Origin of the sequence: Prevotella sp. E13-17 (assembly GCF_022024035.1) — a bacterium.
GTDB lineage: Bacteria > Bacteroidota > Bacteroidia > Bacteroidales > Bacteroidaceae > Prevotella.
Map to the genome: position 1 here is coordinate 1,557,134 of NZ_CP091787.1, position 57,671 is coordinate 1,614,804.

Here is a 57,671-nt window from a genome sequence, read left to right on the forward strand (position 1 = left end):
TTGTCAATGTTTTTGTTGTAAACCCAATCATCAATCATCAATTCGTTTGCTTTCATAGTCAGTTCTCCTTAATTAGAATCACCTTGTACTTATCTCCTTCTTTTGCCAAAGGAATATCCTTGTCATAGTCATAGAGTTCCGTCTGTGGGATATACGGGTAGTTTCCTGCATCAACGTGTACTGTGACCTCTGTAGCATCTTTCATCAACTGCTCTTTCTGCCACTTAGCCCCCGCTTTGAACATTTCAACGCAATCTTTATCTGTTGGATTTCCAACATAAACATCATCATATAGAATATTACTATATAAATAATGTTTTGCCGCCTCTTCCAAGTCCTCGCTTACAGGCTCTTCATCCATTGTAGCCATAGGTACTTTCTCGCCATTCATTATTTTAAGGCTTTCCATGACGATTTTTGCATCAGTTGAATAACCCTCTACCTCTAAAGCGTCAGCCAGTTTTGCGATATATGCTTTTGCTCTGTCTGTTGGCTCAATCATTTCAAGTAGTCGAGGAATTGCCTTAAAAGCGAATCTCTCGCTTACAGGCTCTTTTTGCAAGGTGTCAATGAGAAACAAAACTGTGCGCAAAGCCTTTCGATAATTAAAAGCACCTTTTTTCCTGCGATACTCTTTGTGAAGTTTTTCAATTTCTTCACGAATTTTCTGTACTTTGTCTGTCATACCGTATTCCTCCTGTCATTTCTAAGTTTTTCTTCATCAACTGGGATATTCTGAATGTCATGCAAACGCTTCTTTTCTTTATCTGTCATACTATTCTTTAATCTAAAACAAAATTGGTAATCTAACAAAATGCTCGTTGTCTGGGGTGTTAAATGTCGTGTCCCAATAGCGGCCTATAACCTGCCAGGTGCCATCAAGATGTATATCATATTCTTTTTTGACCTCTTCCCAAAGTTTGAGTTGCTCTTCAAACACATAGAGACGATTGGTTTTGTTTGCAAAACGCTTAGGCATTAATTTCCATATTGGGGCTTTTATAAAGCGGGCGAAAGAATGATACCCGTTTCTACTCTTGGGGGAAACGTTTATACCATCAATAAATCTGTATAGATAACCGATTTCGCTTCCAGAAAAGTTGCATAACTGCAGACCACTCGTGTATAAATATAGTTTCTGTATGTTAGGGTACTGCTCACGAAGCCCTTGACAAAGCCCCGTGATAGCTCCAATACCATGAATAAGAGGTTCGCCTCCTGTGATGCATACCGTGTGGGCCTCACGTAGCATATCGGTCGTGACAGTTGGTAAGTTCCCAATGTCATAGAAGTTATTACAACACAGAGGACATTGATAGTTACATTTCTCTGTAATCAGTATGTGGTATATTTGTTCGCTCATAACTTTATTCTTTTAAGGAAGAAGTAAGCACTAAGGCTTACTATCTTCCAGTTGTCTAATTACACTACCATTGTAGGCGTTCCGTGTGAGTGAGATAAACTCATTCACCGTGTACTCACCATGCTCATAGTCAAGACCATGCTCTTCACAAAAATGCTTTCGTCCAGCAAGGCACGAACCAGTCAAGACATGGTGCCAACTGAACAGTTCCTTTGCAGACACTTTCTTGTCTCGGTCAGGATATGTTTCGTTGAACTTTACAATTCTTTCTTCAAGCGGCATGTTCTGCTCGTATTTTTCAGCTGCATCGTCAAATGCTTCTTTCAGAGTATCGCCATGAGCAAAGTAATTACCACACTTAGCAATATAACAAGATCGCGTAGTGAGGTCACTGTTAAGTATTCGTCCTTTGGCATAGTTGCTATGTACGGAATCTATCAGTGTCTGAGTATTGTCAACCCTGTGTACCACCATACCATTAATGGCCTCTATATTTCTGCCATAGCCATAGCCATAGCCATAGCCATCGCCATAGCCATAGCCATAGCCATAGCCATAGCCATAGCCATCGCCAGAGCCATCGCCAGAGCCATCGCCAGAGCCATCGCCAGAGCCATAGCCATAGCCAGAGCCATAGCCAGAGCCATAGCCAGAGCCATAGCCATAGCCATTTGGATATTCATCAACTCGCAGGAAGTCTAATACTTCCTGCCTCGTCTCAATCATTTTTTCCATTCTCTTACGCTTTCGATTGATTCAACAGCTTTTTCGGTACATTCGTGGATTTCAATCACAGAGCTTACCACAATAGATGATTCCGTAATGGTAAACTTGCAATTTGAGGGTACCTTCGTTCCATCAACAGCCAGCTGCGTAATTGAGCACGCACCATCCCAGTACCACAATCTGCGGCAGTTGAGTAGTTCAACCGTCCATTTGTCTTCACACTTCTCGACCTCATTAAGAGTGCCGAAGAATACACCTGCTCCGTAAGAGCGAATTACAACTTTCTTTCCAATTAACTTTTCAATTGCTTTCATCTTGTCTGAATTTTAAATTGTTAATAATTGTAGTTTCTTTAATTGTTCCAATATTCCGTGCAAAGTTGCATGATAGTTTATAGGATTTACGCGTAAGTCAATAACTTCTTCGAGCACTTTTATATCAGTTGCACTCGGCTTCCAAGTTGACTGAGGTCTGAGGGATTTAATCTTATTTTTAAGCCAGTGAAAAATAATGTGGGCATCCCATTTATCTGTAATTTGATACTTTGCTAAAGCATTCTTACAGACAAGAAGATATTGTTCATCCTCTTCACTCCACTCTTGCTTTGGTTGTGGTTGTACTCTTTCTTTGAGGGATTTGAGCCAATCCAATTTATCTTCATTGCCCATAAATCCAGCAAGTGCAAATATAGTTGCAGTGTATATCTTTTCATCCTCTTCACTCCAAGGCATCTGCTCAATCTTCTTCAATTCTTTCTTCTCAGCATCCCATTTGTAACCAGCATCTTTCATTTCTTGAAATAAAAGGTCACGCTGTTCTTTAGTTGCAGGATAGATTTCAGAACCTGTTGCAATATATGAATTAGTGTCTATACGGAATCCTAATTCAATATCATAATGACAATAGCATGTAGGTTTTCCGTTAGAATTCATCTTTTTAAATATAAATACCCAGTCTTCTGTTGCAAGCACATCACCATCAATTGCGTCTTCGATAGTCCATAAATGCCAATTCTCTACATCTGGAATATCTGCAGAATGAACACTAAGGTCTTTATTATAACCAAACCATCCGTGAAACTTGTTATTTTCGTTTTCGTCAACCTTGCCAATGATTTTTCCATTAGTAATAATATCGCCAACCTTAAACTTCTGCTCACCTTGCTTAATAACTACCTTGTTATCTTCTATCTCTGCGTGGTAGCCGTTAGGTATGTTGTAGCTGGCTTCTTGTAACTCGCTGTCTTTTGCACCAAAGGGAATTTCGACATCAAGAGTTGGTTTCTGCTCACCTAACTTTTCAAGACAATATTTTATTGCTGCTTCACAAACACCTTCGTAAGTTGTCCATTGGCCACTATCTTCATCATTACCACCTTCTTTTGGATTACATTTACAACTTCCATAAGGAATATTGGATATTGTATAGAGATAACCACAAGCTGTTCTATAAGGTTCGATACATAAATTATGCACTTCTCTTAGCCACTTCATTGCCATTTGGAGAGTAGAGCAACCTATAATCTCTATTGTATCACTTTTATTATTATAAACCTGACGTGGTATATTGTCATTGAAGATTGGTTCAGCATTAATCATATGAAACCAATAAGCGTTACAAGGTTCATTAAATCCTTTCTCTTTCAGCAGTTTTGCAGTTTTAAAACTAACATAATCTTCTGTAATTGTTGCCATAGCTGTTTTTTCTTTTGATAAGGACACCACCCCACAGAAGTTCAATTACTTCGTAATCTCCTGTAACAACAGTGCCCTGATGATCATTATTTATCTTCATCACTAATAAAATCTATCATGAGCACGTCTTTGGAGGTGCCTTTGATAATATTCTCTTTGTTATGCAACTTCGCATATAGCCAGGGCCATAATGTGTATAAGAGACTGCCACTTGCGGAACCATATTTGCCGTCAATCTGCAAGTTCCTGGTCTTGAAGTCATAATCTATATTTGGTTTAGATAAAAGGTTGTTGCCACCAAAGAAATAGATGTTAGGAAACCAATCTTTAATCTTGGCACACCAGGAGGCAAACATGCGCACTTCATTAATAGAGCAGTCTGTATAACTACGGATCTCATGTATAACCCTTACATATGTATCTGGATGCATGTTAAGGTAATATAAATCGCCCATCACTTCAGTTTCAGACACTTCATAATCTATGAGTCCGTGGGCGATTTTGAGCACTCCATTTGTGAATTTAACCCTGAGATCAAAACAACGTGCACCAGCTGCATACTGGTCATAGATGTTCAGCTGTTGACATCGTGCAGTGAAAGCGAACAAGCGCATCCACCATCTTTTCGGACGTAGGAACGTCCATGAGTCGTGTGATCCAATAATCATAGTTTAATGTTTTAAGTGAATAATGTTAGTTCTGTTACTTCCTTCTTTTGACGAGGCCTCATCTGTTTGTAGTTCATAGTCTCATCTGGTGTTGCTGGCTTTTCTTGATGCATCATACATTGCTGAGGCTTCGTCATCATCATTGTGCGTCTTGCGCTGACACCTTCCACCCAAAGCCTATAGAACTCCTCCAGGGCATCAATACAAAGATGATTGTGCTCTGTATCCCAATGGTTCTTTTTGAACTCCTGGAGCCTTACCCATGCTTCCGAAGGTACCTTCTGTATCAGCTTTGCGTCTTGGATAGCCCTTTCTATTGTTGCTCCTACGTTGCTAGGTGGTTCAGAATGCTTAAATTCCCCAAGAGTAGGGAAGTGCTTGGGATAATCACCACATGCTTCTTGTACCGTCTTATATACATGCTGCGGTGTGTAGAGCACGGTAGCTTGAACACCTTGAATAGGTATGCGGACGGCTGTCATACCAAACATGTCATTGTGGTTGATGATCTCTCCGGCAACCACCTTGTTATACCAACTGACATATACCTGCTCCATCATTTACAATTAAAGTATTCTATACATTTAAATCCTTTTCTTGGCTCGAACTCCTCAAAGCTGTGTGCTACGAAGTGTGCTCTTTTGTTGACCCATGCAGCCATGTCCTTTTGCCATTGTGGAATAGGTCGGTGTGGATTGTCTGGATCACGATAGGGTTGAGCAAAGGCATACACCCAGTTTCCTGTGTGATTCTTTCGAGCGTCTTGCAATCGTTGCCACCAATATTGAATGCGGTCATAGCATTCGTTCATGTCATCGTTGAGCATGGTGTAGAGGAAGAACTCTCCGTGAAATCCGTAACCGATTATCATTTCCATTGCCCGCTCACAGTATTCAATTTGCTTGTGAGTGTCACAACCAAAGCGGATGCGGTTCTTGTCGAGCCACTTGACCTTTGCAAGTAGTTGTGCCCATTCATCTGTAACGAGTCTTGCATCGAGTGCCTGGTTGAAGTCCACTCGATAACCTCTTTCGATAATCTTCTGAACCTGCTGCTTGGCATAATCGCCAGCCGCAAGGATGTTGTTATCCATGAGCACCAACTTCGTGCGCCCCTCAATGGCTATCTCGTCCACGTCCATGTAGGGAACGATGCGCCCTTCTTTCCTTGGCACCACACACCAACGGCATTTATTCGGGCATCCTCTGGTCAGAAAACCGTATGCATAGTCCTTTGGTATATTTCGATAAATGCTATAATCAGGCTGACATCTATCTATTTCTTTTGGAAGAACACTTTTAATGTCATATCCCGTTCCCCCTTTAATGACATTTCGTGCATTACTGATAATATAGCCATAGTCAGGTGAAAAGTTAAATATCTTGGACATATATACAATATCATAAGGTCTTTCTGTCCGCAAAGGATTGTACCACTCTACCGTATCACCATGGTTGCGATGCCACCTGGCAATCTTTCCAAGTGCGATGTTTGGATAGATTGTTGCGCCCCATTTTTTCTTTTTTGCATGCCCATCGACATCTATAAGCCCTATAATCATAGTCCAATGAATTTCTTGACGTACCTGTTTATTTCGTCTTCCATCTCGAAGTATTCCTTCGTTACTTCCTTCTTCGTCTGCTTGTCTATGTCGTTTCGCTTACGGGAGTCCATCCAGTTGTGCCAGCAGAAACGCCATGTTATAACGTCTCGGAAGAATTTATATCCAGGTGTTCCTTCCTTCTGTTTAAGAAGCTCTGGGTTGTGATCCAGTTGCTGGCTTATCTTGTGGTTCTGTTCGTCAATGCTCCAGGCAAGAGATTTGCATGCGTCAAGGTCGGCTCTTTTCTTGCCGTCTGCCACATACTTTTCACTTGCTTTAAGATACCTGTAGATTAGATAGACATACTCCTCTTCCTTTGTGAGGTTTATTGGCTCAACGTCAACCGTCATTCGTGCCAATGGCATCTTGTTCTGCAGGCTGCGAAGTTCTATCTTTGCATACTTAGCATCGAAGGCCGTGATATTTGGTGCCTTCTTTCCTGGTTCGTATATTTTGAATGTTACTTTGAATGGCATTTTACTTGAAAATATCTTCTTGTACGATGGTAATTACAGGTCTCGTATGTGTGCGCTTCTTGGCGGGGATGCGAAGATACCTCTTCAGCATGTGCTTCAAGGTAACTTCGCTTGTGCACTTGGCCGATATTGGCTCACGCTCTCCCGTCAGTCTGTTTTTGGCCGTGATGACGTATAGCGGTTTCATGACTTATCCATAATTACTTCGAACACATCCAGGATCTTGGTCTCGCTAACCGAAGATATGGTATAATCAATCATGGTGCCACCCATCACCTCATCAATGTTCTTGCGGGCCTCTTCTAGTGTTGCACCCTGCACCAGGTAGTTGACTGTTGTCTTCTTTTCCTTTTCTGTCTTCTCATCGATGGTGATAAACTGTAGCTTGCTCTTATACCACTTGTCGCTATTCTCCTTATCATCGAAGAAAACCTCACCCCAGGGACACCTATCAATCTCCTCGATATTATATTCACCACTGATGTATGATTGCATCTCATGGATGATGTTAGCCTCAGCCTCCGTAAAGCTAAGAGCGTTGACTACGAACTGTTCAGTTACTTTCTTTTCCATGCCGTCCTCCATCGTCTTCTCATAACGAATCTTGCAGAGGAACCAGTTTGCTGTTCTACTTCTCATGATTTCTTATTTTTGTTGTTTATAACTTTATAAAATTTCTCTCTCTCACGGTCTTCCTGCTCTTTGAGTCTGGCACGATTAGCGTCACGTATCTCTTTTCTTGTGTCATCCTTAATGCCTTTGATATAGTTTCTTATCACCTCCTGAAACTCCTCTAGGCTCCTGATAACGACATACATAAAACCTGCCGCCTCAAACATCCTTTGGAAGTCCTTCTGTTGCTGCGTCTGCTTGCCCAGCTTTGTCTTCATTTCGATTCCAAGGCCGTGGTAATGGCGCAGAAGAACTACACCCTCCTTGTAGGGTATTCCCACATCGCTTGCTGCGAATAATATCAGGTCTGCAACTCCTGCTACGGTTCCTTCAGCCTTATGGATGGCTCCCGATACTCTGCTATGAGCATTACCCTCATTGGCTACATGTGTCAAAAGCATTGTAAACTCAGGATACTCTGCTCTAAACCATGCTATACACTGCTGCTGTATTCTGCTCTCTGTATGATTCATTTATTACCTCCCGTCAGTTTTCTAAGTTTGGCTTCAGCAGTCTTGCGCTCATGTTCCGACTTGCTTAACTTTTTCTTCAGGTCTTCAATCTCATCATGCATTTTGTCATGCTCATACATGTGCTTATTCCAGTCACCTCTATGCAAGGCATGCAGGTTAAGTAACTCGCCTCTCAGTTTTTTTAGCTCGGCCTGCACGCTTTCCAGCTCTGCTACCATTGCGTTATACTTCTTGGTTGTGATAATCTTAATCATGTCTATATGTTTTTTTTGTTAAATGTTATTCTTCGTTGTCAGGTGTCCAGTATATTCCAAACCTCTGCAGTTCTCCGCTGTTGTAGGCACTGACCAGGGGTGCTCTTGCTGAACTCTTTGGGTTTGCCTTGACTAACTCTACCATCTGCATCAGAGTCTGCTTACGTTGCTCCAACTTGTCAGCGATTGATCGACTGTCTTCAGGTGGTGTTTCGATTACTCCTACACTCTTCTTCTCCTGACCTTGCCCTTTCTTCTTCGCCAGCTGCCACCGCTCCAAATACTGCTGGTAGTTTTTGGGCGAGAAGATATACTGAAAGCTGGCAATGAAGCCTGTTTTGTTGTTCCCTAAGCTGAATGGCTCTGCCAATACTTGCTCAAAGACCATGTCAATGCTCTGCATGCCATATCGTTTGATACACTCCTCAACCATCATTCTTGTCGGCATGGTCAGACGGATGCATGGAGGCAACTTTCCATCAAAAGTCTTGTTATACCTTTTTTTTGCTTCTAAGGCCACATCTCTCGCCTCTCTCTCCATCTTAGAAGGATTATTAAGACTTCTAAGATTATCTTTATATCTTCCTTCTATAGTTAATAGGTGTGTTGTCCCATCAGTTGTCTCAACGGTTGTCCCATTGGCTATCCCATTGGTTGTATCATCCGTTGCACTAAATAAGGTTTCTATACCACCACAACTATCATAATCACAAATAGTTATAACACTAAATCTGTTGTTCGCTTTAACGATAATTTCACCGTAAGCAATCAGTTTTTTCATGCAACGATCTAGCGTCATGCGCTTCATGCCCGTTATCTCGCAAAGGTCAGCTCTTGTTGTAGGACAGCTTCCTCTGCGGATGATGGTACCCTCAAAGCGTCCATCGGCCACGTATGCCAATGACTTCAGTGCCACATAAAGCTGGACAAGGGTAGGTTCCTTGAACCACTCTCTTTCAGGCAGGCTGCGCTGTTGTTTATACCATCCGGTCATAATCTTATTATCTCCTTATTTTTGAGGTTTACTACATAGTCAGAACAACTGTTGGGCCAGTTGGCCACCTCACGCTCGTATGGGAACTTTGTGTTCCAGGGTTGTGGATGCATAAGACACTCTGCGATGATGGGGTTATTACCATGCTGCAGCAGTCTCGCATGTTTACACGTAAGACAGCGTTTTACTGCCTTTGCTGTTGTGCTTTTTCCCATGACGCTATTTTAGTTGCTGTTATGTGTATTCTTCTGCATGTCTCCTCGAAGGCCAGTAGGCTCATCAAGTGACTGCGTTGATATAAGTCAGCGTAATGTTCGTGCAGCCTGGCCTTCAGTTCTCTCCTTGTTAGTCTCGGTGTTATCATTAGCGCATCATTTGTGGGTCCAATGACTGCGAATCTATCTCCGCTACATAAGTCACAGTTGTAGCCTCATCCTGCTCCATCTCGATTTGATTATACTCCAGCCTTCCTGCCAGTCCTATCAGTACGATGAATCCCATAATGACGGATACCACGAATGCATAGATCTGTATGGTCTCTTTTGTTGTCATAACTATAGGTATTTTTGTAGTTTACGATTACTCTGTAGTGCTTCTCTCACCTTTGCCTTGTCGTATAGCACTCTACGACCAATAACTGTAGGCTCTGGTATTAGTCCCTTCTTACGGTACTGCAGCAGGGTGGGGTCACTGACATGTAGGATGTCATCACGAAGCTGCTCCCTGGTGTAGTATTGAGGCTCATCACGTTCTTTAATGCGCTGCATTCCCCAGGCCGTGAAGTCCTCAAAGCATTTGCGCAGATCGGCAGCGTTGATGACCACCTGAATATTGGCAGCGTTCTCTGAATACATGATATCGTTCAGATCCATACTCCTTATCTTTATTTTTTAAGATACCCGTGTTACTTCAATCGTCCGCTGCATCCTGTTAAGCGATGTCTTGAACGTTTTCCCCCATTGAAACCCGAATGTGGAACACATTGACTTTACGCTGTTAGTCTTTGCTGCAGGAAAGCTGTGAACGGCTCCTATCTCCAACTCAGAGAGAATACCCAGCATTGACTTTTTCTGCTCTTTTCCTTCCATAAATTTTGATTTATCGAATAATTTATTTAACTTTATGGTGCAAAGATAGAATAAATTCTAATGATTGCAATAGAATAAGTTCTATTTATAAGATTAATTAACATTTTAACTACATGGATATAAAAGATAGAATTAACGAACTAAGAGATGCTAAAAACATGTCAGTAAGGGCTTTTGAGCAAGAAGTTGGTATTTCAAACGGCTTATGGGAAAAGGCAAAATCGCTATCAGAAGATGTTCTAATCAAAATTGTTGCTCGATACCCTGAAATAAACCCATATTGGCTCTTAAAAGGAGAGGGTGACATGTTTGGAGGGAATGATGATAGAAACTATTCTATAGGTATGGTGAATGCTTTGAAAGCAGAAAACGAATCTTTGAAGAAGGAGATAACTGTACTCAAAGCGATGCAGGGCAAAGATGATAAGGCTTTAGAGATTGCCATGAAACTTTATCAGGCCCTTGGCGAAGCATTTACCGCATATTACAAGCAAATGAAAGGAGAATAATATCAAAATTAAAGAAAGAATGAAAAACTATTTATTATTTATCACTGAATCAGTGAATAGCTTACCTTATATTTTGGTTGAGCAAATTATAAGTAAGGCAAAAAAGAAAGTTCAAATTTCGGATAATCTCTTCCTAATATCAACAGATAAGGATAATTGGAGGATTGACGAAGTGTGTTTCGCTTTGTCTAACGAAAGGAAGGCTGATGTTCTCGTTGTTGAAGTAAATAAAGATACTATTATGTCTTGGAGTGTAAAAGATTCAAATAGAGAAAACGAAATAGGGGATTTTTTTGAAAATAGATAGAGTATATTTATGAACGAATTACCTCAAACATTATTAGCCCGCATAGGAACTGTTGCGGTGGGAATGCAACACTTTTTTAACGAAAAAGGATTTATAGAAGAAAACAGAAGTGACAGGGCTATCTGGAACAACAGCAGTTTTATTATTGCGTTTTTAGTGGAATTTGGAATATGTTCTGTTGTTGATCAAGTTCATATTCAACTTGGTTTTAGACGTTTTTATGAAGATGAAGACGAAAGTTTTGCCTGTGATGTATGGATAAGAGAGGGTGTATCTTTTTATCGTAAACAAATTAGAGATATGAAGAATAACACTCACCCACTTCCAGATGTCATCGTGTTCAATCTGCTTCATCCAAATGTGGATAAAGTTCCATTCGAGGATTTACCACTATTCGAAATAGATATGTTTACAATAACAGAATGTTGGGCTTACATCCTTGACATTATCGACAGTTTCTTCTTAAGTGACTCAAACATTAAAGAACTTCCAAGAGGATGTTAGTGGTGTGACGAAAGGTTTCTTGAACAGCCTCAACATAAATTATACAAACAGGTTATATCAAACAAACAATAATTATGGATACAAAGAAATTTTCAAAGGAAGAGAGAATTACATTTGTCAAGCTCTACATAGATTTGACAAAGATAGTTGTTAACGACATACTCATTGAACCTGAGTTTGCAAGCACTCAGATTGAGAGGATTACAGCCCTACTCAACAGCCTTGCCCTCTCAAAAGACGAAAAGGCAAGGTACACCGAACTGATAGAAATATTCGCCAGTTTCGCCAGGCGATAGTCCTATAGGTCAAGTTCCACGCTTTCTGCGTGTAGCCTTTCAAACTCCCTTGGATTTGTCTGGCTCAATTCACTCATGACTTGATCATACACCGGACGTGTCTCTTTCAGGAACTGCCTGATAAATGTTTTGCTCTTTTCGTTAAGTTTCATAGGATAAATGTTTTGCTCTTTTCGTTAAGTTTCATAGGATGTTTCTATATCAATGGCAAACGAGAAACTCCAGAAATCGAGACGGAGATTGTATATTGCATCTCCACCCATCGGGAGTTTTCCAACGGACAGCCTTGGAAGGAGTTCATAGTCCCACCTATTATTCAACTGTTTGTAATGATAAAAACCCACACAAATTCCTGTGTTTTTTGTAATCTGGAACCACTTCCAGTATTTTCCAATACCTGTGATCATATTTTGTGATGATATTCTTTTCTGCAAAAATAGCAAATACAACAATAATCAAATCTTAAAAAAAATTAAAACAATGATATTTATTGGCTGAAGAAGGAGGCAGCATCCACCATTTCACAACTAAACCCGAACGTGGAAGTGGTAATGGTTGTTGCTACACCATTTTTTCAGGGGAAGGAATATACAGAGTTTGCAGTCAATGTCACATTAGGACCTGAAGACAAGTACGTTTTAAGGGTGGGGTGTCCGAACAGAGACTGTGATACAAAGATAATTGATATTAGCAATCTGATTTTTGAGGCTGTAAAGTCTGGTTCCGTCAAAGATGGAAAAATGAACTGCCATGGGCATTTGAGAAAATACGGTCATAACAGAAGTAGTTCGTTTGACTGTGATACCTACGTAGAATACAGAATAGAGCCTGTTTCAAAGAAAAAAACATGATTTCCAGCCATTCTCTCTTGTGCATTTCAAAATATCTTTGTACCTTTGCCCCGTCTAAATTTTGATGGAAATAGGATTCCGCAGGTCGCACATAATGGCCTGTGGTTTCCGACATAGCAGTCAGAACACTTATATTATAGTGTGAAGATAGCCGCAACCGTGTCGGAGAATGGAAACATCTTCGGAGTCACCATCAAGACTTAGACAACACGTAGTGCGGCTTTTTCGTGTCTATGTGTTTGGTTGATTTCCTATACTGGCTTAGTGCAATGGCCAGTTGTTCGATATTAGCGTGACGGTGTTAGCTGTGAAGCTGGTACACCGTCTTTTTTATTTTCCTCCACAACAAGGACAAGCAAGCCTTCTTATCATGGGCGCCATCCGTCTTCCAAGGTAACCCTGAGTATATGCTGGTGGTTCTCCGTAGTTCATGATGTCATAGGCACGTATAATGTCATCTGTGACGTGTCTAATTTCATGGAGCACTGTGTCAAAGAACTGCTCCCAGTTCTCCGAGCGACCAATCACCATCACGCTCCTGCGTAACCGAGGATTGCTAAAGGTGACCCCTTTGTTCCATTCCTCTGTCAACAGCCTGCATGACTCCATAATATCCTTGTCTGGGCATCCAATTCTATCCATGATCTGAACCATGGTGTTCATATCCTCCTGACGTGGTAGGTATATCACCGTCACAAGCCACCATCCGTCTATGTCTATCAGTTGTACTTGCATGGTTACATCACCTCATCCCATGGAACCTCTACTCTCATGACACACACATCCATCAGCCAGCGAGCAAAAGCGATGCCCTCATATCCGTCAGGATCGTCAATCACGTTCTTGATATACTTAGCCAAATGCTCCAAATCTGGAACACTCTCACCCAGATAGTCGGCCAATCCCATGTTTGCCACGAAGACAGTGTCGTGCTCCTTGGCATGCTTCACCTCTACGCCAAACTCTAACAGCAGCTTATCTACGTCTTCTTTGGTCATCGGTGTGATCTCGTTGCCATCTTCTCCTTTCATTCTGCCAACAGCAAAGTCAGCAAGTCCTTCGGAGAAGTGCCTGCCATGCTTTCGCTTATATTCCCTATATCCTTCCGGTACAAGGTCTAGTTCATCATCAAACAAATCTTCCATACTATTATTGTTTGTGCCAGGAAGAGGGCTGCAGACAAACTGCAGCACCACCTCCTGGACGTTTTACAAGCTATGACGCAGTTCCTGCATCATACGATCAATCTCCTGGAGCTTCTGCTCGTTCTTCTTGCGAAGTTCCTCACGCTCTTCCCAGGTACCTTCGTTGCGATACATCGGTGAATCACGATGGTAGGCACGTCCCATTCCGGCACGATAGTCAGCGCCATTGTTATGATATGATGGGGAATAGCCATCATTACGATAGTTCGCTGTACCACCTTCACACAGAGCATCCACAAAGCTGTCACCATGAGCCTTCAGTTCTTCGGCCATCTTTTCAACTTCAGGGCCACAATCTTCACTGATACTGTCAATGAAGTCACGAAGTTTCTTCTTCACCTCACGGGGTGATAGCTTCTTCGTCTTGATAATCATGAAATTCTCGCTCATATCTCTTTTTTACGTTTTAAGTGTTTTGTACATTGCCACATTACGGCAATCAGGATTACTATACCTTCGAAGTTTTCTTCAGCAAATCCAGTATTTCTTTCTGCGTAGCCTGAATATTTTCATTCTGTGATTTAAGTTCTCCATACTGGTTCTTCAGGTTCTCTATCGTCTCGTCGCGTTCTTGCTCATGGGCAAACTTCGGACTGATCTTCTTCCTGATATCTACATACTCACCCTTGGCTTTCACGTGCCACGGATTCTTAGCTATGTGCTCATCGCTAATCCTCTCCAGCTGCTGGATCTCAACATCCATCAGCTCCAAGCTCTCTGTGATTACTGTCGAGCCTCCACGGTCAACGACGCCCTGTGCCGGAACATTCCTGAATGTCCTCTGACCGCTGGACGTGCCTATAACCAAGTCAACAACGACCTCCTGTTGCTGGCCTAAAGCTATAGCTTGTAGAAACTGACCGGGTTGCGCATCCTTCACATGGGGCTGGCTCACATCGGTTACGATACCCTCTGAGTAAACGGGACCATTGTCACTAAGGTCAAGCATGAAGACCTTACTGCCTTTCGATAAACTCTGAAACATAATCTCCTGTTTTTGATACTTTGTTAATAATCTCTTTGATGATGGATAGCAGGCGACGGACTATCCGTCGCCACCATCCATCTTTAGCGTGCAGACTGGGTGGGTGTGGTGCCTCCGCCTGTGTCGGTGCCCGTACCTGTCCCAGGAATCAGCCCAAATAGACGTGCTACCAGCAGTGTGCCGATAAAATCGCTGCCAATGTTAGCGATGCCCGTTGGCACAGCCTGATAGCGATTGTCGGGAACGGTCAGAACTGGAGTCTGACAACGCTTAATGGCATCAACCTCTGTCTTCACACCTCCAATCTGAGACTGGAGTGCAGATTGCATCTGTGCCATACCGCCCATCAGCAGTTGGTTCTGCTCAATCTGACTAATCTTTCCATCCTTCGCCAAAGCTAGGGCTGTTAGCTCGGCTATCTTCTCGTTCTTGGCCTCCAGTTTGTCATTGTACATCTGCTGGAGGATAGAGCGGAACCCCTCGTTCTGAGAGTCCACGATGCGCTGGGTGTTGCGATTTCCCTCAGTAACTAGCGTGTTCGTCTGCTGACACATAGCCAGTGCCTGATCTTTGCAACAGCTGCAGAACTGCAATGCAATGTCACTTTGCCCCTTTTGTAGTGCCATTTGCAGCTGTGCTACACTCATGTTGCTCTGAGCTGCGAAGTTGGCCATGGCCAGACTAACGTTGTTCAAACCTGCCTGTACGGCATCTGTCGAAACACCGTATGCCGTAGCGAGTTCTGCCACTCGGTTGCCTACGCCTGTAATCTGTTGCATCAGCAGTTGCTGTCCGTTGCTGTTGGCCACGACGTTGGCCAGTGCGGCAGAGATGGCCTCGTCGTTGCAGTTGCAGTTACCGCGGTTGTTGTTCTGGTTGCCGTTCCAGCCGAACATGCTGCTGACGATGCCAAGACCAAACAGGCCGAGCACTCCGTCCCACATGCCATTGCTACCAAAGATACCGCCATTACGGTTGTTACCCATCACGGCAGCGAAGTCGGCAGGACTCCATCCGTTGCTACGACCACCGAAGCCGTTAGCATCTGAGCCGAGACTGATAAATTTCTCTTCTGTCATAATAATAAGGAATTGATGTTAATACTTTGTTGATTATCTCCGTCATGCGCATTGACATCACAAAGATAGATGACATTATGCTTGAAGGTGATCACCAAGCTTTATATAATAACCTCAATGTGTGATGCTATTTAACAGTTGGTCAGTTCCTTTCCCAACCTTGATACTGCACGTTCAATGGTTGCCCTGCCTACAGAGTAGTCTTCAGCAAGTATCCTCACCGCCTCAGCATACTTCATACCATGGCTTCTCATTCTTAGATACTCCTCATACATAGTCACAAACCGCCAGTCGTCACGGCATATCTCATTCTCTGAGAGCATTTTTAACGCAGGAGAGCTGATTTTTAGCAATTCTACAACTTTCATAGTGCAATTTTTTTGTTTGTTCGATATTAATTCTTATCTTTGCATTCTGAACCACCAACATACAATAATCTCTGCACGTGATGCAATCAAGGTCTATACTCCCTCGACAGCACTGCATGCAGGGCGTTTTGTGATAAGTTGGTGGTTCTCTTATTATAAAGTCGGGGGAGTTTCTTCCTCAGGCTCGATAGCATCCAGTCGCTTGATTTCGTCCTCAATCTCGTTGATGCGGTCGCGCCACGCCTGGTGTTTAGCGTGCAATTCTACAGGATCATAAGGATAAGGTTTGCCTGCTTCCTTGTACTCAGAGTTCTTTTGCGTTTTGTAGTCGTCGCTGTCAAGCTGCGACTGAAGTGTCAGCTTTTCGCTGTCCAGAGCATTTTTCTGCTCGATGATTTCTGATTGTGTCATAACATTTTAAATTTAAATGATATTTATCGTTTAGTCTTTCGTTAGGCGAATCGCCTTGTTTATATGTGATACATTTCCGATTGTAGTCCCACTCTAACCACTGCCACCATTCTGCTGCCACAGCGTCGCGCAGGCGGCAGATACGACGGAACGATGTGCGGTTCTTTAGCAGTCCCGTGTAGGAATTGACGGTACTGACAAATCGGTCAAGGTGGTAGTATTTCTCGTTGTTAGGAATAGCGTTGTATTCCTTAATACGTGCAATAGCACGCGCATAGGTCACGTCATTTAGGATGATACTCCAGGCGCGGATATGCGATCCCAGAAACTCAAGGCCGTGCTGATAGGGCTGATCGTAGAATTTCTTCTCGTTCATGCGCACACCCTTTGCGGCCAGACGCCTGCGGAGTTCGGGAAATAACGACAGCGCATAGGAATGCAATCGCCCAGGAACTACCATCACGCAGTCATCCATGAAGAGTGTTGAGCGGATACCGCATTCGTCGTTGAGCCAGCGTACCTCATCGTTCAGATACAGCCCCATTCCCGTCTGCGATGTCATGCGCCCGATGTGAGCACCAATGCCCGGCGGCTTACTGAACAGCGACTTCTCTGGCTCGATATGCTCTTTCCACAGCCGCCACGGTGTACGTAGCTCATAGTGTGTCTGTGGCCGGCAGTGAATAATGACCATTGCTAGCCATTTCAGGAACTCCGGCGTTTCGTCGTCAAAGCTACTAACAATATCGTCGGCATGACGGTCTATCAACTCACAGAACAGTCTGCACATTACATCAAGGTTGGCATTTGGGAAGAATCCTTTTAAGTCCCATTTGATAATACGTGCAGGCTCACGGTAGCCTCCAGTCACCTCTGCGATATCTTCTATCACCTGATTAATAGCGGCCTGTGAACCTTTGCTGACGCGATTGTTGAATGTGCGCGAGTGTAGCTCTTGCTCGATGTAAGGAGAAAGCGAGTCGCACAGCAGGTGGTCTGCCATGCGACCCTGAAATTCCGTGGCGAATATCTCTCGCCACTTAGGAACGGAGGTAAGGAAGGCGTAGTTGCGCTCCACACGGAATGAACGAGTAGCGAGTGCGTGAGCCATGCGACGCAATTCCGGCACCCATCTGCGCTCGAAGTCTATAGAGTCGCGGCCATATCGCTTGTTTTTGCGTGCGGCGTACATGGTCTCAATGAGCCATTTCGTTATGTATTCCTCAGTCATCATCTGACTTTATGCGTCTTAATCTGTTTTCTTGTGAGCCTTAGTAAATTCGTGACCGCCTGACAACGATTCCTGTTGTTCACGTTGTTGTTGTTCAGGTTGCCGTTGTTGCCGTTGAAGATCCAAGCGTTGTTCACGTTGTACCTCTGAGCAAACCAACGGTTCGTGGAGTGTCGGAATGTCATACCCTCCGAATTGCGGCTGGCGTGCCGCACGGTTGCGGGTTGTTCTGCTATTAATGATAGCCGCATTCCCTTTTACTCTTACCCATACTGACAGTGACCTCTTGCACTCATGCCGTCTGCGCCTGCTCCGACTGGATGCCGGCCGCTGGCGTGTCGTGGACGGTGCCGACCTGCAGCTGCTCCTGACGATTAAGCGTGCGCGATGCGTTGCGCCATCTCTTAATACCTTCATCTATCCGTTCTAATATAGTTGCCACGCGCACCTTGTCGCTGTCGGTCATCAACCCCTGCACGATGCAGGGGTCAAAGTTGGCGAGCAGGTGACCATAGCAACCAAACATCTTATGAATCTCTTGCAAGCGCACCTCGGGACATTCTTTGGCTATTGAGAACGACTCAATAATGCCGTTGGCGGCACGCTTCATCTCCATTGGCGCACCCTCTATGCGCTCTATCTTCGGCATTCGCTGGATGCTGCCGTAGAGAACATAAAGCAGGTTCTTCGTGTCGGCAAGAATGGAATCTTTATCCCGCTTTGCCTTATTGCCACGAGGTTTCTTGTATGTATTCATGTTTCTTTTTGCAGGTAAATGCGAGGCGCAGGGACGCGCCTCGCAAAGGTTATCCAATATTCAAAAGCGTGACCGCCTGACAACGATACCTGACGTACACGATGATGCTGCTCAGGTTGCCGTTGTCGCCGTCGAAGAACCAAGCGTTGTTCACGTTGTACCTCTGAGCAAACCAACGGTGCGCGGAGTTATTAATTGTTGTTGTACCCATCTTGCTGATGCTCGGAGCAAGTGCAGCAAGTGTGGCATCAGCCATCAGGTAGCAGCCCTCCAGCACGCCGGGCAGGTGCCAGTCGCCGAAGTCCAGACCGTCCACACCGAACGACTTATTATAGCCGTAGTAGAGCGCAGGGAACTTGTATTTTTCACCGCCAGCCTTGGTAGGCGCGGACATGCGGGCGTACTTCTCGGCCATCGCCGCGCCGTCGGGCAGGGAGAATGCGCCGAGGTGCTGAGGATAGACGACATGATACTCCTCGTGGATGTAGTTTTGATAGGTGCCGTAGGCGTCGCGCAACGCCTTGCAGTAGGGCGACGTCTCGAACGCGGTGCGCTTCACAATGGTGCCTGCGGCCTTCAAGGGTACATCGGCGGCAGGTTCTGCACCGTTGTTGCTATAGTAGGCTGCACCTTGGGCATCGTTCATGGTTCGCTGGTTGCTGGCGCGGCCGCTGGCGCGGAATCCTGTGTTGTTGCTGGCCGGCATATCACCCCAGGTGATGTGTGTCATCCCCGAGCAGTTATAGAATCGGTAGTCGGTACAAGCGTCGCGCTGTACAATGACACGTCCATTCTCCTCGTCGGCATACGCCCACCACTGGTCGATAGTGGTCTGTGGCGCACCGAGTTCAGTCAGCTTCGCTTCGATGGCGGCGGTGCAGGCAGCAGCAGCCTCTGCCAGCGTCGTGGCAGTGTAGATGAAGGTGATGCTGGTAGTCGTGTCCCAATTAGGCAGTCCGAATCGCAGACCAATGGTCTTCTCGTGCTCAGCACCGTCGAGTACGGCATCTGTCCATGCATACTGCGAAACGTCGAGCCACTTCTCGTCGGCACCCGTTTTATGGATGATTCCCACCTGCTTACCCTTGCGGAAATAGACATAACCGACGTGCGTCCATGCAGCGGGAATGTTCGCCTTCTGAATCCATGCGCCACCTTTCACATAGATGACTTTGTTCTGATCGTCGAGGAACACCACATCGCCAACGATGGGCTGCGTGGTAACGACATTCACACCGTCCACGATGATTTCGCGGGTTGTCTCAATCATGCTCACCTGACTCTCGGTGGTGGGCTTCACGGCTGCCTGGTAGTCAGCCTTGCTGTTGTATGATTTGATAGCCATAACTTATTACTTTTTAATCTTGAAACATGAGACTTGAAACTAATTCAGCAGTACCCAGTCGCTGATGGAACCTGTCACACTGAATGCCTCGTAAACCTTCTTATTGGTAGTGTCGTGATAGCGTTGGCCTACCATGGTTGGGAGGATAGGCGATGCAGGCGCACCAGCGGCTTCGATAACCATTGGCTGACCGCAGAAACGCGGCAGGTTGCCGAAGTCAATACTGTCGGCACGGGTCTCGCCGAGGTCGGAAAGCTGCGCCTTCAATCCGTCGATGGCAGCGAAGAGCACGGCGAAAGCCTGTGCCAGCACCGATTGACCAGGAGCACCTACGAAGTTGGTGGTGATATTCTTGAAGATACCCCATCCGACTACCAGCGCAGTGCCGCCGCTAACGGTTGCCGTCAGTCCTGATACGACCACCGTCATAGCTGTAGGACTCAGATAGATATAGTAACCCGTTGACGGCATCGCTGCGACGGCCTGCTTCATCAGCGGCTCATAGAACTGCTCCGACACCTCACGGGTGGCAGGCAGTTTGGTGTAGGTATCTCCGTTGCGCATCCATCCTGTCAGTACCGGCGTGTCGCCGCTCTCGTCATATACGGCAGTATATACCAGCGTAGCGTCGTAGTCAGCCGTTGCCGTTGCAGGCAGTTCGGGATGGTCCTCGCGGTAGGTGTAGATATAGACAATAACTTTCTGATAAGTACGGTCAACCATTCGTGCCACCACACTAACCGATGCCGGCACAGCCTGCGCACTCGGAATCAATAGAATGTCGCCCGCGTTCAGTGTGATTGGGGTGCTGATGCCATAGCCCGTGGCGGCACTCTCGCCTCCGTCGGTGTTCACATACTTACCAGCCTTTGCCTGCTGGAGCGTGATTTCGCGCTCGCCGTCGTACTTACCGAAACTCTTCTCCATGAACAGCACTCTGTCCTTTATCTCCCGCTCCGCCGCTTTTGCACGGTTTCTCTCCACCGTAAGGTCTGTTTGCGAAGCCTTTCCTGACAGGCTGATGTTGATAATCTGTAACTGAGCGTCAATCTCTGCCTTGGTGTAATACGAAGCAAGCTCCGTAGCGATTGCCGTCTGCATACGCTGGTTCAGTTCTGTATTGGTTGGCAGGTCGGTGAGTTTTGTTACCAGTGCCGCTGTGATGCCGCTCTTGATGGCCGCCCACTGTGCAGCGGTGTACGATGAGTTGTTAAGGTCAAATTCCCAATGCCAGTCTCCATTTGACCACTTATAACGCATATACACGGTATTACCGACACTGTCATTGTCAATGACATAAGCATAGTCATTGCTGTTACCCACTACTTGGCGCAATTCAGCCAGACTATTATAAGTCCCTTTAAAGTCGGCTGTTGCAGTAGCAATGCTACTGTTGACAAAATCTTTGTCTGCTAGTTGGTTATGCCTTCCAGCCTCAGTTGGAAGGCATTCTTTGATTGTCTCGATAGAATAGTCTATATTGCCCAATCTATGGTTAAGTGTCGGGTATCCACCTTTAGCTCCATCTGCCTGATTTTTGGCATAGTCTCCTTGGTTTTTGGCATAGTCTCCTTGGTTTTTGGCATAGTCTCCTTGGTTTTTGGCATAGTCTCCTTGGTTTTTGGCAATGACAGCATTATCGTTAGCAAGTGCTGCAGCATCTTCAGCTTCCTTGGTAACATTGTTAAGTTCCATAATTGCTGATGGTGCAAACTTGTCTTTGGTGATTGTCCCTGGTGCTATATTATCCCCATTTATACTTCCATCCTGAATCTTCTCTGTTGTTACAGCACCAGGGGCAATCTTTTCACTTGAAACAGCATTATCAGCAATCTTACTACTACCAATGGTATTGTTGGCTATTTTCGAACTAGTGACACTTCCATCCTGCAACTTATCGGTAGTAACAGCTCCATCTGCGATACCATCATTACCTATGGCACCTGGTGCAATCTTTTCTGAGGTGACGGCACCAGGTGCTATATGTATACTGTGTATCGCACGAAGCGCAATATCTTTGGCCTGTGCTAGAACCCTATAGTCACGGATGTTCATTACAAATTCAAATAGTTTCATAGTTCAATCGATAATTATGCATTTGGTTACTTCCACCGGAGTTGCCAAACGGATGGTGGTTTGGTGCAAAATATTAAGTTTAACTCGATAATTGTCGCTAACAGATGGTGTCTGCCCATAGTTGACATATTCTCCATCTGTGTCTAGTTTCATTACTACAACAGGGGCTTTGCGTACTAGCGATATTTCAACAATGGATGATGCGAGCAATGTGATTGGTTCACAGACGTAACCGTTAAGATCTGCATCGAATGTGAATGTAGGGACTATCATTGCACACCTCCTTCTCCCTCATAACCTAAATAACGTGATGCAATAGTCATCAGTTTGTCGGCCACCTCCTCCCTGAAGGCCGTCATTACAAGTCCTGCTAGATGGTAGATGTAAGCACCTTCTAGCTGTATCGGTACGGGGACATCGCTATTTACTGTAGCCAATGATGGCTTCACTACACCAACAAGCGTTATGCTGTCCTGCCGACTTTTGGCACTGAACATCTCTAGGCCTCTTGTTGTCCATATTGTCACAGGTCTATCCCAACTGCCTCTCGCATACTCGTCAAGCTGCATCAGGTAGGCCTGCGACTGTTCTGTTTCTATTGCTGGCGATTGTGACCAGGATGATAGTCTGGCCGTCACAACTCGTAGCACATTGGATGGCAGCGTCACATGTGCTATAAGGTCTTGATCTATAGCGAGAGCAAAACCAGCCTGAGTGGTGAGATCGGTTAAGACACTACTATCTAACTTGCTCGCAGGTGCCCTTTCGATGATGTACTGTAGAGCATAGACCACCTTGTCCTTAATGATGGCATCAAGCTCCTCTTCGTCAGCGTTTTCATACTGCAGATTGGTGCCTTCCTGCGACATCTCATCGATAGCCGACTTTACCCTAGTCACAATCTCCGACAATATCATATCTTATCCTCTTTTGATGGTTGGCTGAATCTGGTGCTCCTTCAGGAAAGCACGGGCCTCAGCTTCACTCTGTACCTGCACCTGCCAGTTGGCCGCAATATACTGAATGGCCTCACCAAGGTTGTCGAAGGTCATCTTCTGCATACCATCGCCACCTGGGTCTTCGTCATCAACCGTTGGAGTAGGAGTAGAGGGAGGAGTAGGAGTAGGGGGAGGAGGAGTCGAATTACCCAAATCGGCCTTTGCCGCTCTAGCAGCCGCTTTAGCAGCCTTCTTAGCAATATCACTAGCTTCCTCCACCTGACGCTCCAGGATAATCTCCTTGTTCTTATACAGCTCACTGGCTTCGATGGCACGCTGCTTGAACTCGTCACGGGTATAGCACTTGGCGGGTGTTCCATTGTATGTGTTTCCGTCAACGAACTCACAGCGCACAGAGACGCCACGATACTTGAATGTCACATCGAAACTGTTCTGATTGCGTCTTAGCTGATATACTTTAAGCATAATCTTATTCTTTTTAAAAGGTTATAGGTAGCCACTGCAATAGTGCAGAGGCTACCCTTTATGATTAGACGTTACCGGTGAACTCTACCCATGTGGTACCGTTCCACTGCCATGCCTTTTCATGGTCGAGAGTAGTGTCATTGTACTCCATATCCTCATCAAAGCTGATGATCATGCCGTTGTATGGATTATCGGGCAATGCATCAACAATATTGATAGGATTGGTATCCTGTGACAGGTTCTTCTCTACAATGCGGTCAGAAGGACCGATAAGCATGCTGTTCTGTCCACGCAGTGCCAGAGCTGCAATTTCGATGTAAGTCCATCGCTGTGCCTCACGAGCCTCATCACCAGCCTTGTTAAGGTCAATGGTGGACTCCTTCTTAACCTTGTGGTAGTAGCGTGCAATCTGCAGAGGCACGGCCACACAGAAGTCCTCCATGCCCAATTCATCCATCATAGGCGCATATACCACATGCAGCGTTCCGAAATTAGATACCAGGTCACGTACCACGATGCCGTAGTCAGTCTTGTGGTGACTATATTTAGCCTCCATCTGCTTCTGGATCTCCTCCATGTTGGCAATCTCGCCTACCTTGTTCTTACCGCAGAGCAGGTATGCCTCAGTGGTCTCAGCGAACTTGGTGAACATCACCTTACCAATAGCAGTGATATGCATGAATTTAAACTTGCCTTCAATACCTAGGGTGTTGGTCAGCTGGCGAAGGATGCCCTGAGAGGTATATACATACTCCTCGTTACCATTCTTGATACGCACAATGAACTTCTTCTGCTTACCATCCCACAGGTCACGCTCGAACTTCTTGCTGAAGTTACCGATAGCCTGGTCTTTCATATCATCGAAGCCCCAAGGAGTCTTCTTCAGGATCTCACGCTCATGGTCAGTAACCACGATGTTGATGATACGCTTCTGCAGATAGACACGGGTAGAGCGTGGCTGGCTGTTGTCGGGGTTTACTATCTTCTGCGACTCAGAGCCTGCATAGCTCGACACATACAGCTCGGTGTTGGCAGGGATAGCGGGCACCAGGTAGTCACGCAGGTGCTCAGAGATCTGTCCTTCAACCTTGGCCTTACCATTGATCGGACGCAGAGTAATCTCGTCCTCGTTAGCAGCACTGACGAACAATACCAAGTCTCCATCGGTCTTGGTGGTTGAGCCATCAACATAACCATTGACACCCTTCACGATGACGGTTGACGATACACCTAGCTGGTGGATGTCACCGCTGACGTTGCTCGTTGACAGCTTGATGGTCTCACCCTCTGCAATAGCAGCAGTGGTGCGCAGTACCAGGTCAGCCTCACCGATGCGGAAGTGGTCAATCTCATAGCCCTTAACAGAACGCTGCACAGCAACAGTTCGTGCCAGGTTCAGCAACACATACTTAGCGGCATTGTACTTGACTACGTCAGGGTCATACTCCTCCGGAACGAGACCACCACGACGCTCCTGCGTTGCGCTGCCCTGTGTGCCAGGAAGATTCTGACCTGCGCCCTCACCCGTTGGGTCTGCCATGTTGTTGGTATTGGGATTTACAGGGTCGGGGTTGGCGGGGTCGGGATCTACGACTGCAGCACCTTCTGCAAGAGAGATACCTGCGCCACCGAACATGACCGCCATCACGATAAGAACAAGACTGACCATCAGTCCATGTCCTCGAAGATAATTGAATAACTTTTTCATTTCTTTCTTTTTTAAGTGGTTATATATAGTGTTAATTAATCAATCAGCTTAGCACGTCTTAGCTGTGTTACCGACATCTGGGTACCAGGAAGGTTTACACCTGCATTGCGCCCTTCGGGCTGCATGTTACTATCTTCAATAACTACAGGGTCGGGGTGCAATGGTGCGGGGTCATAAATAGGACAGTCCATCATGCTTAATCCTCAATGCCAAGTGATGCCTTAAACGACTCTAAGCTACCATTGTCCTTCTTAGGCTTACGCTCACCACGGCCAGCACCGCCTGAAGGCATAGACTTAGGCAACCCCGTGCTATTAAAGTCACGCAGCGGGTTCTGAATCTTCTCGTTGAGAGCCGATGCTCTTGCACGCTCCTCAGCAGCGGCAATGTCCGATGCGTAGTTACGAGCATTGAAAAGGGCATCCCACATATCCTTGGTGACCACACCTTTCGAGGCCAACTGCATCCAGCTCTCCTTGCCAACAGGGTTGCCGTCCTCATCAACCTCACCGAAAAAGTCCTTGGCCATCTTCACACACTGCTCATCGCTGAGACCACGTTCCTTCTGTATCTCTTTCAGTGTCTCGAAGCTCTTGACCATATTCTCACCTTGTTCCTTGCGTGCCTGCAAGCCCTGCTTCTGCTTATCCATGAATTTCTGCAGGGCCTCACCCATCTTCTTCGAGAAGTCAGGATTTTTAGCCAGCTCACGGATGTCCATGTCCGGACCTACATTCTCAGCCAAATATACAAAGGGGTTCTCGCCATTCTTAGCTGCCATAACAAGACCTCCCAACAGCGGGGTCTCATCGAAGGCCTTACCAAGAGCATCATTGCTCTCACGGTAATTTTCAAGTTCATCCAGGTTTTTGTTTGCCTGGTCATAGAAGGCATCCTCGTTGTCGAGGTCGAGGTCAGGATGCTTCTCTTTGTAGCGTCCACGATATCTCTCCTTGGACGTTAGCTTAGGAGCCTCTTTTGTCTGTTCCATCTCCTGGAGAGGCTTTTGCTGCTCCTGCGTTAGATTCTTTCCATCTACTTCTGCCATAATATATTATTGTTTGTATGAATGATTTCGAGCGTAAAATTACGAGATTGTTTTTGGGTATTTTTCACGTTTTTTCCTTCCAAATATCGGGGGTATCTATAAAAGCAGGCAAAGGGAAAAAACGTGAAAAGTGAACGTTTTAGATGGAGTATCTTTGCAGGAAAAAGAGAAGAAGAATGACACGACCGTTATTGACTCTTAAAGACGTTGCACCATTGGCCAAGGGCAACAGGAAGTCATCCATCCAGGAGAGGCGAAGACGTAACATGCAGTCCGAGAAATATGATCTTGGACTGCTGTCGGAATGTGAACGTAGCTGGATGAACAAGGAGAACTTCCGTCAGGAGCGTGCAAGGGTGCTGCGGTATCTCTTCGGTAACCAATGGGGAGACATTATCAACGTAAAAGGCTTAGGAGATATATCGGAGGAGAAGCTGATACGTATGAATGGTAATGTACCACTGAAGAACAATGTCCTTATATCGCTGTGGTCTTCGGTGTTCGGTGTTCATGCTAAACAAGAGACAGAACCTGTATGCTATGCACGTAACCAGGCAGCTAAGGAACTGTCGGATAATATGTCTGCAGCCCTACAGACAAACTGGCAGAATACCTATATGTCGGAATTGCTCGACACCACCTTTGCCGAATACCTTATCTCAGGTGCTGCCTTCACGTATGAAGTATGGGAGGAACGTGACGAGGTCTATGACTCTTACACCGACTATCAGAATCCGTATTACATGTTCTGGGAAGGCGGCTCTGACCCTACCCATCGTGATATTCGTCTCATTGGCCGTCTCTGTGATATGTCCCGTGAAGACCTTTTCTATCGGTTCGCCAAACGTGAGTATGGGCTGACTATCGAAGAGCTGGAGGATATCTACCACCTCGAACAGGGACAAGGAGGCTCGTCAACACAAGTCAACGAGCTGAATGACATCGATAATGTGTCCTTTTTCCGTCCTTCTGACATCAACCTTTGCCGTGTCATTGAGGTGTGGAGACAAGAGATCAAACCACGCTACCAGTGTTGCGACCCGCTATCAGCAGACCCAATAAGCAAGTTCTTCCGTTGCGAGAAGAAGGACCTTCCCGCTCTGCGTAAGATTAATCTGGAACGTAAGGCGATGTATGATGAGCAGGGAGTTCCTGAAGAGCTGCGAGGCTATATCACTGCTGTAGAGATTGTGGATAAGTATTGGCAGTGTTACTATCTGGCACCCAATGGCCGCATCCTGTACGAGCAGGAATGTCCTTATGACTACAAGACCCATCCATTCAGCGTATCACTCTATCCTTATATCAATGGAGAGATTCATCCGTTCATGTCGTTCTTCATCGATCAACAGCGTTATATCAACCGCACAGTGATGATGGGTGATATGGCTATGAAGAATGCCGCCAAGGGCATGACCTTCCTGCCATTGAGCATGAAGCCGGATGATATGACCGTCGAGGAGTATGCTAACCAAAAGACCAAGTTCGATGCAGTGTTCGTCTATGATGACACTAAGCCAGGACGCTCAGGAGCTAAGCCTGAGTTCTTCACACATAGTGCCATGAACATCGGACATACGGAGATGTTGCAGCTACAGATGAACATGCTGCATGAGGTTTCAGGTGTGTCAGGTGCTCTACAGGGTAAGGAACCTAATGCAGGTACGTCATATGCCCGCTACGCATTGGAGGCGCATAATGCCACTACCACCATCTATCCACTCATCAAGAAGTTCAACGGCTTCGAGGAACGATGTGCCATGAAGAAGTGTATCACCATGCAGCAGTATTACGAGGAAGGACGTGATGTGACACCAAGACGTGCAGAGGAACAGATCTTCTTTAAGGCAAATGCATCCCGTGACGTGAAGTATAATGTCGCTATTAAGAACTCTGCCAGCTCAGCAGCCTTCCTGCAGCTGGGTAATGAGATGCTTGACAAGCTGCTTGACAGAGGCTACATCGACCCACGTACATATCTGAAGCACTATGACGCTCCAGGTGTCGATAAGATTCTTCAGGATGTGGATGGTTATATGTCACAGCTACAGCAAGGTCAGATTCCTTCTCAGCCTGTGCAGATACCTGGCGCCAACCAAGAGCGTGCAGCTCTCGCCTCACAGCTCATGCAGCAACCAGGTCAGTTGTTCACACGTCAGTCTCCTAATAGTCCGTTAACAAGAGCAGAAGCAACATAATATGGATATACTATTATCATACAACACCCTCTATGATACAGTGGCTAGGTCTCTGGGTATCATTGGCAAGCGCAGCATTGACGAAAATGGTGTGCCACTCTTCAAGGATATCACCATAGGTTCCAAGGAGAGAGGCATCATCTTTGACTATTTCGACAATGCATTCGTAGATATCTGTACGGAGATGGATAACTTCATCACTGCAGAGGTGCATCATGATCATTATAGTGATGCCGACGTAGTCATACAAGGATGGTGTGATAGTATGAATAATGTTTATGGCTTAATTACTGACGTTGACCAGTTTTTCTATTTGGCACCAGCGCGCAAGCTCTTTATCTCAACAAAATTCGTTCATCAACCAGCAGAGAGAGACATCTACTACGAGTGTGACGGATACTACTATAAGTATTCCTTGATCGATAATATCCTGCAAAGACAACCTATTCCATCAATTGAGGAGAGAGATGCAGCCGTTCATCTTCTGAGTGTCAATTTAGATCCTATTATGGCACGGTCATATCAGGGAACATTCTCTTTCTTCTGGAACGGATCCATATACACCTCTGACGGGTACTATCATGTGGAGGAAATTGATATGGACATAAACACCTTATATATATATAATGGTGAAAGCTATGTCTATGCAGGCGACGGCCTCATCCGTGATAAGTATAACATCACTCAGGGAGCACAGGTTACCCTCACGATGCCTGACAACTGGAATGCCGCCCTGCTGCCGTCCTTGAAGCTGGCACTGAAAAACTATTGTGTCTCTTATGCGCTCCATTCATGGTTTACCATTACGGCACCAAAGTTGGCAGAGAAGTATGCGGCTGATGCTCAGCGTCAAATGAAGTCCGTTATGAGGGCGTTACATGAGAAGAAGGCTCCATCATCGCAGGTGACTTATACTGATATCGAAGCATATATGCAAGATGTAGAATAAAATAACATGGAGGAATACAATGGCTAAGAAGAATATCAAGTTTACGATTATCAAAGAGCTGGTCATCAACACGGTCAAGAATATGACGTTCAAGAATGGCCAGGTTGCTAAGGGTGCAGATACTGCCAACACTGTTAGTGCATACCATCAGCAGGCAGGTGACGAGGATTACCATGAGCGTCTGCTAGATAGAGGCTACTATACCAATCTGGAGAGCCTGAAGGCATCACTCTCTGACTATATGGTAGGAGATGGCAACTTGACCGAAAATCCACTTATCGATGACACGGAAGCGGACGGTGTCAACACTATTATCCTAAGCGTTAATGAGCGTTTCAATGATGGCTATGTGAAGACACTTGCACGCATGGCAAGTAGATACATAGAAGACAGCATGCTTAGCGATTGGTATGGTGATAGCGATGCAACTAAAGCCAACTACTTCACTGCTTTGGCAGCGAAAGACTTGGATTCTATCCGCAGGACGTTCAGTAAGACTCCACCCAAAGCACCATCATATCTGTATCCAACCAAAATCACACTACGTTATCCTATCATTCCTGAGCGTGACGGACACCCTGGCATGGCTAGCTCATCAGACGAGACAGTGATTGGCCCGCAACAGCTCTTCTTTAACCCGTGGTGCATCACCCGTGGCGAGACTTCTGAGATATCATATACTCTGGAAGGGGAGGGTGGCAAGATGCCTATTGATGATATATTGGTGCGCTGTGATAATACCTATTGTAGTGTAGAACTTGATGATAACGGCAACTGGCTGCTTCGTGGTATGGCAGCAGGCGGTACTCTCGTCACGTTGTTCTCACGTCATAACGACAATGTTTTTGCTAAGTTTGCGGTACAAATTACGGAGGATTAAGTATGCCATATCCATCACAATTACATAAGGGACGATGTATCCCTGGCGAGATACTTGCTATCCCGCATGATCAAAAACTCGTTATTGAGATTATCCTGCTTAAAAACGAAATAGAGCACGATATCCATTCAGAGGTGGCACGTGTTGAACGCAGCAGAAAGTTGACAGATACTCCCATTCTCACCAATGATGATGCCGACAAATATACCATAGACAGATCCATCGATGATGCCATCAGTACGGTGGTAGGACGTTGTCAGGCATATATGCTTATGCCGTCACCTTTTGTCCATCGAACAATCACTAATCACGTCTACGAATGGCAGGAGAAAAGTATCTACCTTGCATTCCCTTATAATTTCCCTCCTGGCTGTGTCGAGAGTCTGCGCATGGCCATCCACCGTTTTATTGTCAAGTCGGTGGTTTTTGAACTGTTGACATCTGCACTACCAAACGATCCTTATACGCAGATATGTAGTAATTCCATTATCGCTACCGATAACGAGATTAATGCGCTGCTTAACGCTCGTCTTGGTGCAATAGAGATTCATCCTACATTTCTTGGATAATGGCAAATAAGGTAGGCCGTCCACCAGGCTCACAAAATAAGGTGGGAAAAGACCAGAAGGAGTTTATTAAGGGACTCCTTGGTGATACTCAGGAGCAGTTCCGTGAGGCCTTTATCTATTATGCCAACTCAGCATCTAGCAATCCGGAGAATCGTTCTAAGTTTATGAACATTTATACTGATTTGTCTAAGATGATTGTCCCCAAGCCTGTAGAGGTAGATGCCTCAGTCAACGAGTCAAACTTCAAGAACTTGCTAAACATATTCAACCAGTGGGATGAGGATATCGACTAAACATCAGCCTCAGTGCCTGCACGCATCGTATATACATTTGTGTCACCTTCCTTTATCCATGCTGGAGCGGCCATCTTCGTCTGGCTGATATATAACCCGATGCCTGTTGACATCACGATATCATCATGGGCATCGTTTCCTGCTGCATCCTTACCTTCTACGTTACCGATGCTACCATCCTCATGTCTCTCGTATATGGTCATTTCATCATAGCACTGCACATCAGGTTCTTCATACAGCTGGTCATCGACATAGGCGATATAGTTATCTATGACATATTGCTTCGTCTGTCTGTTCGTTTGGAAACCATACTTGTTGACCCGCTTCTGCGTGACGCTGTCAACGCTGGTCTCACGGATATATAGATTACGATAGCTATCGGCTATCTCATCAATGATAGTTCCGAAGTGATCTCCCTCGGTATCCATCTTTCCTTTTTCAGTCTCCGCAGTATTACTCTCGAAGACCAGTAGCGCATCTTGATAATAATGCGCCAGCTGTGCCGCTTTCCATGCCAACAGGTCGTGACGGATATGACCTCGCCACCTGGCCACCACCTTTGGCTTTCCTCCAAACATCATCTGGAAGCGATCGATGACGGTCATCACCGTGAAGTCACTCTTCTTTCCTGCGCCACCGATATCCACCGATACAATATATCTATTGCTCACCTTCAGACAGTCAGGCTTCTGCCATATCTTCAACACCTGACCATCACTTACGTATGGTTCGAAATGTGCTGTCTTGATAGCACGTAGCCCCTTGGCATAGTCACCTACGATGTTGCCCACCGCAATAGGTTCCTTCTGTCCCAACTTCTCATGCCTGCGCAAGGCCTCAACAGCATACATGTCGAAGATAAGGTTACCGCTGGCACGGAAGGCTTCAACATCATCACTTGGTGCCTCGGTGGCAATGTAGGTATGACTGCGGAAAGTGTTTCGTCTGTGACGATACCAGTTGATAGCCTCAAAGGTGGCACCTTTCAGCCATAGCTGCCAAAAAAACTTACCTGTCTCCTGCCATCCTTCAGGACAGTTGTCGTTATCTTTGTTGTCATACAGCCACTTGGCGAAATCTATAGACAGTTCCTTATAATGAGCGTCTTCCTCTACCTTGCGCCAGGGAATCCCCTTACCGAAGATGTTTGGCCACTTGTTATCCAGCTCCTTGCGGTCGTTTTCAATCTGAAAGAAGGCTATGAAGATTGCTCGCCAGGCAGACGGAAGTGCTGGATCTTTTGCTCTGCGATACATGTCGGGGAAGAAACCTGCAGCACTGCGTCCTGATGACTCCATAATCTCTACAGTGTCAGGCTCCATAGGAATACCACCATCGATAGATGACAGCACCTCTTCTGGTTCCTTCTCAGCGGTCTTCTTCCAATAGGCCACCTCCGAATAGTGTGCCATCTTGGTATCGGCAGATCTTAGTGAGTCATATTTCTCGTATGAGCCTACTGAGATAAGACGGAAGCCAAGTTCTTCATCTCGGTTGTTCTTAACAATGAAGTCCGACTTCGAATCTTGATAGCTGCCTAACTTCAGCTTGTCGTTTTTATCGGCAATGCTCCATCCAGGCTGGTTCTGCACCATCTTGGTGAACATTGCCTTAATACGCTTGGTGGCATCCTTAACGTGTGCCAGGATGACCATACCCCAACCATTGGGATGACGGAAGTCCTGCATCCACTTCTCATAACCTTCTGACAAAGTAGAGCCGCCCCACTGACGGGCTTTCAGAATGATTAGACGAATAGGTAGGCCCTCTGCACGCATGCCCTCCAGCTGGTCCAGCACAAGACGCTGCGGGTAGTTCAGCGAGAAAGGCTTCATTTCACCCGTTATCTTGTTCTGTATTTTGTAAAAGGTAATAAAGGCAAAGGCAGGATCTTCCGTGCTTCGGATGCGGAAGATCATATATACGACATCCTGGAATAGCTCATCACTATACTCCGTCTTCAGGTCTAACTCTATGTATTTTCGGATAGACCGTCTCTTGATGATCTTACGCAGTTCGATGTTCTTTTCAGCACACCTTACTGGCATCAGCATCTTACGCAGAGGGCAGTCTTCAATGACCACCTTCTTGCGCTCTCCTGGACACCCTTTGCCCGTGACCGGATTGAATCCCTCAAAGATAACACGATTACGCTCCGTATTCTCCCTGACAAGCGCAAGGTATGCCTGTAGGGTTATCTCCTCAGTAGTGAAGGAAGTGGTGGTCTTACTATCATTAGCCCTTACATCTTCCATAGGCAAATCCGGCTAACAAACAGTAGGTATGGATGCACCAGTTTAGGTGTGGCACAAAGATACCGATGAGTGAGAAGGGTAGGGCACGCATGAAGAAGGCACGGTATGCTTGGTGTTTGTTTCTTGATCGATGACAGAAGATGCCATACTTGGTGCCTGCAATGGCGAAGAGTACACCCGAAAAGCCCATTGTGACACCATCGATAGGCCATACCACACCGAAAGATGGAATGAATGATGCAAAGATGGCTATTGGGACTGACGGTAATAGATAGTGGTTTCCTTTGATCAGGATAAAGACAAAAAGGTTACCTGCAAGATGCCACATATTGGCATGACTAAATATATATAGTAGATGACTTGCTATACTACTGTCATCATTATATCCCACCTTGGGCATCACCAGGTAACATATAACCATCAGCGATGCTACTACAATCTTTTCCAGTGTCTGTCTAGTCATGACGCTTTATTCTTCTCTTTTCTTTCCATATCTGCTCCATACGTTTCGTATCTATGTAGAAGCGTGGCGCAGGCTCCAGTATAGCGTACTGCAAGACATAGTTGAGACTCTTGCCGTAGTATTTGTCTTCCTGCCATATCCGCATGACCGTCTTGAACAATTCCTGATACATCTCTCTCTTCAATGGCGAGAGCTTATCTATCTTGCTGGTGTCTCCTCTTAACATTGGGGATATATACAAATGCGCTCTCCTGCTATCAATATAGAAGCGTGGTGCCTCATGGGTGACAACTTGCCGCCATGCCTCCCTGTTGTTTCTGCACTCATAACTGCTGCAGACCTCTCGGAATACCTTCATCAGGTCTTCCTTCATCTGTTCTCTGCAATACGTACTTTGTCTCACAATCATAGTCTATCTTAACTTGTTGGTCCTGCGTTCCTGCACTTCGAAGGTCGTTCCTGTGAATGTGGCTGCTGGTGTCAGATTAGCAAAACTATATGTTAGGCGATAGTATTTCCATGGCCTCCCTCTCAAATGCCTTAATACAAACCAATGTTCAAGGTCGTTAGATGCTTCTAACTGTATCGTTAGTTCTCCACCATCTAGGTCGTAAATACTCTTCATCCGCATGATGGTCTTCAACGCTTGGCCGTTATCGAACTTGATGGGTCGTGTTTGAAGGCCCACGACATAATTATTATCCGGATCTTCATTGATGTTGTCTCTGGTCAACAACGAATAAACCTTCCCGTCGCCGATGCTAGACTGAATAAGCGTGTCAGGATAATTGTTGATTACATGTGAAGGTGCAATCTGCCAATAATATAGGTCTAAGTATATGGCAAAAGCTCCGCTCTTCATACTATAGACCCAGTGATATTTTACACCAGGAGAATATTCGTGGTTAGGATTGATAATCCACAGCAGACTGTCTCTATAGTCATATGCGATGAAGGCATTACGCAGATATTGCTGAAAAGAACCAAGCTCCCCATTCTTACCGTTGAGTTGTTCAGACACACATACCACATCACGGCCTGTGATTCTCATCAGTCCTTTCTCGGACGAGAAAAAGACAGCATCATCCGTCTGCGTGATACTCAGCGGATTGTTGCAGATCTCTCGGCCGATGGGCTGGTCAACAGCAGCGAGATACCCTTCATTGTTGATAGCTACAGGCCAAATAGCGTCATCCTCAAATACAATGACTGGATGCTGACCGTATTGTCCCTGACTAAGAGCGTGGGTATTGACGGTGATTCCTAGTATTCTGCCTGTTCCTACCTTTATATATCCCTTAGCAAAGAATACGAATGGATTATTCACTTCTGACTGGAGTATGTAGTTTTCAAGCCACTCGGTATTGTTATTAACTGGTGGAGTAAGAGGGATGTATCCTGTGGCGTACACAAATTCTTCATATATTTCGTCTTCAACATCAACCTGCAAGTCAACTTCATCTTCGTTTGTTAGCGTGATTTCCTTGAATGTTACAGGCATTCCATGGAAATAGTATGCACCATTTAACCCTTTGTGCTCTACCAAGTCAGTGTCAAGTATTAAATCTGCCTCAACTCTATCGCCTTGTGTTACACCTTCGTGTATCCGATATATGCACACATGCTTTGCTCTTGGGTCCGGATAGTAAAAGTATAGTCCTTGTCTGTTACCTGATTTCTTATCTATCGAAACCGTCTCTACCCCGTGCTCTGTTTCAATAGTGACTTCGTAACGATATTTGTTGGTAACAGGTGTGACCACAATTTCTCGATGGTCATGATCCTCAAGATATGATACATTACTGCTACTGAATGAACAGAAGTCTGAATATCCTCCAAAAATACTTCTTCTTACGGATGTCATCAGTAATCGTGAGTTGTATGATGTGAGATTACTAGGTATCAACTGTGAATGCGAGAAATAATCTATGTTATTAAGACGATCACTAGTTGTAAGGTTTTCTAAGGTGGTTCGTCCAATATGGTCTTCTACTTTGAAGTTATTTACAGGAGAAAGGCCAAGTGAGCATAGTTTATAGAATACAGAAGTGTTCTTGATTTCCTCTTCGACTTCCGTAATCTTTCTTCTTTCAAGCGGCATAGAACTTCTGATATGTCCTATTCGATGAAAGTACGTTTCCGATGGGCTTGTGGAAGAGCCATTAGCAGATATTCCCCACATTGAACACACTGTATCACGTGGTGTCTCCCTTATAAATGAGGTTTCATACAATTCAACTCCTTTTGAGACAAATAATACTACGTCTTTTACAATACCCTCGTAAATGGTATAATCGATTGATTGATTAATGCGCAGTTCCTTTCCTTCCAGAATAAACGTGGCTTCTGAGGCTTCAATTTGTGTTATAGTGTTATCCTGAAATGATGGAAACAAAAGATATGGTTGTGAAATCATTGTATAGCTTCCATCTTGTAGCTCTAAAGCAATGACAGCAAAAAATGGTTCGTAAAAGAGTCCCCTTCGGTCAGCTACTCTCTTTACGGCAGCATAACCACCAAGCACAAAGTCTGCATTATTTAATGGGTTCTCAGGAACATCCCTAGTCGTATAAACCACGGTAGCACCAGCTCTCGTTGAAGGAAGATACTCTTCTAACCGTGACCACCATTCCCATTGTCCTCTACTGTCGTCCGGCAAACTACCTTCCATCCATATATCAAACGATGGTGCTGTTAATGGCGGTATATTCGTATATTTATCTTGTGACCACTTAAAATATTTGATACCCGTATTATCAGTGATAATCACAATCTTACCAATAGATGTAACATTAATATCGCCAGTTGGCTCAAACAGCTTATTGTTTGTTGTGTCAATATTGAAAGAGTGGGTCTGCTCGTTACATGTTCCCCAATAGACCCCATCAGAACAACTTACTATATAGCGTGTATCAGTATTCCACTTGTGCACATAAAGCAGCTTAAATGACCTGCTATCAATATGCATACTTTCAATCGCCTCCTTTGGCCTCTGAACAACATGGTAAGCATCATCATGGAAGACCATTCCTGATGCTACAGATAAAGCATTATCGGGACACGCTGCATCATTGGGGACATTGGTGATTCCTAATTCGTAGTTAAGACGGTGTTGCTTATTCATACGCATAGATCGTTTTATGCAAAATTACCGCTTAAAGTAACGCTGATTTGTTAATAATCTATAAAAATGAAGGATAAGACGTTATAGAAGCTGGCAACCATCCTCACGGACAGCTGCCAGCCACATCTAAAACAATAAAACTAACTATATAAGAACTAATTACTTCTCATCATAAGCTCCAGGGCCTCCTTGCGCCATCTACGTATATTCTCCATAGCCTCCTGACGTGTTTCCTCGTCAGCATCGATAAGCTGCTTTTTGCCTACCTCCATGACAGGCTTGGTCTTACTAGCTCTGCCTGAAGGTGTGGCGTAGCGTCCATCACGTATCCAGTCCATAAGCTGGTCAATGCGTTTTTTGGTGTCTTCATCAGTTATGGAGTCCTTGCCATTAAACAGCAGTTCATCCTCCTTGATATCATCGTACTGCATCAGACGCTGATACTCCTGCTGGTATGGATACTTCGTTGCCTTTTTGCCATCGACACTGCTTGTTGACAGACCTAGGCGAGAATGAATCACCTTGGCATACATCCTACGCTCATCCAGACTGCTGCTGCGTGCCACGTTATGCATCAGTTCCTTGTCAGTAAGACGCTCCATACGCTCGATGACAGCATCATCAAACTGCTCCTGGATCTTCTCTATCTTAGCATTGCGGGTCTCTTCGTCTCTCAGCCATCCCATGACAGGTGCGTCCTTCCAGTGCTTGTAGTGAGCATAACGCTTAGCCATCTCTTCGTAAGGCAGCTTCTGGGCATCCTCGGCATTCATACCAAGCTCATCAATGTACTTGTTGCGCCAGCTGCTTGTAGGAGCATTCATTAGGCGCATAATGAACAGTGCAATTTCCTTTGGTCTCTGCATGTTCTCTGTGTCGAGCTTGCTGGTGCCATCCCATGCAGGTGCTCCATAGTCCATGCAGGCATTCCACATGTCAGTAAAGGTCTGTGGGTTGACACCAACACCACTTTGCACGCAGATATTAAAGAGATCCTGAGCTGCAGCGAACTTGTCATAGCCCATCTTACTAATCATTCCCTGGATGTCAGCCATAAAGGGCAGAGGGTTAATCTCATAATCGCCAGCTTGTTTTATGGCTGCATCTACTGCAGCACCCCATCCGTCAGCTTTCAGTGTCTTACGGGTTTCTTCGCTTGCAATCGATCGAGAGATAATTTCGGATATAATATTTCCTGCAGCAAAGCCTTCTATTGGCCCGGCTACGAAACCTCTGATGGCAGCATCCGTCAGCATCTCCTTCTTTGTCTCATCATCATCACCAATCAGCAGGTATGGCAGAGAGGCACCGAGGTTCCAAGCGATGGTGACACCAAACATCATATTCAGCATCTTAGCAACTTCATGGCGGCCAGCTTTTGCGTACTCCAGTTCTGCCGCTCTGCGTGCCTGGTTATCATCAAGGCCAAGCTCATCCTTGTACTTAGCTGTCATATATAAAATAGCATCCTGCTTGTATCCCTTCTGCATCCGGTGCTTCAGGTTGCGTGATGCATCCACCCACTGTCGGGTGTATGCCATTGATGAGTTACGGAAGATGCTGAGCATGTTAGCCATGGTAGTGCGGTCTTTCTGTATAGCAGAGACAAAGGCACCATCACTTGACTGCTGTGTCAGGTTGTAGCCTATCTCGGCATCCTGAAGGGCACGCTTGCGAGCCATCTCCTCTGTTGCACCATACTCCAGATATTTCTTGTACCTGCTCTCAAAGATTGCTCTTGCACCTACTGCACATGTAACACCATCGACTAGGGCATTGGGAGACATACCCATACGAGAGGCCAGCTGTACGATATCGTTTTTCCACATCTTCCAGTCTGTCGGGTCTTCCATCAAGCGGGTATCACCAGCTTGTCTGCTCTTCCATCGCTTACGGAAGACAGGCATGTTCTCCATTGCCCACTTCCAGGATCCATAAGGATTGACGGAATACTTGGCAAAGTCAGCAAGGTCCACATCATGCAGGAATGCAGGAGCCGATAGTATCTGCTTGAAGGCTGTGAAACCACGGAACGCAATCTTTGCTTGTGTCACACCTTTAGCGATATTATTGATGGCTGCGTCTGCACTACCACGCTTAACCTTCGGCTTATATACACCAGCAGCCATTCGTGCGGTATCCTTGAAGGTGTTCCATAAGGCATCACCACTACCATAGATAGTCTTCATGTTCTTCACCTTGTTACGGAAGGTGGTATAGCTCAGTAGTGTGTTCACGTCCTTGTTGAACTCTGCCGTTGCTGCCCAGCGCTCCATATCCTCTGCATGTTCAATAGCAAGACTTAGTGCATCGGTATGCAGGATATCAAGCGGCAAGGTGTTCTTCCTACGTTTGATGATATTACCTGTAATGGTAGATGGTAGTGTGTCACTATCTGGCACGTTTACATCCTGCTCCTGCACTCTTGCATCACCAAGAACCTTGATGGGGAAATAGTGGTCTATAGCTGCCATTGGAGCACCAAACATGCGCTCATGCACCTTATTGTAGGCTTTACGCTTCTCTGGTAGGTATTCCTCCTGCAGCCAGTCACCAAGTTCTACAAGACGAGGATCAAGGAAGTCTTTAATTCCTTCTACAACATCTTCAGTGATACCCATCTTCTTCAGCTTCATCTGTCCGTCAGACATCTTGTTGGCCATATAGATATACAACAGGTTACCCTGGGTCAGTTTGAATGTCTTACGCTCATAGCCATCAATCATATCCACATCCATCATTGGTAGTCTGCGGACAATGTTGTAAAGATCACTCCACCGCTGCACTTTATCACCGAAGACCTCACGGGCTTTAGCATCCAGCTCTTCCTTGGCACGCTCCTCGCCAATATATGCTTTGTCGGTAGCGTCCATGTAAGTACGCATGAAGTAGTCGTACAAACGTCCTTCACCCGTTGCATAGTTTGCGCCAAACTGTTTCAGCATCTGCTCAAAGGTGGCTAAGGGCTGCAGGAAGAAATTAGCGGTCTTTCCTCTGTTGTCCATACGCATAGCTCCTCCCTCCTTACCGGACAAGTCGCTATCGGCCAACGAATGAATCATCTCTACACGCTTCTTCTCTCTATCACGGAACTCTTTGGCTCCCTTCAGGCTTTCATCAATGTTACCCTGCAGACGGCCGATGATATCACCGTACATACCGATACGCTCGATTTTATTTTCCATCATTGCCTTTTCGAGAGAGTCGAGGTATTCCTGCTGCTCCTTATAGGTTCGGCCACTGGCACGGTAGTTCTTTAGGGCTTCTTTGTATTCTCTATCCAGTTCGGCCCAGTCCTTACGACTTGCATCTATGTTGTCAGCATACTGCAGGGCTATAGACAAGCCTTCGTATTCCTGCTCATACATCTCTGCTTCTTCACCGCCAGCAGTCATCTTCTCGGATACATTATAGAGACGTTCACGAATCTCATCTGCAGTGAGACGTTCTTGACGAGCCTCACGGAATGACTGTATCATACGCTGGCCCTTTAACTCCAGCTTACCCTGGTGCTCTACACCTTGGGCCGTCAGCCTCAGCTCCTTGATAGACGAGAGTTTTGTTACTTGTGCGTCAAGATTACGAAGCTGGTTGTTCACAAGGATATTCATGATGTTGTCAACACTCTGTTTGACGGTCTTTGCACCAGTAGCATTCTTTACTGATGAGAGCATGCGTTCCATTTCGCTACGTCCCAAGTTATCACCAAAGCCCATCTTCATGAAGTCCTGTGTGAAGTCTGTTACGGCCTTCACAGTAGCTTTGTCGTATTGTTTCTGGTCGCTCATAGCATGACGGATGCGCTTCATTTCGGCAGCAATACGTGCTCTCTTGAAGCTCTCGCTGTCAGGATACTGCCTCTCACGCTCCAGAGCCTCTTCTACGTCAGCATTGTCCTCTGCTTTACGCTCGTAAGCCTCTGCTTTTGGTGCAGTATCCCACAGACTGCGACTTTTTCTCCATTCGGTAAGACGTTTAGCAAAGTCAAGAGCGTTCTCGCCAGGTCTGAACTGAGGCTTCTCCATTGGCCCAGTTGCATTCTCTGGAATGTTGTTTGCTTTCTTCCACTCAGCCATCGCCTCATCATAGGTCTCTGCAACTTTTTGGAAAGTTGGTACGTTGGTGTCAGGGAAATCATGTTCAACGGGTAAATAATCATATTGACCACCCAAATCTCTAGTGTGTAATTTACAATCTGCATCGATCACACGGATGTTACCATTAGCATCCTTTACTACGTTACTTTTCTGAAGGTCAGCGACAATTATCTCACCATTGCTAAAAGCGGTCTTCTTATCGTTTATAGGATTGAATCCTATGTTTTTCATGAACTCGACCCGCTCATCAACGCTTAGAGGTTGACTGTTTGCAAAATCAACTGCAGGTTGTTTGAGTATGCGCACAAATCCTTTTCCGAAATCTCCATAACCTAAGATGTCGTATGCAGAATTTGGAAAAAGATAATTGAATAATGGAATATTGTCAATATCCGGACGGAAACGTTTGCCTTCTGGCTTCCCATGCGAGAGTTTGATAACGTAATTAGAGTCTTTTGAAGCGTACACATCACTGTCTGTACCAGAACCGATAGGCTTGGTATCGGAAACGAAATCATTGATATCTGTATGCCAGTTTCCGGTTGCTTTTGCCCACTGCTCTAATAACTCTTTCTTGCGTTCCTCGATTGCTCTTCTTCCTGACGGACGAGTTCGTTCATTCGCAGGGATTGCGCTCTCAGATATTCGGGAGTAAAGTGCATCGATTTTACCCTTTCGTTCTCTGCCATACAGCGATCGTTCCACTCTCTGTGGAAGTCGTTCAGAAAGTCTTCGTCCGTATGGGTTGAATGGTGTAACATCGTCTATATAATTATTAATCTGCTGCAAAGTTACATCATTAATGTCACCCGACAAAACGTTTTCGTATATTTTTTTTGCCAGATGTTTCCTATCCGTTTCTCGTTCCTGACGTTCACGATGGATATCCTTCAAATCTCTGCCAGTCACAAATGATAGTGCTTGCTCTATAGTGCTGTTTATCTTTACTCGTTTAGCCCTACGTTCCGAATCTTTCTTCTGGAACATTGGTGCATTATCAGGCTCGAATACTCCTGAAAAATAAGCACTGCGGTCAATATTGATAGCATCAATCATATTGACGTTCCTTCTCCTGAGAAGACGGCTCAATTTATTTATTGCTTCATCCGTCTTACGGCCCTCTGATCCGTAGCTACCATAGACAACACATCTGATACCGCCCATCTGGTTGACATATGAAGCTATCAGTTGTGCGTTCTCAGGCTTGCAAGCATCTTCCATCTTCGTCCATGGTAAGAAGATGTTACCTGTGATATGGCCAGCTGTGTCCGTTACAATGAGACTCAGTTTATCATGTTCGCCTAATCGGTGGCTGCTTACAAAGGCTGCAATATCATTGGACGTGGCTCCCTTGAAAGCAGTTTCGGGGTTCCAATCCTTGTCAAATACCTGCTGTGAGAAGTTGAACACCTTAACAGGTATCTCGGCATGAGTCAGCTTTTTCTCCTCCGACTCCCACTGCGTACCTCCCGACATATACTCGGCATATTTACCACTCTTGGTGTTGATGATGATAGCTGGTCGTGCTTTGTCACGGAATATCTCTACCACCTTCTCTTGCAAATCGATATCTTGCTTGCTTGGTATCAGATTTCCTGATGGATGGTTATGCAGGAACACCACTGAGTCGGGCTTGATCTTTTCGACAGCGACAAACGTCTGCTCTATAGGCGCAGCAACACCGTTGTATGCACCGATGCCCAGGTGAATGACAGTGGGCTGTCCGTCCTTGATAAGTACCATGAAGGCATTCTCTACAGCAGAGTTTTCCAGCTCACGGAAGATGTATGCCACGTCTGCGGCACTCTCGATACGCTCATCGCCTGTGAACGAGAAGCTGTTATTCTCGGTGTAATGTCTCTCTACAAGACAGCTCTCATTCTCGCTAAGTTCACGCATCTTCAGCTTTGTGAGGTCATAACCATGAGAGCGGACATCTTCCTTCTGCTGCTGATAGTCGGCAGCACGCTGCTTGTCTTCCTCCAGCTGCTCATCTTCATTACGCATCTCCTCGTCAATCTTCTCTGACTCCAGTCGTTCTACGTAGTCTTCTAAGGCATCAATCTGTGCCATCAGTCGGCTGCGTTCTGCGCTCTTATAACCACCTTCGTTCCATTTCTTGGATACCTCGGCATACATGCCGTATGCATCTTCCAGGGAGGTACTTTCCTTTTCAAGCATTTCCGTGTAGCTATCAACAAACTTGTTGTACTCTTCACGGTGACGGCTGTCGTATTCGTCAATAAAGAAATCCTTGTCACGGCTTGTGTTGGTCTCCATGCCTCCAAGCAGCTCGTCATCAGAAAGGGTCTTCAAATCAACGGGCTTCTGCTTGATGGTAACCACTTTTGCTGCTTGTGCGTCTTCCAAGAAGTTAAGCGTGCCTTCCTTTTGGTTCATGTCAGGGAACAACTCTCCCTGAACTGCACTTCTTACCTTCGGGTGACGTGGTTGTATGCTGATCTCGGCCTTCGACAAGCTATCCTTGTCAATGATGCCCACACGAAGACCATTCCTTACAAGCATAGGCATAACCCTGTCAAAGTCATTGGATGAAATCTCCAACGACTCCATGCCACGCTGATTTGAAGATGACCCAATACGAGTAATCTTCGCTACCGTATCAGCGTCATTGCCAAAGAAAATAAAATTGTCCGTTGTTGTGTCATGGTAACAGCCTATTGTGTTGTTACCACCCTGCGCCTTGATAACTGAAAGACGTTGTCCTACAGGGTCATTCTGGTTCAAACCAAACTCGTTTGAACGGGATAGGGGAATGACTGCCGCTTCGGAAGCAGATTCTATGCCTGCTTCGCCTTGCGCTTCTGCCTTAGCTGCCTCCCTATCTCCAGTGATCTCTGAGCGTCCTCGTGAAGTGACTTGATTTCCTCGTCCGTCAGCCAATACGAGGATTTCTTTTGCTTCGCTTCTTGTGAGGCCTTCGGGGCTGTCTGCGATGCCAAGTTCTCTGAGTTGTTCATTTGTTACTCCTTTATTGTTTAGTTGTTCTATCTGCTCATCGGTAGGTTTTAGCTTAGTGCCTCCTGCGGATGCTGTCAGCGTGCTTACGGCCACCACCTTACCTCCTTCACTCTCGATATAGTCCTTCAGGTCCCTCAGGGTGCCACCCATCGTGACATGATCATCAACGATGATGTATTCGGCACCTGGCTCAACGTTTCCATCAAAGCGTGCTCTGCGCAAGAACCTTCCGACACGGTCGCTACCCGTATGTGCGGGCTTGTTGATTTGTACGATGTCTGACAACTGAAGGCCAGCATCTTCAAACTCCAATGCGTATTGCCCTGGTATCTGATTGTACCCTGTAGCTTCTTCTGCATGCACGAATGCCACCTTGGCATTGGGATATTTCTCGACAAGAGCTTTAACCTTTGCGGGCTTCACAATGGCAGCGACAAGTTCGTCTGCTGCTTCAATGCTACCTGCTTTTGCCTTAGCGTGAAGGTCGGCATACTTCTTTTTGATGGTACTGAGCGTGGTATGGATAACCACATCTTCCATGCCGTCTCGCCATGTTGCCGTTTTAGGCATCGTGGCCTTTTGTTTGTCAACCGCTTCACGGTCTGCATCCGACTGCAAAGATATAAAATTATCCCCTAACTTGTAGCTATTTCCTAAATTATTTTCATGTGCCTTTTGGAACATCGGTTGTCCTTGCATCACACTCTCCTTCATTTCAGGAGTAACATCAACACTCCACATCTTTCGTGCGGACTCCTCCAGCTCAGGCAGATTTACTTCTTCCACCTTCACACCCCATTTTTTGCCATACTTGTTCATGAAGCTGGGCAGGATCTCATCGTAGAAGCCCTTCATACCTTTACCACCGATATGCAGACCGTCACCACTAAGTTTGTAATAAGAAAAACGTGGAAGTTTTACCTCCTCTCCATCATCGGACATAATCTTGGAGGCAAGTTCTTTTCCTACTAAGTCAGAAAGGGGCTTTCCAACAAGTTCAGACTCATGGAGATTGTATCTGGTCAGATTCCTAACAATCCGTCCATCTCCATCAACAACAAATCGGTAGGCTTGTCCGGCTGAGGTATTCTTCGCATCAATGTCTATTTTTTTGCCATCTTTTGTGTTTTCCCATATAATTTGTTCAACTACCTGCCCTATTTTGTATCTCTCGGCCTGCTGCTTGCCCGTAGTCCATGCCACCTTATCGTAGTCGTTCTCGGCTGCGTATCTCAGCATACGCTTCATGGCCAACTCATGCCAGTTCTTCTCGAAGGGAGCATCAGGAACAGCTTTGCCAATCATCCAATCGTTTGTTTTGTTAGTATACCCTTTCTCACGACCATCCTGGTGACGCTTAGACTGTATCTCGTCAATGACAAGTACCTTTTGCGGAATGTCTTCACCAGATGTTACCTCTTTGTCGGCCACATCGTTTTTATATGCCTCAACAGCATCTTCAAGAGTTTTGTGGGCACTTATTAATTTCTCATTGATAAAGAGTGTAAAGCCATTTTCGATGCCTCGCTGTTTAGCCAGCTCGCTCTTGTCAACAATATATGTCCTGTTAGGCTTGCCCTCATATGGAGTATAAAGGATATCACGATATCCGTCCTCTTTGCCCCATTTGCGCCAATCTTGTGCGTCAGGGATACTCTTTCGCACAGCGTCCTTTGCGTCCTCGATTTCCTGGCCACTCTTCTCTCTGTGATTGTACGCTGTGGCATCACCGAAGCGTACCCAGGCAATAGCACGACCACCTCCGGCATCACCAAAATGTATCTCGTCAAATTGATTATACGGCTCAATGTTTGGAACCGTCAAGGCAATCTCACGTTTGTTGTCCAAACCTTCGGTAGTGTAACTTAGACGTCTTGAATTAATAGAATTTTCATCGCCATAAACGCCCATACCAAGGAAATCCTTAGCTTGATCAGACAACTCGCCATTCCAATTCAATAAAGGTGTTAATCGGGTGTCCGTACCAGTGCCTTCTCCAAGTTCAAAAGCATCTCTGAAATCATCACCATAACGATCTACCATCTGATTATAGGCCCAATCTACCCAATCAGAAGTATAGATGCTGTTTGTTTCTTCTTCACCTTCCAAGATTAGTTCTTCAAACTCCTGATTAAACTGATCGAGCTTCTTTTGTGCATCTTCTGGCATGCCTTCAGTATAGTGGGTTTCCTCAATCTGTATCTGATTACTCTTAATAAAGTTCATCACCTCCTCTTTGGTCAGTTTGTCATTCTTATGCTCATTGAGGAAGTCGGAGAGGCCTAACCACTTGTCTTCACCAGCTTTCAGACCACCATTCTTCTTAATCATGGCCAGCCATTGGTCAGCGGTGCCCTTCTCTTGCTTGATGTCCTCAACGGCCTTCATGGCATTGGAGATAAAGATGGGTGCCTTTTGGAGGGCAACTCTCTTGGCTTTTGCTTGCGGGTCAACACCGTTAAGCATGTCAGCCATGATGCGGTCTGCAATCTGATTGGCATTGGTATAATGCCAGCCCATGATATGTGCCACACCTTCCCAGAAGCGGTTAATGATGTTCTTCAGTCGCTGCATAGCGGTGACGGCCTCAGCCTTACCGAATACACCTCCATTCTCTGCTGCCACCTCGTTAGCAATCTCACGCAGACGCTCAGCACCACGCTTACCTGAGAACTGGGTGATGACCTCTTCCATGAAATCATCCTCCTTACCTTCCGTGGTCAGCTCTGGATACTCTGCACGTACCTTATCGATGATGGGCTGCACCAACTTGTCGTTAAGCACGATATCCTTGATGTATTCCCATTCCTTCGGGCTGTTCTTACGTACTGCCTGAATCCAAAGGTGACCATACTCATGAACAGGTGTCTCAGCAGTAGCAATACGTGGGTCAACATAGATTTTACCATTCCAGGTGAAACCGTATGCCTGACCGTCAGAGGTCTTAAAGAACTTCATCTTATTGGTTATCTTAGCATCGGCCTCATTGAAGATGACATAGTTAGTTGCACCATCACCACCTCCATAAATAGTTCCAGCGGGGAACTTGATACCCGTGATACCTACCTTGTTCAGGAACTCGCTAGCTGCCTTTTCAGATCCCAGGGCTTCCTGAAGCTCTGCATACAGGTCTGCACCAGACTGGTTCTCTGTGAGGATTATCTGCTTCCCATCCTTGGTGAACTTAACTCGGCTGTCTATCTCCTGACGTTTCCACCCGTCAGCAGCAAGCGCATTGTCAACCATTTCCAGAGTATCCTTCTGAGCACCCATCTTACCCTTGTAGTCGATATAGTATGCCTCCTTATCATCAGGAATATCAACAGTATATAGGGTAGGTTCAGACTTCGTAATAGAATAGTCCTCCTTCTCGGAGGTCTTGATAATATCAATAACTCTGTTCCACAGTTCTATGCGCTCAGAATTGTTGGCCTGGCTCTTTTGGAATCTCTCTGCAAGGCTGATAGCTTCTTCACGGTTATTGCTGCTCTCCCACACTTCAGCGGCCATCCTATGTACCTTATCGTCCTTAGCTATCTCGTTACCGTTGTGATAGTGCTTAATGCCGGAACGGACATTCAGATACCCCTCGGCAACCTTCTGCCTTGTTGATACATAAGTACCCCATCCGAACGATTGGCTTGCAGCTCCTTCTCCCATGTGTGAGTGGTCAAAGACATCAAAGTCAGCACCTGAGCCGTGATAAACCTTTTGCATTTTTATCTGCTCACCATTGAACCTATCCAGGATGCGCTGTCCTTCCTTCCAATCATCAGACACCTCAATACCCTTGCTCTTCAGATAGTCCACCACATGGTCACGTAGTGCTTGCTCCTGCTGCTCAGGTGAGTTAGGCATCCAGTCCTTCGGTCTGCGCACCATGCTCTCACGGGTATAGAAGTCAGTGTTGCGGCCTTTATTATCCTTGAGGCCAAAACGCTTGTAGAACTTCTTCAGTCTGCTTATTGACGAAGCACCAAAACTGGTGTCAGGAGTGAGTGCCAGTGTCCATCCCTTTTCGTCTGCAAGCCTTGTCAGGTCTTCCATGAAGCGGGTACCGTTGCCTTGACCTCTCTCATCGACAATGAAGTCAGTAAGTGTCACATGATCGCCCGTGCGTGACAGTGTGACATGTGTAAGGCCGTACTTCTCCATCAGGGTAGGGTCATCGATGCTGATTTCTCTTTCATCAAGTGCCTTAATGGCACCATCGAAATTCTTCACCTGGCTCTCTACCTTGTGCTGTACGATACTGTGGTCCGCAAACTCCTTCACCTTGCGGTCTGAGCTATCCAGCCACTTGTCAAAGGTCTCCTTATCAACTCCCGTAATCTTACCAAGACCCTTCCAGCCCTTCTCATAGTTAGCAAGATAAGCCTCACGGGCCTCAGCCTCAGAGCCAAAGCCATACATCACCTTGTGCTCATCGAACTTACCTGTCTCAGGATCAATCTGGTCAACGACATAGACGGTACCATTCCAGTTGTCAAGGTCAGCCTTATCGTTGATGAACATATCCAGATGGTCACCATCTTTACCTTTCTTGCCAAGGATATAACCATAGGTGTGTTTCATTTCACTCTCCCATGCCTTACCATTGGCATCGGTACCTCTGCGCTTGCCGCCAGCAGGGTTCTCGATGGTATAGTGGTAGCCACCGAAGGACAGATGTCCCTTCTTATAGTTACCTGCTTCCTTCTGTGCCTCGCTAGGCTCAGTGTTGGTTTCATTAACGGCCTTTTGGAGACGTGCAGAGAAGCGTCTGCTTTCCTCCACCTTCTGGTATGATACGCCTGCCTCTACCCAATTATCTTCCTCTCTGCGTGCTGCTTGCTCTGCCAGTTCAGCACGGTTACGTAGGATATAGTTAGCAATGTCTGATGGCTTTTGTGCACTTGTCAGTACCTCTAACAATGCGTTGCGCACATCTTGGTCGCTATACTGCTCCTTCATTGACTCGCTAAGGTCTTCATGTATGCGCTCTGCCATGCGTTGAATACTTATACCCTTGCCCTTGGGTGCTAACCACGGATTGAAGCCCTTGATATCGCCACCAAAGCTGCGGTTGCTAAAGCCTGTCTCATCCTGAAGGCCTACGACTCTAGAATCACCTTCGCCATAGGTGTAGTATGCAATGGTTCCTTCACCTGGCTTGGGCACGTCACCAAGGTAGTCGGCAACAAACTCTTCCAGGCTCTGCGGCTGCATTGACTCGTCACTAAATACGTCAATAGTGGTGTTATAGCCTTCATATATTTTTCGGAGGTCTTTGAGCTTTTTCGTGCGGGCACCAGATGCCAATATCTTCTCTACATCACTGATGCGGTCATCCTGCATTTGACGAATAAGGTCCTCAAAGTGTTCCTGGCGGTAGGTATTATACATATTCTCGAAAGCCTCTCCGTCAGCGTTGTCGTATGCCTGCCAAAGGTCATCGATTTCCTTTTCCGTCAGTACATTGATAACACGATCGGCACCTATTCGCTTTTTCATAGCCTCACGCAACTTTTCTTCGGTGGTCAACTCTTTCTTCCAGGAACCATTGATAATGCCTTCTCCAATCTTTACCGCAGGATATTTCACCTCCCTTGCTTCTCCAATGGGCTGTCCGTTTGCGTCATAGTCTTGGCGCATCACTGACACTTGACCATCATGCAGCACTGTGCTCTTAATGGTAATCTCGGTACGCTTACCCTGCTGGTCGGTATAGCTGAAGGTTCGCCCTGTGTTGCTATCTACGCTGCCGATATAGATCTTAGCCTTCTTTGGTGTGATACCTGTTGGCTGTTGAGGAGTTTTTTGCTCCTGAGACGCATTTTTAACACTATTTTCTTGGATGGTATCATCTTTTTCTCTATCTTTGCCCACAGGAAGACCGCTTTGGCCTGGTGCGCTGCCAATTTGCTCTCCGCCTTGTTGGGCATCACGGGTTGTAACAGGTTCAGTTGCGGAGTCTGTAGAAGGGGTAATAATCGCGCTCCCTTCCCAAAGCACAGGTCTTTTGTTTAGTCTTTCAACACTCTCATATCCCGATGTTTTGATGCCGTAATAATCTCCGTTATCTGAGCCAAGCAGTATGGTGATGGCACGCTTACCTGTCTTTTCTCTACCATTCTCTATGGAGAATATAAGAGCGCCATCATTTCCTAACCGGATATGGTCAAAGTTCTTTACAACATCAGTGATAAACAAGATAGCCTCTTTTTCGTTGGTTATCTTTGTCTCCTTACCATGTCGCATTTGAACATGTTTTAGCATGGAAGGTGTCAAACGTAATGGCGCCTTGGTGTAACCTATCTTATCAAGCACCTCCTGTGGAATATCTACGAGATCGATGTTTCCATTAGCATCTTGGTAGAACTGCTCTCCGTTCTTTGCTCTCTTCTCGCTAAGAGACCATCCATCTGGAAGCTGTCCATTGTTGATAGGTTTTTGTTCGTTATTGCTTATCAGTCCCTTCCAATACTGTGCTTTAGCCTCAGCAGCAGCTACAGCCTCTTCATGGGCATCCAGCTCTTCCATGTCGGTGATTGCAGATGTGTCCTGATTACGCAGCTCTTCAGCTTGCTTCTCGGACGCTTCTGCAATCTGCTTGATCATGCGCTGTGCCTTCTCTTCACCATGCTTAGCAGTCAGCTCAGCAAGTGTATCTTCAGGTTTAGCCTGCTCATACAACTTGTGTCCCTTCTCATCAACAGGGATGCGGGAAGTGGTGGCAGGCAGCTCGTTTGCTCCAGTCTCACTTTGTGGACTTGCCTTGCTGTCTGCCTCTTCCACCTTATTATCATCGGCAATAGGCTCTGTGATAGCCATTGGTTGCTCTTCTGCGGGTGTTTCTGTAGCGGGTGTTTCTGCTAATGCTTGTTCTAAAGAAGTCTCTATCTGCTCTCTGCTAGCAGCATCAAGCATGTCGCTCTTTGCCTGCCGATATTCTGCTAGGTCAAGTGGCATTACTTCCCCGATTGGGTTGCCTTCTGCATCAATCTCTACCTTAGCCCAAGTAATGGTGCCGTCCTCATTTTGTGTCCCTGTTACCACATACTGCTTACCATCTGCACCCGTGAATGTCTCTCCCATCTCCTGGGGTGTCTCAGGTGCTTCAGGATTGATGTCGATACTCTTGTCTGCTTCCTGTATTAACTCTCCACGGAGTCCCTTCATGCTATCGTTGGCATCAATGAGCTTCTGGGGGTCATGAATACCTGTTACCGTTACTCTTGATGGGTGCATCACCGATATCTCGCCCGTCTGCTTGTTACGCATGATGACCATACCCGTGTTGTCGGTTGGTACGATACGTCCGTCTGCGTCTAGCTGGAAGTGGCCAGCAGTGATATAATAGTCACCATCCTCTGCAGATGCCTCGATGAGATAGCCAGTGTCAGGGTGCGTGTTCTTCTTGATATAAGCGTTTGATGCAGCCACCTTGTTATCGATATCTGCTACAGCACCTTCGATGATACCATTAACCTTGGCCCTGCAGTTGTAGTAGTTTACAGCGGCAACAATCTGCGGACCTGTCACCTCTCTGCGTGATGCCAGCTTCACAATGGTCTCTTCTGGGTTGTCGGCTCCTGCAATCACCTCTTCAGAGAAGTCTTCACCAAAGGTATCCAAAGCCTCTTCTGCTACCTGCAGGTCTACCTTGGCATAGTGACGCTCTTCCGGTGTCATCTTACGACCTTCGAAGTATCTGCGCTGTGTGTCTAGCTGGTCAGTGGGGTAGGCATTACGTGTGATAGTATCAAAGACCTTATTATAAATGTCACGGTCTAGCTCGCTATTGGTGGGGTCGAGAGCCTTAGAAACATACATCGTGGCCTCTTTCAAGTCGATACCCAAGTCGTCTGCAAGCTGCACAATAGCCTCAGCACGTTGTCCGTCATTCATTTCGCTCCATGTGTTGACGGCATCATTCATTGTCATTTCGTCCTGATGTATGCTGCGCCACTCGTCAGCCTCACTGAAAGAGTCGAATGGTAATTCTTGGATGCAGTTGCCGTCCTTATCTCTTGTCTTTAGCAGGACGGTACCATCGGCATTGTGCTCAATGTCTGTTGTTACCTCCAGCCCTGGCTTATAATAGCCACCGAAGACCTTAGCAACCTTCTGCTTTAGGGAAGCGGGTATCTCGGCATCCTCCATAAAGGTGTCGTACTTGTCGGCTAGGTTCAGGCGCATAACCTCCCCTTGCTTTGAGAACTTCTTTTTACCATTGAACTCATCAAAGGCAATGTCAGGATGCATATTGGTAAGAGCATCAATGAGATTCTTACCATTCGTTGAATTGATGATATAAGATACCTCCTGGTCACTGAATGGCATGCCTTGGTAGTTCTTGCCAAGTAGCCCGTTGAAAGTATCCTTTAATCCTTTCTCACTGATGTTACCTAGTGTGTCGTAGATCTTCTTCAGCATGTGGCCTCCTGAGAGCTTGATGACACCTAGTTTCATCACTGCCTCAGCACTGCCTTCCAATGGGCTATCGAAGGTCTCTCGACCGTGCATCATCTTTGCTAGCTCCTCGGTGGTATACATTGTCTCTGCCTCAGCGAGATAGCCAGCAACACCTGCACCAATCTTATAGACACCCGTAAGTGGCTTAGCAAGAGCAGAAGAGACTGCACCTGTGACACCGAAGGCTGCACCGGAGAAAAGACCCTCGGCAAAGCTGCCGAAGACATTCATGATATTCTGATCATTATCACGCAGCTGCCGTGCCACCTCTGAGGTTAGGTTATATCCTCCAAGGGTCGTCGAGCTACTGATAATGTTCTGCATGAGATAGGTACGCATACGGTAGCCGACACTCTTGTCAAGTGCAATGTTTACAAGGTTACGTGCTGCACCTTCCGACATTCCCTTTGCGATGAATTTCTTCACCTGACTCTCGATGGCCTGCTTGGCTACGGCACCAGATACTCGTCCGTAAAGACCAAAGAAAGGTGCGTCAGCAGCAAAGGACACACCCATACGTGTAAGCTGGGCACCCGTGCCTGGAGTATAGTAGGGGTTCTTGCCTTCCTGCGTATCCATATCAGCCTGAACGGCAATACGGTTGGCCATGTCGCTTCTAGTGGCATAGTTAAAGAGCATGGCAGCAATGTTGTCTTCCGTAAGACCTTTCATTACATAGTCGATGGTGCTCTTTGGTAACTTGCGCTTGACAGCTTCTGTCATAAACCTGCGCTCCAGGGCTTCCTCCATCACTGGGGCTACGAACTTATTCAGATAGTCGTTGATGTCGTAACCTGCATCGTTGGCACGCTTCCATATCTCATCAAAGGTCTTAGAGTCCTGCAAAATGGTTGTTGCAGCACCTTGCATGTTAGCCTTCAGGCCTTCTAGAATCTTTTCAGGCTCCTCCTCGTTGATAAGATAAGCATCACCTGTGGTGTTAAACTGACCGTGGAACTTTGGCTGATTGGTCTGTAGAGCGTCTAACTTAGCCTTTTTGTAAGCCTCAGCAGCATCTAGAGCATTATTGATAGATGCAGAAAGACTATTGCCAATCAAATCAGTGACCTCAGCACGCTCTACATTCTCCAAGTGCTCCTGGCTGCTTCTTGGTGTCACATCCTTGACAAGTTGCGCCAAGGCTTTCTTGGATGATTCAGGCATGCTGCGTCCTTCTCCCAACTGCTGCTCAATAGCATCACGCAAGGCACCATAGTAAGCATCTGCGTCCTCCTTAACAAGACCTAAGTTCTTCTGATCATCAGCGATGGCCTCTCGCATGTTGCGGGTGTTGATGGCAGCAGAAAGACCATATTCGTTCCCTGCTTTCTTAATGATGTCTTCAGCACGTTTCTTGGCCACCATTGGGATATAGGTGTTACGCACCATAGCAGGTATCTGGTTGATCTCTTCAGGACTACCGAAGTTATACTTTGCAGCTTCCTCCTTGATAGACTGATAGGCACGGGGATTCTTGCCGTACCACTGATAGAAATACTTCTCGCCAAGGGTGTTGATGGCCTCCTGACGTGTCATGCCTGCATAAGGGTTGTCTGGTAGGTCATCGGTGATGGTCTGCTGACTCCATGGCACTTCTTGCTGCTGGGGGTGTTCTAATGACGGATCTTGCGCCATCGAGTCTATCTGCGCCTCTGTGAACTCCATCGATGGTGCCTGCTGAGGCTGCTGCACCGTCTTCTCATGCGCTTCAGGGTTGACAGATGCCGCTGCGATGTTCTGTGCCGTCTTAATCTGTTCAGGGTTTGGTAACTCCGGCTTGGGAGCTATCAGCTTCTCAAACTCGTCATAGGTGGCACCTACGTTATAACCATGCTGCTGGGCTGTCTTGTATGCCCACTCTCTACTTTCTTTGTTGGCATCCATGAGGCTGTCGAACTCATCATAGTCCTTACCAACATTATAGCCATTCTTAGTTAGCTCATTGTAAAGCCACTCTCTACTTTCGTTCTTCATATATTTAGTTATTTCTTGCTTCCTACACCAGGCATCGTTTTCTTACTTCCTACACCAGGCATCGTTTTTTCACCCTTCTTACCTTTATTACCTCCAGACTGATACTTGTCAGCCCTCGTCTTATTGGCTGCGGCATTGGTTGCTGCGGCATTGCCTCTTTGTTGTTCCGACTTAGCACGTGCCCTTAGCCATGCAACATAGTCAGGGTCTTCAGGGGCAATCTCCTTAATCTCACCAGTATTGCCGTCATGCATGATGACACCACCGTTTTTAAGTGTGATATATTTGCGTCCTTTCTGTTCAGCGGTGGTGTTGGCGGCATTCTCCTTACTGTCGTACCAACGAACCTTAGCTGCGGATTCAGCGGCCTGCAGAGCGTCCTGCTGGCCTTGACGCTGTAGGTTATATATAAGTTGTGCGTATGATTGTTTGTACTTATCCAACTCATCGGCACGCTGTCTGTCTGCCTGATAGTTGGCTTCTATCTGCTGATAGGGGTTATCTGTATACCGTTGAGGCTTCGCCCCCTTGTATGCGTAATAAAGGTTGCCAAGATGCCTCAACCCATCGAATAACCCCATCCAGCCCGCCATCTTTGCCTTTGAGGTGGCCATCTGCCTTTCACGTTCAACACGCTCTTCAGGTGACGGTCCTAACATCTCGGCAAAGGAGCCTATCACATTACTCTTATTCACCCGTGGCTGCTGAGGCATTGCGGGAGTTGGTACGGTTGCTCGCTGCTCTGCATTGACTAACGCTCCATTCATGTAGTTAGAGACCAATGCATTCTTTATTGCGTTTCTTAGACTCATAGCTACCTCCCTCCTTGATGCTCAAAAAATGACTTTATATCAAATATTCCTCCGTTGTTATGGAACCATGAGTTACTGCCCTGCGTTGTGCCTCCACTTGTACCTAACCAGGACTGTCCCAACTTTGTTCCACCAAAGGTGGATAAGGCTGCGCTACGAAGATCACTTGCCGCCCCTGCAGCAGTCTGAGAGATGGCATCTGCATTGGCACCCTCGGCCTCAATCTGCTGCTGCGAGAGACGTGCGATATCTGACCGATAAGAAGCGTCAATGTTGTCCTTACGTGCTGTGTCCTGTGCTGCTATGTTCGCTACCGTATCAGCAATCATGTTGTTACCCTGTTCCTTAGCCATCGCTACGGCTGCATCAGTGGCACCACCGACTGCTGCTGCTCCTTGCTCTCTCTTCCACATCTTGTCTCGCTCCTGGCGTGCAATACGCATCAGGTTCTGTCCCGCAGCAGTGTCGAGATAGTCTTCATTCTGCTTGCGAAGACGCTCTGCCTCCAGTTTGGCCTTCTCGTTGGCAATCATCCTGGCTTGTTCACGGGCTGCTTTCGCTGACTTTGCGCCACCAAAGATAGAAGACACAAGTGATGCTCCGGCCATCGCAAGTGGTACGGCCAGAGGTATCGGCATTTCTTTTTTAATTGAATGTCCCGTAGGTGATATGCCTAGGGGATAATGTAGTAATCTCAGGTTCATAATACGTATTTTGAATATTCGGTTTCAAAGATACGCATTAATCAAAGCTCGTTTTTCACGTAATTTCCTTTCGGAAAATTTATTCGATTATTTTATTGGTAGAAGATTAAAAAAGTGTTTAAATATAAATAGCGACAAATAGCTTTATCAATCGCTACTTATCGCTATTTCAAATAAGAGTTATTCTACAATCTTCATTTGTGCCTTACGATGCTTCAGGAAGTCGGCAGCTGCAATGATGGCACGTTCCTCGTTATCCAGCTTCAGATACTTACGCAGCATAGCCTCCGAAGAATGTCCTGTGACAGCCATGATGCTTGACAGTGGGACACCATCCTTATATGCATTGGTGGCGAAGGACCTACGAGCTGTGTGTGTCTTGATGCCTTCGTAGAACTTCTTACCACTATCGTACTCTAACAGGCCTCTGCGCTCTGTGATGTCTGCAGATTCCGTCCATCCAAGCAGCCAGCCAACAATCTTTATTCTCTCGTTAAGGTGTTGGTCATATACCTTTGGTAACTTGCCGTTGTACTTGTCCAGAATAGCTTCTACTCGCTTGTCTAGTGGTATATAGATATTCTTGCCTGTCTTTTCCTGCTGCAGGCTGATATACTTTGAACCGTCACGTAGCGTGACTATCATAGAACTGTCGATACGCTTATAATCACTGACACGCTGACCAGTGAGGCATCCTACCACAAACACATCCTTAGCCTCAGCAAGACACTTGCGCTGCTGCTCCTTGGCGATATGCCTCTTTAGCTCTGCTCTGTCTTTCTTGGCGGCAATATCAATGGCATGCTTGATGGCTGAGAGATCGGTAGGGTCGAAGTCATACATCTGTTGTATGCGCTCTTCTGTAAGGTAGATATTGTCAACATCTTCATGATCTACAGAAAACCTGCTGCTCTTCCATTCAGTGCTCGTTGTCAGCTTCATGTCATCAGCAGCGAAAAGAAAGATCTTCAGGTTCTTAATATGTCTGCCTATGGTGTTGGGGGAGTAGTTCTTATCTATAAAGAATCGCTTCCATGAGTCATAAAAGTCCATTGTGACATCATCGAAGTCAATCTTCCTATGCTTCTTGGTTTGAAACTCTATGAGCTGTGCCAAAGTACCCTTATAGCTCTTGATGGTGCCTGGAGTCACCTTCTTGGTGCTTTTCTTTTTCAGCCTCTCACCTGTCTCACACTGACGTATGAACTCTGTTATCCATGCCTCCAAAGTCATGCGCTGTGGTGTAGGCTCAGGCTCATTATTATAAATAACGGTTTGACACTCTTCAGGACGTAGAATATCATTGATTACCTTCTTAGCTATTTCTTTGGTTAATTTATTAGCTTGATACAGGGCATCTATTGTTTTAATGATACTCCACAAATTTTGTTTAAGACCTCCATCGACCTCAAAATAGGAGCCTCTTCTGTAAGCCTTAGCGTAGTATTTGAGACTCATATTGATAATGTCCCATTGTTCTTTAGATACTGCTATATCAAGGGATATTGTGTTCTTAATATCGGGAGTCGCTAAACGAAGCATTAATCTTAGATCTGCACTTTTTGCAAACGACCGTGCTATAATAGAAGCCACCATTTTATTTTCTTGTTAAAGTTAATACTGCGCTGCAAAGATAGTAAATTATTAAATCACCTCAAAATCACCTCAAAATTATTTTAACCACCTTAACTTTATTTAAATATAATAATTTTTATGTCTGCTTGTAAGTGGTTGATATACAGTACGTAAGGCATTCTTTGTAATTGTGGATTAGATAATAAGAATTGATGGTATTGAGG

Annotated in this window: 54 protein-coding genes (1 of these 54 cut by a window edge); 10 read left to right on the top strand and 44 right to left on the bottom strand. The window is 45.9% G+C overall.

Going from position 1 to position 57,671, the window contains the following annotated elements; translation table 11 throughout:
• From L6472_RS05935 to L6472_RS06020, 18 genes are all read right to left on the bottom strand, one after another.
• Positions 1–56, bottom strand: partial view of a hypothetical protein gene (locus L6472_RS05935; protein WP_237807761.1) — the 5' end (the start) only. Its footprint begins 340 nt before the window's first position; 56 of the gene's 396 nt are visible here — the first part of the coding sequence; it begins with the start codon at positions 54–56; the stop codon falls past the left edge of the window.
• Between the two features lie 2 nt (positions 57–58).
• The gene (locus L6472_RS05940; protein WP_237807762.1) at positions 59–685 is read right to left on the bottom strand and encodes a hypothetical protein; all 627 of its coding nucleotides are present in this window, start codon (positions 683–685) and stop codon (positions 59–61) included.
• 102 nt (positions 686–787) lie between these two features.
• The gene (locus L6472_RS05945) at positions 788–1,363 is read right to left on the bottom strand and encodes a hypothetical protein (protein ID WP_237807765.1); all 576 of its coding nucleotides are present in this window, start codon (positions 1,361–1,363) and stop codon (positions 788–790) included.
• Between the two features lie 30 nt (positions 1,364–1,393).
• Positions 1,394–2,098, bottom strand: coding sequence for a hypothetical protein (locus L6472_RS05950; protein WP_237807767.1), 705 nt, complete (start codon positions 2,096–2,098; stop codon positions 1,394–1,396).
• The gene (locus L6472_RS05955) at positions 2,086–2,403 is read right to left on the bottom strand and encodes a hypothetical protein (RefSeq protein WP_237807769.1); all 318 of its coding nucleotides are present in this window, start codon (positions 2,401–2,403) and stop codon (positions 2,086–2,088) included. Before L6472_RS05955 ends, L6472_RS05950 begins: the two co-directional genes overlap by 13 nt.
• A 12-nt stretch (positions 2,404–2,415) precedes the next feature.
• Entirely contained in the window at positions 2,416–3,783 is a 1,368-nt protein-coding gene (locus L6472_RS05960; protein ID WP_237807771.1) for a hypothetical protein, read from the bottom strand.
• A gap of 86 nt (positions 3,784–3,869) precedes the next feature.
• Positions 3,870–4,451, bottom strand: coding sequence for a hypothetical protein (locus tag L6472_RS05965; RefSeq protein WP_237807772.1), 582 nt, complete (start codon positions 4,449–4,451; stop codon positions 3,870–3,872).
• Positions 4,452–4,462: 11 nt separating this feature from the next.
• Positions 4,463–5,011: a hypothetical protein gene (locus L6472_RS05970; RefSeq protein WP_237807773.1), complete on the bottom strand. Its 549-nt coding sequence runs from the start codon at positions 5,009–5,011 to the stop codon at positions 4,463–4,465.
• On the bottom strand, positions 5,008–6,012 hold the full coding sequence (locus L6472_RS05975) for a radical SAM protein (protein WP_237807774.1): 1,005 nt from the start codon (positions 6,010–6,012) through the stop codon (positions 5,008–5,010). Before L6472_RS05975 ends, L6472_RS05970 begins: the two co-directional genes overlap by 4 nt.
• Positions 6,009–6,530 carry a hypothetical protein gene (locus L6472_RS05980; protein WP_237807775.1) on the bottom strand — a complete coding sequence of 174 codons (522 nt, stop codon included), beginning with the start codon at positions 6,528–6,530 and terminating at the stop codon, positions 6,009–6,011. The genes L6472_RS05975 and L6472_RS05980 overlap by 4 nt, the downstream gene beginning before the upstream one ends.
• Position 6,531: 1 nt before the next feature.
• A complete protein-coding gene (locus L6472_RS05985; RefSeq protein WP_237807776.1) occupies positions 6,532–6,717 on the bottom strand; it encodes a hypothetical protein in 186 nt (61 codons plus the stop codon).
• Positions 6,714–7,169, bottom strand: coding sequence for a DUF4494 domain-containing protein (locus L6472_RS05990; RefSeq protein ID WP_237807777.1), 456 nt, complete (start codon positions 7,167–7,169; stop codon positions 6,714–6,716). Before L6472_RS05990 ends, L6472_RS05985 begins: the two co-directional genes overlap by 4 nt.
• On the bottom strand, positions 7,166–7,675 hold the full coding sequence (locus L6472_RS05995) for a hypothetical protein (RefSeq protein ID WP_237807778.1): 510 nt from the start codon (positions 7,673–7,675) through the stop codon (positions 7,166–7,168). The genes L6472_RS05990 and L6472_RS05995 overlap by 4 nt, the downstream gene beginning before the upstream one ends.
• Positions 7,672–7,929, bottom strand: a complete 258-nt coding sequence (locus L6472_RS06000) for a guided entry of tail-anchored proteins factor 1 (protein ID WP_237807779.1) — start codon at positions 7,927–7,929, stop codon at positions 7,672–7,674. The genes L6472_RS05995 and L6472_RS06000 overlap by 4 nt, the downstream gene beginning before the upstream one ends.
• A gap of 25 nt (positions 7,930–7,954) precedes the next feature.
• Positions 7,955–8,923, bottom strand: coding sequence for a hypothetical protein (locus tag L6472_RS06005; RefSeq protein WP_237807780.1), 969 nt, complete (start codon positions 8,921–8,923; stop codon positions 7,955–7,957).
• The gene (locus tag L6472_RS06010) at positions 8,920–9,138 is read right to left on the bottom strand and encodes a hypothetical protein (protein WP_237807781.1); all 219 of its coding nucleotides are present in this window, start codon (positions 9,136–9,138) and stop codon (positions 8,920–8,922) included. The genes L6472_RS06005 and L6472_RS06010 overlap by 4 nt, the downstream gene beginning before the upstream one ends.
• 148 nt (positions 9,139–9,286) lie before the next feature.
• Entirely contained in the window at positions 9,287–9,475 is a 189-nt protein-coding gene (locus tag L6472_RS06015) for a hypothetical protein (protein WP_237807782.1), read from the bottom strand.
• A 2-nt stretch (positions 9,476–9,477) separates the two neighbouring features.
• Positions 9,478–9,795, bottom strand: coding sequence for an AlpA family transcriptional regulator (locus tag L6472_RS06020; RefSeq protein WP_237807783.1), 318 nt, complete (start codon positions 9,793–9,795; stop codon positions 9,478–9,480).
• 329 nt (positions 9,796–10,124) lie between these two features.
• Here L6472_RS06020 and L6472_RS06025 point away from each other — a divergent pair, with 329 nt between their 5' ends.
• From L6472_RS06025 to L6472_RS06040, 4 genes are all read left to right on the top strand, one after another.
• On the top strand, positions 10,125–10,520 hold the full coding sequence (locus tag L6472_RS06025; RefSeq protein ID WP_237807784.1) for a helix-turn-helix domain-containing protein: 396 nt from the start codon (positions 10,125–10,127) through the stop codon (positions 10,518–10,520).
• A 19-nt stretch (positions 10,521–10,539) separates the two neighbouring features.
• Complete coding sequence (locus L6472_RS06030) at positions 10,540–10,827, top strand: hypothetical protein (RefSeq protein WP_237807785.1); 288 nt, start codon at positions 10,540–10,542, stop codon at positions 10,825–10,827.
• Between the two features lie 9 nt (positions 10,828–10,836).
• Positions 10,837–11,331 (top strand): hypothetical protein, encoded by a 495-nt coding sequence (locus tag L6472_RS06035; protein WP_237807786.1) that lies wholly within the window; start codon positions 10,837–10,839, stop codon positions 11,329–11,331.
• 74 nt (positions 11,332–11,405) lie between these two features.
• The gene (locus L6472_RS06040; protein ID WP_237807787.1) at positions 11,406–11,627 is read left to right on the top strand and encodes a hypothetical protein; all 222 of its coding nucleotides are present in this window, start codon (positions 11,406–11,408) and stop codon (positions 11,625–11,627) included.
• 176 nt (positions 11,628–11,803) lie between these two features.
• On the opposite strand, the gene L6472_RS06045 is transcribed toward L6472_RS06040, so the two are convergent.
• The gene (locus L6472_RS06045) at positions 11,804–12,034 is read right to left on the bottom strand and encodes a hypothetical protein (RefSeq protein ID WP_237807788.1); all 231 of its coding nucleotides are present in this window, start codon (positions 12,032–12,034) and stop codon (positions 11,804–11,806) included.
• 144 nt (positions 12,035–12,178) lie between these two features.
• Here L6472_RS06045 and L6472_RS06050 point away from each other — a divergent pair, with 144 nt between their 5' ends.
• Complete coding sequence (locus L6472_RS06050; RefSeq protein ID WP_237807789.1) at positions 12,179–12,478, top strand: hypothetical protein; 300 nt, start codon at positions 12,179–12,181, stop codon at positions 12,476–12,478.
• 330 nt (positions 12,479–12,808) lie between these two features.
• Here L6472_RS06050 and L6472_RS06055 read toward each other — a convergent pair whose 3' ends face one another.
• From L6472_RS06055 to L6472_RS06135, 17 genes are all read right to left on the bottom strand, one after another.
• Complete coding sequence (locus L6472_RS06055) at positions 12,809–13,213, bottom strand: hypothetical protein (RefSeq protein WP_237807790.1); 405 nt, start codon at positions 13,211–13,213, stop codon at positions 12,809–12,811.
• A 2-nt stretch (positions 13,214–13,215) separates the two neighbouring features.
• Positions 13,216–13,623, bottom strand: a complete 408-nt coding sequence (locus L6472_RS06060; protein WP_237807791.1) for a hypothetical protein — start codon at positions 13,621–13,623, stop codon at positions 13,216–13,218.
• Between the two features lie 63 nt (positions 13,624–13,686).
• Positions 13,687–14,073, bottom strand: a complete 387-nt coding sequence (locus L6472_RS06065) for a hypothetical protein (RefSeq protein WP_237807792.1) — start codon at positions 14,071–14,073, stop codon at positions 13,687–13,689.
• Between the two features lie 58 nt (positions 14,074–14,131).
• Entirely contained in the window at positions 14,132–14,668 is a 537-nt protein-coding gene (locus L6472_RS06070; RefSeq protein WP_237807793.1) for a hypothetical protein, read from the bottom strand.
• Positions 14,669–14,751: 83 nt separating this feature from the next.
• Complete coding sequence (locus L6472_RS06075) at positions 14,752–15,747, bottom strand: hypothetical protein (RefSeq protein WP_237807794.1); 996 nt, start codon at positions 15,745–15,747, stop codon at positions 14,752–14,754.
• 131 nt (positions 15,748–15,878) lie between these two features.
• Positions 15,879–16,070: a hypothetical protein gene (locus L6472_RS06080; protein WP_237807795.1), complete on the bottom strand. Its 192-nt coding sequence runs from the start codon at positions 16,068–16,070 to the stop codon at positions 15,879–15,881.
• A gap of 198 nt (positions 16,071–16,268) precedes the next feature.
• Positions 16,269–16,526: a hypothetical protein gene (locus L6472_RS06085; RefSeq protein WP_237807797.1), complete on the bottom strand. Its 258-nt coding sequence runs from the start codon at positions 16,524–16,526 to the stop codon at positions 16,269–16,271.
• The gene (locus tag L6472_RS06090; RefSeq protein ID WP_237807799.1) at positions 16,453–17,760 is read right to left on the bottom strand and encodes a hypothetical protein; all 1,308 of its coding nucleotides are present in this window, start codon (positions 17,758–17,760) and stop codon (positions 16,453–16,455) included. Before L6472_RS06090 ends, L6472_RS06085 begins: the two co-directional genes overlap by 74 nt.
• Positions 17,757–18,008: a hypothetical protein gene (locus L6472_RS06095; RefSeq protein WP_237807801.1), complete on the bottom strand. Its 252-nt coding sequence runs from the start codon at positions 18,006–18,008 to the stop codon at positions 17,757–17,759. The genes L6472_RS06090 and L6472_RS06095 overlap by 4 nt, the downstream gene beginning before the upstream one ends.
• A 41-nt stretch (positions 18,009–18,049) precedes the next feature.
• The gene (locus L6472_RS06100; RefSeq protein WP_237807802.1) at positions 18,050–18,514 is read right to left on the bottom strand and encodes a hypothetical protein; all 465 of its coding nucleotides are present in this window, start codon (positions 18,512–18,514) and stop codon (positions 18,050–18,052) included.
• 49 nt (positions 18,515–18,563) lie between these two features.
• Complete coding sequence (locus L6472_RS06105; protein WP_237807803.1) at positions 18,564–19,859, bottom strand: hypothetical protein; 1,296 nt, start codon at positions 19,857–19,859, stop codon at positions 18,564–18,566.
• Between the two features lie 39 nt (positions 19,860–19,898).
• Positions 19,899–21,935, bottom strand: coding sequence for a hypothetical protein (locus tag L6472_RS06110; RefSeq protein WP_237807804.1), 2,037 nt, complete (start codon positions 21,933–21,935; stop codon positions 19,899–19,901).
• A 269-nt stretch (positions 21,936–22,204) separates the two neighbouring features.
• Complete coding sequence (locus L6472_RS06115; protein ID WP_237807805.1) at positions 22,205–22,834, bottom strand: hypothetical protein; 630 nt, start codon at positions 22,832–22,834, stop codon at positions 22,205–22,207.
• A gap of 21 nt (positions 22,835–22,855) precedes the next feature.
• A complete protein-coding gene (locus tag L6472_RS06120) occupies positions 22,856–23,359 on the bottom strand; it encodes a hypothetical protein (RefSeq protein ID WP_237807806.1) in 504 nt (167 codons plus the stop codon).
• A gap of 64 nt (positions 23,360–23,423) precedes the next feature.
• Positions 23,424–25,067, bottom strand: a complete 1,644-nt coding sequence (locus L6472_RS06125; protein ID WP_237807807.1) for a hypothetical protein — start codon at positions 25,065–25,067, stop codon at positions 23,424–23,426.
• A 35-nt stretch (positions 25,068–25,102) separates the two neighbouring features.
• Entirely contained in the window at positions 25,103–25,261 is a 159-nt protein-coding gene (locus L6472_RS06130) for a hypothetical protein (protein WP_237807809.1), read from the bottom strand.
• 2 nt (positions 25,262–25,263) lie between these two features.
• Complete coding sequence (locus L6472_RS06135; RefSeq protein ID WP_237807811.1) at positions 25,264–26,115, bottom strand: hypothetical protein; 852 nt, start codon at positions 26,113–26,115, stop codon at positions 25,264–25,266.
• 176 nt (positions 26,116–26,291) lie between these two features.
• Between L6472_RS06135 and L6472_RS06140 the strand changes: the two genes are divergently transcribed.
• The 5 genes from L6472_RS06140 to L6472_RS06160 are packed head-to-tail and all read left to right on the top strand — an operon-like array spanning position 26,292 to position 31,004.
• Entirely contained in the window at positions 26,292–28,313 is a 2,022-nt protein-coding gene (locus tag L6472_RS06140) for a hypothetical protein (RefSeq protein WP_237807813.1), read from the top strand.
• A 1-nt stretch (position 28,314) separates the two neighbouring features.
• On the top strand, positions 28,315–29,262 hold the full coding sequence (locus L6472_RS06145; RefSeq protein ID WP_237807814.1) for a hypothetical protein: 948 nt from the start codon (positions 28,315–28,317) through the stop codon (positions 29,260–29,262).
• Between the two features lie 19 nt (positions 29,263–29,281).
• Positions 29,282–30,142 carry a hypothetical protein gene (locus L6472_RS06150; protein WP_237807816.1) on the top strand — a complete coding sequence of 287 codons (861 nt, stop codon included), beginning with the start codon at positions 29,282–29,284 and terminating at the stop codon, positions 30,140–30,142.
• Between the two features lie 2 nt (positions 30,143–30,144).
• A complete protein-coding gene (locus tag L6472_RS06155; RefSeq protein ID WP_237807818.1) occupies positions 30,145–30,711 on the top strand; it encodes a hypothetical protein in 567 nt (188 codons plus the stop codon).
• Positions 30,711–31,004: a hypothetical protein gene (locus tag L6472_RS06160; protein WP_237807819.1), complete on the top strand. Its 294-nt coding sequence runs from the start codon at positions 30,711–30,713 to the stop codon at positions 31,002–31,004. Before L6472_RS06155 ends, L6472_RS06160 begins: the two co-directional genes overlap by 1 nt.
• On the opposite strand, the gene L6472_RS06165 is transcribed toward L6472_RS06160, so the two are convergent.
• From L6472_RS06165 to L6472_RS06200, 8 genes are all read right to left on the bottom strand, one after another.
• Positions 31,001–33,259 carry a hypothetical protein gene (locus L6472_RS06165; protein ID WP_237807820.1) on the bottom strand — a complete coding sequence of 753 codons (2,259 nt, stop codon included), beginning with the start codon at positions 33,257–33,259 and terminating at the stop codon, positions 31,001–31,003. The two genes, L6472_RS06160 and L6472_RS06165, sit on opposite strands and share 4 nt — an antisense overlap.
• Positions 33,240–33,722, bottom strand: coding sequence for a hypothetical protein (locus L6472_RS06170; protein WP_237807821.1), 483 nt, complete (start codon positions 33,720–33,722; stop codon positions 33,240–33,242). Before L6472_RS06170 ends, L6472_RS06165 begins: the two co-directional genes overlap by 20 nt.
• Positions 33,715–34,131, bottom strand: coding sequence for a hypothetical protein (locus L6472_RS06175; RefSeq protein WP_237807822.1), 417 nt, complete (start codon positions 34,129–34,131; stop codon positions 33,715–33,717). The genes L6472_RS06170 and L6472_RS06175 overlap by 8 nt, the downstream gene beginning before the upstream one ends.
• 3 nt (positions 34,132–34,134) lie before the next feature.
• Complete coding sequence (locus L6472_RS06180) at positions 34,135–36,846, bottom strand: hypothetical protein (RefSeq protein WP_237807823.1); 2,712 nt, start codon at positions 36,844–36,846, stop codon at positions 34,135–34,137.
• A gap of 155 nt (positions 36,847–37,001) precedes the next feature.
• Positions 37,002–54,356 (bottom strand): JAB domain-containing protein, encoded by a 17,355-nt coding sequence (locus L6472_RS06185; RefSeq protein ID WP_237807824.1) that lies wholly within the window; start codon positions 54,354–54,356, stop codon positions 37,002–37,004.
• Positions 54,357–54,364: 8 nt separating this feature from the next.
• The gene (locus L6472_RS06190) at positions 54,365–55,168 is read right to left on the bottom strand and encodes a hypothetical protein (protein WP_237807825.1); all 804 of its coding nucleotides are present in this window, start codon (positions 55,166–55,168) and stop codon (positions 54,365–54,367) included.
• Between the two features lie 2 nt (positions 55,169–55,170).
• The gene (locus tag L6472_RS06195; protein WP_237807827.1) at positions 55,171–55,806 is read right to left on the bottom strand and encodes a hypothetical protein; all 636 of its coding nucleotides are present in this window, start codon (positions 55,804–55,806) and stop codon (positions 55,171–55,173) included.
• Between the two features lie 246 nt (positions 55,807–56,052).
• A complete protein-coding gene (locus L6472_RS06200; RefSeq protein WP_237807829.1) occupies positions 56,053–57,330 on the bottom strand; it encodes a tyrosine-type recombinase/integrase in 1,278 nt (425 codons plus the stop codon).
• Between the last annotated feature and the right edge of the window lie 341 nt (positions 57,331–57,671).

What these genes read in the sequence shown, in the direction of transcription:
- L6472_RS05940 (WP_237807762.1), bottom strand. Translation starts at nt 685, where the DNA reads ATGACAGACAAAGTACAGAAAATTCGTGAAGAAATTGAAAAACTTCAC.
- L6472_RS05945 (WP_237807765.1), bottom strand. Translation starts at nt 1,363, where the DNA reads ATGAGCGAACAAATATACCACATACTGATTACAGAGAAATGTAACTAT.
- L6472_RS05950 (WP_237807767.1), bottom strand. Translation starts at nt 2,098, where the DNA reads ATGGAAAAAATGATTGAGACGAGGCAGGAAGTATTAGACTTCCTGCGA.
- L6472_RS05955 (WP_237807769.1), bottom strand. Translation starts at nt 2,403, where the DNA reads ATGAAAGCAATTGAAAAGTTAATTGGAAAGAAAGTTGTAATTCGCTCT.
- L6472_RS05960 (WP_237807771.1), bottom strand. Translation starts at nt 3,783, where the DNA reads ATGGCAACAATTACAGAAGATTATGTTAGTTTTAAAACTGCAAAACTG.
- L6472_RS05965 (WP_237807772.1), bottom strand. Translation starts at nt 4,451, where the DNA reads ATGATTATTGGATCACACGACTCATGGACGTTCCTACGTCCGAAAAGA.
- L6472_RS05970 (WP_237807773.1), bottom strand. Translation starts at nt 5,011, where the DNA reads ATGATGGAGCAGGTATATGTCAGTTGGTATAACAAGGTGGTTGCCGGA.
- L6472_RS05975 (WP_237807774.1), bottom strand. Translation starts at nt 6,012, where the DNA reads ATGATTATAGGGCTTATAGATGTCGATGGGCATGCAAAAAAGAAAAAA.
- L6472_RS05980 (WP_237807775.1), bottom strand. Translation starts at nt 6,530, where the DNA reads ATGCCATTCAAAGTAACATTCAAAATATACGAACCAGGAAAGAAGGCA.
- L6472_RS05985 (WP_237807776.1), bottom strand. Translation starts at nt 6,717, where the DNA reads ATGAAACCGCTATACGTCATCACGGCCAAAAACAGACTGACGGGAGAG.
- L6472_RS05990 (WP_237807777.1), bottom strand. Translation starts at nt 7,169, where the DNA reads ATGAGAAGTAGAACAGCAAACTGGTTCCTCTGCAAGATTCGTTATGAG.
- L6472_RS05995 (WP_237807778.1), bottom strand. Translation starts at nt 7,675, where the DNA reads ATGAATCATACAGAGAGCAGAATACAGCAGCAGTGTATAGCATGGTTT.
- L6472_RS06000 (WP_237807779.1), bottom strand. Translation starts at nt 7,929, where the DNA reads ATGATTAAGATTATCACAACCAAGAAGTATAACGCAATGGTAGCAGAG.
- L6472_RS06005 (WP_237807780.1), bottom strand. Translation starts at nt 8,923, where the DNA reads ATGACCGGATGGTATAAACAACAGCGCAGCCTGCCTGAAAGAGAGTGG.
- L6472_RS06010 (WP_237807781.1), bottom strand. Translation starts at nt 9,138, where the DNA reads ATGGGAAAAAGCACAACAGCAAAGGCAGTAAAACGCTGTCTTACGTGT.
- L6472_RS06015 (WP_237807782.1), bottom strand. Translation starts at nt 9,475, where the DNA reads ATGACAACAAAAGAGACCATACAGATCTATGCATTCGTGGTATCCGTC.
- L6472_RS06020 (WP_237807783.1), bottom strand. Translation starts at nt 9,795, where the DNA reads ATGGATCTGAACGATATCATGTATTCAGAGAACGCTGCCAATATTCAG.
- L6472_RS06025 (WP_237807784.1), top strand. Translation starts at nt 10,125, where the DNA reads ATGGATATAAAAGATAGAATTAACGAACTAAGAGATGCTAAAAACATG.
- L6472_RS06030 (WP_237807785.1), top strand. Translation starts at nt 10,540, where the DNA reads ATGAAAAACTATTTATTATTTATCACTGAATCAGTGAATAGCTTACCT.
- L6472_RS06035 (WP_237807786.1), top strand. Translation starts at nt 10,837, where the DNA reads ATGAACGAATTACCTCAAACATTATTAGCCCGCATAGGAACTGTTGCG.
- L6472_RS06040 (WP_237807787.1), top strand. Translation starts at nt 11,406, where the DNA reads ATGGATACAAAGAAATTTTCAAAGGAAGAGAGAATTACATTTGTCAAG.
- L6472_RS06045 (WP_237807788.1), bottom strand. Translation starts at nt 12,034, where the DNA reads ATGATCACAGGTATTGGAAAATACTGGAAGTGGTTCCAGATTACAAAA.
- L6472_RS06050 (WP_237807789.1), top strand. Translation starts at nt 12,179, where the DNA reads ATGGTTGTTGCTACACCATTTTTTCAGGGGAAGGAATATACAGAGTTT.
- L6472_RS06055 (WP_237807790.1), bottom strand. Translation starts at nt 13,213, where the DNA reads ATGCAAGTACAACTGATAGACATAGACGGATGGTGGCTTGTGACGGTG.
- L6472_RS06060 (WP_237807791.1), bottom strand. Translation starts at nt 13,623, where the DNA reads ATGGAAGATTTGTTTGATGATGAACTAGACCTTGTACCGGAAGGATAT.
- L6472_RS06065 (WP_237807792.1), bottom strand. Translation starts at nt 14,073, where the DNA reads ATGAGCGAGAATTTCATGATTATCAAGACGAAGAAGCTATCACCCCGT.
- L6472_RS06070 (WP_237807793.1), bottom strand. Translation starts at nt 14,668, where the DNA reads ATGTTTCAGAGTTTATCGAAAGGCAGTAAGGTCTTCATGCTTGACCTT.
- L6472_RS06075 (WP_237807794.1), bottom strand. Translation starts at nt 15,747, where the DNA reads ATGACAGAAGAGAAATTTATCAGTCTCGGCTCAGATGCTAACGGCTTC.
- L6472_RS06080 (WP_237807795.1), bottom strand. Translation starts at nt 16,070, where the DNA reads ATGCTCTCAGAGAATGAGATATGCCGTGACGACTGGCGGTTTGTGACT.
- L6472_RS06085 (WP_237807797.1), bottom strand. Translation starts at nt 16,526, where the DNA reads ATGACACAATCAGAAATCATCGAGCAGAAAAATGCTCTGGACAGCGAA.
- L6472_RS06090 (WP_237807799.1), bottom strand. Translation starts at nt 17,760, where the DNA reads ATGATGACTGAGGAATACATAACGAAATGGCTCATTGAGACCATGTAC.
- L6472_RS06095 (WP_237807801.1), bottom strand. Translation starts at nt 18,008, where the DNA reads ATGCGGCTATCATTAATAGCAGAACAACCCGCAACCGTGCGGCACGCC.
- L6472_RS06100 (WP_237807802.1), bottom strand. Translation starts at nt 18,514, where the DNA reads ATGAATACATACAAGAAACCTCGTGGCAATAAGGCAAAGCGGGATAAA.
- L6472_RS06105 (WP_237807803.1), bottom strand. Translation starts at nt 19,859, where the DNA reads ATGGCTATCAAATCATACAACAGCAAGGCTGACTACCAGGCAGCCGTG.
- L6472_RS06110 (WP_237807804.1), bottom strand. Translation starts at nt 21,935, where the DNA reads ATGAAACTATTTGAATTTGTAATGAACATCCGTGACTATAGGGTTCTA.
- L6472_RS06120 (WP_237807806.1), bottom strand. Translation starts at nt 23,359, where the DNA reads ATGCTTAAAGTATATCAGCTAAGACGCAATCAGAACAGTTTCGATGTG.
- L6472_RS06125 (WP_237807807.1), bottom strand. Translation starts at nt 25,067, where the DNA reads ATGAAAAAGTTATTCAATTATCTTCGAGGACATGGACTGATGGTCAGT.
- L6472_RS06130 (WP_237807809.1), bottom strand. Translation starts at nt 25,261, where the DNA reads ATGATGGACTGTCCTATTTATGACCCCGCACCATTGCACCCCGACCCT.
- L6472_RS06135 (WP_237807811.1), bottom strand. Translation starts at nt 26,115, where the DNA reads ATGGCAGAAGTAGATGGAAAGAATCTAACGCAGGAGCAGCAAAAGCCT.
- L6472_RS06140 (WP_237807813.1), top strand. Translation starts at nt 26,292, where the DNA reads ATGACACGACCGTTATTGACTCTTAAAGACGTTGCACCATTGGCCAAG.
- L6472_RS06145 (WP_237807814.1), top strand. Translation starts at nt 28,315, where the DNA reads ATGGATATACTATTATCATACAACACCCTCTATGATACAGTGGCTAGG.
- L6472_RS06150 (WP_237807816.1), top strand. Translation starts at nt 29,282, where the DNA reads ATGGCTAAGAAGAATATCAAGTTTACGATTATCAAAGAGCTGGTCATC.
- L6472_RS06155 (WP_237807818.1), top strand. Translation starts at nt 30,145, where the DNA reads ATGCCATATCCATCACAATTACATAAGGGACGATGTATCCCTGGCGAG.
- L6472_RS06160 (WP_237807819.1), top strand. Translation starts at nt 30,711, where the DNA reads ATGGCAAATAAGGTAGGCCGTCCACCAGGCTCACAAAATAAGGTGGGA.
- L6472_RS06165 (WP_237807820.1), bottom strand. Translation starts at nt 33,259, where the DNA reads ATGGAAGATGTAAGGGCTAATGATAGTAAGACCACCACTTCCTTCACT.
- L6472_RS06170 (WP_237807821.1), bottom strand. Translation starts at nt 33,722, where the DNA reads ATGACTAGACAGACACTGGAAAAGATTGTAGTAGCATCGCTGATGGTT.
- L6472_RS06175 (WP_237807822.1), bottom strand. Translation starts at nt 34,131, where the DNA reads ATGATTGTGAGACAAAGTACGTATTGCAGAGAACAGATGAAGGAAGAC.
- L6472_RS06180 (WP_237807823.1), bottom strand. Translation starts at nt 36,846, where the DNA reads ATGAATAAGCAACACCGTCTTAACTACGAATTAGGAATCACCAATGTC.
- L6472_RS06185 (WP_237807824.1), bottom strand. Translation starts at nt 54,356, where the DNA reads ATGAAGAACGAAAGTAGAGAGTGGCTTTACAATGAGCTAACTAAGAAT.
- L6472_RS06190 (WP_237807825.1), bottom strand. Translation starts at nt 55,168, where the DNA reads ATGAGTCTAAGAAACGCAATAAAGAATGCATTGGTCTCTAACTACATG.
- L6472_RS06195 (WP_237807827.1), bottom strand. Translation starts at nt 55,806, where the DNA reads ATGCCGATACCTCTGGCCGTACCACTTGCGATGGCCGGAGCATCACTT.
- L6472_RS06200 (WP_237807829.1), bottom strand. Translation starts at nt 57,330, where the DNA reads ATGAGTCTCAAATACTACGCTAAGGCTTACAGAAGAGGCTCCTATTTT.